The sequence below is a fragment of the Acidiferrimicrobium sp. IK genome, from assembly GCF_025499425.1.
In the GTDB taxonomy this organism is placed as follows: domain Bacteria; phylum Actinomycetota; class Acidimicrobiia; order Acidimicrobiales; family Palsa-688; genus Acidiferrimicrobium.
In genome coordinates this window covers 1-56,328 of record NZ_JAIMCB010000013.1, presented here as the reverse complement: position 1 = coordinate 56,328, position 56,328 = coordinate 1, and the positions used below count along the sequence as shown (strand labels likewise).

Below are 56,328 nucleotides of genomic sequence, written 5' to 3'. Positions count from 1 at the left end.
GCCATGTCGCGCGCGATCTGCCGTTCCACCGGGGGGATGTCCAACCCGGTGGCGAATGCCGAGGCCATCAGCTTCGGCTCCCGAGCCCTCTGGCCGCGGTCCCCTTCGTCTTGCCCTTCCGTGCTTGGTACTCGAGCTCCTCGGCTTCGATGGTGGCTTTGTACGAGTAGTAGAAGCGAGCCAGCATCCCCACTACGCACAAGACGGTGAGGGAGATGGTGAACACCGGCAGGATCCCGAGGGCCCGGTCGATGCCGTAGCCGATCGCGGCGAACAGCACCGGCGTCAACCCGATGTTGAAGCCGTGAGCCACCCGTTTGCCGGGGAGGTCCTCGTCGAGATTGGTCGGGGTTACTGCCCGGGCGACCTGCTTCGTCGCCGAAACGAGCCGGTCCGGGCGAGCCGCGCGTACGGGGGCGCTCCCCTGCGCCTCCTGCGCCTTGTCTACCAGCACGGTTGATAAATCTACGGAACGCGGCTGCGGCCGTGCAAATCTGCCGGGCCGGAGGGTGCTGCGCCCTTCACGTCGGCGGGTCCTGCGCCGTCGCCGCCGGCCCCGTCGTCGTCGGCGGCGCCGGGCCGGTTGGCCACCCCGCCCCGCCCGCGGGGGGTGAAGAGGGTGTAGAGCGCGACGCCGAGGCCGAGGATGGCGGCGGGGATGAAAGCGCTGTTGTGGTTGGTCAGCGCCGGCACGAGCACCAGCCCCGACAGCAGCGCGGTCCAAGTCCAGAGGATCAGCACCGAGCGGGTCTGGCCGTGCCCGAGGCGCATCAGCCGGTGGTGCAGGTGGTTCTTGTCGGCGGTGGCCATCCCGGTGCGCCGGCCGGCTCGGCGCACGATGGCGAACGCGGTGTCGAGCATCGGGATGCCGAGGATGAAGAACGGGATGAAGATCGGCGCGTAGAAGAAGTAGGTGCGGCCGCTGAACCCGTTGCCGGTCTGCCCGACCACCGACATCGTGGTGGCCGCCATCAGCAGCCCGAGGAGCATCGCCCCGGCGTCACCCATGAAGATTTTGGCCGGGTGGAAGTTGTGGGGAAGGAAGCCGATGCACATGCCGAGGACCACCACGGCGATGAGCGGCCCAGAGTTCTCGGGGGTGACGGTGCCGATCTTGACCAGCTGGTGGCTGTAGAGGAAGAAAGCCAGCGACGCGATGGCCACGATCCCTGCGGCCAGCCCGTCGAGACCGTCGATGAAGTTGACCGCGTTGGCCATCCCGACCACCCAGACCACCGTCATGACCGCGACCAGTGCCGGGGACAGGCTGAGCGTGGTCCCGAGGAGCGGCACCTTGAAGAACAGCATGCTGATCCCGGCGAAGTACAGCACGGTGCCGGAGAGGACCTGGCCGGACATCTTTGCCGGCGGTGACATCTCCCGGAGGTCATCGAACATCCCGACGGCGAAGATCACGGTGGCGGCGACCACCAAACCGATCGGCTCCGAGCTGCCCCGGAACACCGGCCGCAGACCTTTCAGCTGCGAGGCGGTGGCCATCGCCGCCAGCAGCCCGACGAACATCGCAGCGCCACCGACGGTCGGTGTGGGCCGCTCGTGGACCCGCCGCTCGTCGGGGACGACGATGATCGAGAACCGCCGGGCCAGGACCCGGACCGCGAACGTCGCTGCGAACGTGGTCACCGCGGCCACGACGGCCACGATGACGTAGTCGCGGTACTGGTTGATGGCCCCGCTCCCTACGGGTACGGAGTGAACTTGGAGCAGAGCGTGGCGACCTCGTCACGCACCGCCCCGATTGCCGTCTCGTCGCCGGGTGAGCGAAGCACCCGGGCGATCAGGCGGGCGACGGTCGCCATCTCGTCCTCGGCCATGCCGGCGGTGGTCACCGCCGGGGTGCCGATCCGCAGGCCGCTCGTGACGAACGGGGAGCGGGGGTCGTTTGGCACGGTGTTCTTGTTGAGGGTGATCCCGGCCCGGTCCAGCGCCTCCTGGGCGACCTTGCCGGTCAGCTCGGCGTCGAAGGGGCGCAGGTCGACCAGCATCAGATGGTTGTCGGTGCCCCCCGACACGATCCGGAACCCCTCGCCGGCCAGGCCGGCGGCCAGGGCCTGGGCGTTGCGGACGATCTGGGCCGCGTACGACCGGAACTCCGGCTGCGCGGCCTCGCGAAACGCCACCGCCTTCGCGGCGATGACGTGCTCTAGGGGGCCGCCTTGGAGGCCGGGGAAGATGGCCTTGTCGATCGCCGGCCCCAGCTCCTTGGTGGTGAGGATGCAGCCGCCTCGGGGGCCTCGGAGGGTCTTGTGGGTGGTGAAGGTCACCACGTCGGCGATCCCGACCGGGTTGGGGTGGGCCCCTCCCGCGATCAGCCCGGCGATGTGGGCGGCGTCGAACATGAACAGGGCGCCGACGCTGTCGGCGATCTGGCGGTACGGCGCCGGGTCGATGATCCGCGGGTAGGCGGTGGCGCCGGCGACGATCAGCTTCGGACGGTGCTCCTCGGCCAGCCGGGCCAACGCGTCGAGGTCGATGCGCTCGTCGCTGTCGGTCAGCCCGTAGGACACGAAGTTGTAGAAGCGACCGCTGATGTTGACCGGCGACCCGTGGGTCAGGTGTCCGCCCTGGTCGAGGCGCAGGCCGAGCACGGTGTCGCCCGGCTCGAGCAGGGCCAGGTACACGCCGAGGTTGGCGTTGGCCCCCGAGTGGGGCTGCACGTTGGCGTGCTCGGCACCGAACAGCTCGCAGACCCGGCGGCGGGCCAGGTCCTCGGCCTCGTCGATGATCCGGTTGCCGCCGTAGTACCGCTTGCCGGGGTAGCCCTCGGAGTACTTGTTGGTGAGGACCGACCCGGTCGCGGCCATGACCGCCCTCGACGTGAAGTTCTCCGAGGCGATGAGCTGCAGGCCGGTGTTCTGCCGGTCCTTCTCCCGCTCCAGGATGTCGGCTACCTCGGGATCCTCAGCGAGCAGTTGGTCGGCCACGGGCGTCGAGTCTAGGACCGGGGGCGGCGCTGTTCAGCGAGCCCCGGCCGGGCACCGGCGCGAATCGTCAGCCGGCGGGGGCTTTAGCCGGCGAAGCCGGCGAGCAGCACCGAGCCCTGACGCAGGACCTTGGCGTCGGCACCGGTGCAGTCCACGACCGTCGACGGCTGGCCCTGGCAGGTCCCGGCGTCGAGGACCAGGCCCAGCCCGGGGAGAGCGGCCACCTCCGCGGCGGTCGTCGCCGGCGCGGAGCCGTGCAGGTTGGCGCTGGTCGTGGCGATCGGGCCGAGACGCCGGCACACCGCCAGGGGTACGGGGTGAGCGGGGCAGCGCACGCCGATGGTGGCGTCGTCCTCACCCAGGTCCGCAGCCAGGTCAGCCCGCCGCGGCAGCACCAGGGTCAGGGCGCCGGGCCAGTAGGCGTCCATCAGCCGCCGGGCCACGTCGGGCACCTCCGTCGCCAGCTCGAGCGCCTGCTCCACCCCCGACACCAGCACGGGCAGCTCGACGGAGCGGGGCCGGGCCTTGATCCGGAACAGGCGGTCGACGGCCCCCGTCCCCCACGGGTCGGCCGCCAACCCGTAGACGGTGTCGGTCGGCAGGCCGACGATGTCACCGGCCCTTAGCGCCTCGACCGCGGCCGCGACGGCCTCCTCGGGCGGTGGGTCACCGAGCGCAGCGAGGATGGCCATCCCAGGACGCTACCCCTCAAGCCTGCGGGGCTCGCCCCACCAGCGCCCGGGGCCTCCCGGCCAGGTCGGGGCGCACCTCGACGTCCACCAGCCCGGCGTCGCGGGCCAAAGCGGCGACGTCCTCCGCCTGGTGGGGGGCGATCTCGACGACCAGCGCCCCTCCGGGCATCAGCCACCCACACGACGGCCCGGTTATGGCGGCCACGTCCTCCAAGCCGGTCGGGCCAGCCTCGAGGGCGCCGTTGGGCTCCCAATCCCGCACCACCGCGTCCAGCGAGGCCATTTCTCCACTGGAGATGTACGGAGGGTTGGACACCGCCAGAGTGACCCGGCCGCGCAGCGCCTCTGGCAGAGCTTGCCACCAGGCGCCGCGGGCCAGCCGGACCTTGGGGGCCGCCCACCCGCCGAGACCGGCCAGGTTGGCGCCGGCGACGGCCAGCGCGTCGGGGGACTCGTCGGTCGCCCACACCTCCGCCATGCGCCGCTCCTTGGCCAGCGACAGGGCGATCGCCCCCGAACCGGTACCGAGGTCGACGGCCACCGGGTCGGGAGCGGCGATGGCATCGAAAACCTCGAGGGCCACCTCGACGACGGCCTCGGTTTCCGGGCGGGGGATCAGCACCCGGCCGTCGACCATCAAGTCTAGGGTCCGGAACGGCCAGTGCCCGACGACGTACTGCAGCGGCTCGCCGGCGGCGCGCCGCTCGACCATCTGCTCGAACCAGACCCCGGCGCGCTGGGTGACCGCCTGGTCGAGGGCGGTGGGCCACGCGTCGGGGGCGGCCTCCTCGATGAGCCATCGGGCTTCTTGGTCCGAGCCCAGCCGCCTGCGGCCCTCCTCGTAAAGCTCCCGCCAGCTGGTCAGCTGTCGCTGCCTTCCCCGGCCAGCTGCCGGGTCCGCTCGTCGGCGGCCAGAGCGTCGACCACCTCGTCGAGCTCGCCCATGAGCACCTTGTCGAGCTTGTAGAGCGTCAGCCCGATGCGGTGGTCGGTGACCCGGTTCTCCTTGTAGTTGTAGGTGCGGATCTTCTCCGACCGGCCGCCGCCCCCGACCTGGCTGCGGCGCGACTCGGACAGCTCCGCGGCTTGGCGGTCCTGCTCGGCCTTGAGGATGCGGGCCCGCAGGACCTGCATGGCCTTGGCCCGGTTTTGGATCTGGCTCTTCTCGTCTTGCATGGCGACGACGGTCCCGGTCGGGATGTGGGTGATGCGCACCGCGGAGTCGGTGGTGTTGACCGACTGGCCGCCCGGGCCCGTCGAGCGGTACACGTCGATCTTCAGGTCCTTCTCCTCGATGTGGACATCCACCTCTTCGGCCTCCGGGAGGACCGTCACCGTGGCGCTGGAAGTGTGGACCCGACCCTGGGACTCGGTGACCGGCACCCGCTGCACCCGGTGCGGTCCCCCCTCGTACTTGAGGTGGGACCACGCGTCGTGCCCCTTCACCAGCACCGTGACCTGGTTGAACCCGCCCATGTCGGAGTGGTCGGCGCTCAAGATCTCCATCTTCAAGCCGATGCGGTCGGCGTAGCGGGAGTACATCTCGTAGAGGTCCTTGGCGAAGAGGTTCGCCTCCTCCCCGCCCTCCGCGCCTCGGATCTCGAGGATCACGTTCTTGCCGTCGTTGGGATCGCGGGGCAAGAGCAGCAGCTTGATCCGCTCGTCGAGCTCGGCCAAGCGGGCCTCCCCGTCGCTGACCTCGGCCCGGAGCATGCTCCGGTCGTCGCTCCTGGTCGCCCTGTCGCCGCCGGCGGCGGACCCTCCGGGCTCCATGTCCTCGAGCAGCTCCTTGGCCGCGTCGATGTCGTCGAGCACCCCGCGGTACTCGCGGTAGGCCAGCACGACCGGCTCGAGCTCCCGATGCCGGCGCGACACCTCCCGCAGCCGGCGCTGGTCGGCGATCACCTCCGGGTCCGAGAGCTGGACGAGCACGCTTTCGTACTCGGACTCCAGGCCGGCGAGGCGATCTAACACAACTGCTCAGGGTACTGGCCGGCCGGCTCGGGGCGGCTCTGAGCGATCGGGGCGGCTGTCTGCGCCCTCGGTGCCGGCGGGTGGGTTGCCGGCGGGTGGGTTGCCGGCGGGCGTTAGGGCCCACGCCGGCGGGGTGGGGGTGGCGGGGTGGCGGGCGTGGCGGTGTGGCGGGCGTGCCTCGCCTCGGGCGCTCCGATGGATCCCGCGACAGACCCGCCGGCGATCCGGGAGAACTGTCGCGGCTAGCAGGGGCGCAACCAGCGGAACCCGCGACAGACCTTTGCTTTCGGCGTGGGGTCTGGCGCGGGTTCCATCGGAGCGCCCTTAGGCCACCGGCAGCCGTGGCCGCCGGCGTAGGCGCAGCCCCGAACCCACAGCCGGCACAGCCCCGACCCGCAGACAGCCCCGAGCGGCAGCCGGCGCCCTTAGGCCGCCGGCAGCCGTGGCGCCGGCGCAGCCCCGACCCACAGCCGGCACAGCCCCGACCCGCAGACAGCCCCGAGCGGCGGCCGCAGTCAGGCGGTGACCGCCCCCGGCTCAGGCGGACTGGACTGCCAGCAAGCCGAACGCCCGGCGCAGGGTCGCCACCGTCTCGTCGGGATACACAACGATGTCGTCGAAGGTGAAGCGGAGGATTAGCCACCCGGCCAGGACGATCTTGTTTTGTCGGCGCAGGTCGGCCCCGAGAGCGTCGGGCCCGTGCACGCGGCGCCCATCTACCTCCACCGCCAGCCCCACGTCTGGCCACGCAAAGTCCAGCCTGAAGCCCCGTGTCTCGGGAGCCTGGTGCTGGCGGCGCGGCTCGGGAAGGCCGGCCCGCCGGCAAAGTTGCACGAAGCGGGTCTCGGCGTCGCTCTCCGTCGCCGGGCAGGCGCCCGGCCGCCGCCCGAGGACAGACGTCCACGTGGCGGCGCCGCACGCCGGCGCGGGATGGCGCCGGGACCGCACTTCTTCTTCGGCCACCAAGTGTTTGCGTATGGCGCTCTCGAGCGCTCGTTCGAGGAGGTCGGGCTCCCCGAGGGAGGAGAGGTCGAACAGCGTCCGCAGCGGGCTGGTGACCCGCAGGCCGTCGACGGTCACGACGTCGCCTTGGAGAAGGGTGGCTGTCCGGTAGGCGGCCGCGCCCGTCCGGACATGACGGCCGCGGCGGGTGCCGACCTCGACGTGGGCACGGTCGGGACGGTCGAACCCGTCGAGGCCCCATAGAGCGGCAGCTGACCGCCGGAACGCGAACGAATACGGTCCGGCGCGGAGGACCGCGAGCCACAGATCGCTGAGCCACGAGTCGAGCGGCGGATGACCGTCCGTCCCGCCGGCGCGGTAGAGCCCGCGCCCGACTCGCACCAGGTCACCTCGGTTCACCGCGGCGGTGATCCTTTCGTCGGACATGCCGGCGTCTCGCAGCTGGCCCCTGGTGATCCAGTTGCGCTGCGCGGCCGCCGTGAGCCGCCACTCACCCGACACAAAGGCGCCTCGCATGAGATCACATGATACGTGATGTAATGCGTAACGTGGTCGGGCCTCCGGGTCGACCGGACCGGTGAGCCCGCGGAGGCGGGCCGGCCCCGGTCGGCTGGGCGAACGAGTTGGCTAGGTGGCGAGCGTCGCCCAACCCTCTCGTACTGTCCGTACCTCCGCCGGCCGAAGCAGCGCTGCGGCCAGGTCGCGGGTCAAGGGGTAGGCGTCGGGCGCGGGCATGACCAGGACCAGCGCGGCGTCCGGGGCGTGGATCAGGCGGATGTCGGCCGCGGTGGGCACCAGGTCGATGTCGACGCCGGTGGAGCAGACGACCACCACCGCGTGACCGGCGGCGTCGAGGCCGAGCGCCCCCGCCGGGGCTGACGTGCGGAGGTCGTCGACGGGCAGAGGGCCCGGGACCGGGGCCAGCGACGCCGCCCCGGCAAGCTCGGGGTGGGCGATCACTGCGGCGCGCAGGAGCCGCTCGCGCGCCAGCGTGTTGGCCGGGTGGCGCCGGTCGGGGGCAGTGCGCCACTGCCGGACCAAAGCGGCGACGTCTTCGAGAGCGTCGCCGGTCGGCTCGCCGGGCCGCAGTTCCTCGCGGGCTTCGCGGTCGTGGCGTCCGACGCCGACCGACAGCCGCCAGCCGCCAGTGCCGTCGGGGACGGCTCGGGCCACCTCGAGGCCGAGCACCTCGCCGTGCAGGGTGCCGTGCTCGATGATCGGTACCACTCCGTGGGCCGCCATCTCCGCCGAGAGGGCGTCGAGCACTTCGGTGGGCACGTCGGGATGGTCGGCTCCGAGCGACGGCGGGGCCGGGATCGCCGGCTCGAGGGAGCGGTCCTCGACCCGCCAGACGGTCGGGGCTTGGGAGAACAGCGCGGCCCGGCGGGCGACGATCCCAGACGCAGCGCGGCTTCGGTCCTCGACCAAGACGTGCAGGGCGCGGACCTCGCGGCGGCGCGCCCAGGCCAGAGCGGCGCCGAAACCGGTGACGTCGCCGTCGTCGATCAGCGCCCAGCCCCGTTCGCCGCCCGCAGTGTGGAGGGTCGCGCCTCCCGGGATGGTGCCGTCCTCGAGGGGCCCCTCGAGTTGCCAGTGGTCGCCGACCAGAGCCCGGAGCTTGACCCGGCGGAGGCCGGAGAGCCGGCTGTCCGCTTCGGGGGTCACCGCCCCACCGCCAGAACCGGAGGCGCGCCAAAACGCCGGCTGCGCCCCGCGGGGAGGCAGCCGGCGCTCGGGGAGGGGTAGGAGGAGCGGGCTACTTCTTGCCCCGCCGGCCGTAGCGGCGCTCGAAGCGCTCGACCCGGCCGCCGGTGTCCACCAGCTTCTGCTTGCCCGTGTAGAACGGATGGCACTCGTTGCACAGCTCGGTGTGCAGCGAATCCTTCGTCGAGCGGGTGGTGAACGTGTTGCCGCACGAGCAGGTAACCGTCGCGGTCACGTACTCGGGATGGATTTCGGTCTTCATCGGATTCCTTTCGCTCCGGCCGGACTGTCCGACTGGTGTCAGACGGCGGTGGCCGGGTTCTTTGCCAGCTCGGCGAGGAACTCGTCGTTGCTGCGAGTGGCTTTGATCTTGTCCATCAACAACTCCAAGCTGGCTGCGCTGCTTCCCTCGGCAGCGAGGGCGTTGAGGGCCCTGCGCAGCTTCCAGACCTGTTGCAGCTGGGTCCGGCTGAAGAGCAGTTCCTCGTGCCGGGTCGACGAGCCGTTGACGTCGATGGCCGGATAGATCCGGCGCTCGGCGAGACGGCGGTCGAGACGAAGCTCCATGTTACCGGTGCCCTTGAACTCCTCGAAGATCACCTCGTCCATCTTGCTCCCGGTTTCCACCAGCGCCGTCGCCAGGATCGTCAACGATCCGCCCTCCTCGATATTCCGGGCGGCGCCGAAGAATTTCTTCGGCGGGTACAGGGCGCCGGTGTCGATCCCGCCTGACATGACCCGTCCCGTAGCCGGCTGCGCCAGGTTGTAGGCGCGGGCCAGGCGGGTGATGCCGTCGAGGACGATCACCACGTCGCGGCCCTGCTCGACCATCCGCTTGGCCCGTTCGATGGCCAGCTCGGCGACTTGGGTGTGCTCCTCGGAGGGGCGGTCGAAGGTCGAGGCGACGACTTCGCCCTTCACCGAGCGACGCATGTCGGTCACCTCTTCTGGGCGCTCGTCGACGAGGAGCACCATGAGGTAAACGTCGGGGTTGTTGGCCTCGATCGAGTGGGCGATCTGCTTGAGGATTGTGGTCTTGCCGGCTTTCGGGGGCGAGACGATCAGGCCGCGCTGCCCCTTCCCGATGGGCGAGATGAGATCGACGATGCGGGCGGTGGTGTTGGCGGAGTCGCCCGGGACCTCGAGGGCTAGCTTCTGGTCGGGGAAGAGCGGCGTCAGGCTGTCGAAGCGGGGCCGGTTGCGGGCCTCGTCGGGGCTCAGCCCGCTGACCGTGTCGATGCGCAGCAACGCCGGGTACTTCTCGTTGTTGCCGGCGGGCCTGGCCCCACCCTCGAGGAAGTCGCCCTTGCGCAACGAGAACCGGCGCACCTGGCTGATGGACACGTACACGTCCTCGTGGCCTGGGATGAACCCGGTGGTCCGCAGGAACCCGTATCCCTCGTCGCGCAGGTCCAGCAGCCCGGAGACCGGGATCGGCTCTCCTGTGTACTGCGCCTCGCTGGCCTGGCCCTGCAGCTCCCGTTCCGGACGGTCGTTGCGGTCCCGTCCCCGACGCCGGCGGTTGCGGCGGCCGCCGCCCTCGTTCTCGAAGCGCTGGCCGTCGCCGTCGCTGTCCACGCCGGCATGCTGCGAGGACCCCGAACCAGCACCCGAAGACCCCGAGGACCCCGAACCAGCACCCGAAGACCCGGAGGACCCCGAACCAGCACCCGAAGACCCCGAAGAGCCGGGGGCGCCGGCCGAGGACCCCGAAGAGCCCGGGCCACCGCCCGAGGACCCTGCCGGCGAGCCGGAGGCGCTGTGGGCGCCGTTCGGCCGAGCTGAGATGCCCTGCTGCGGACGGCCGCCGCCCGACGGGGATCCACCGCGGGCGACGTTGCGCACCGGGCGACCCGTGTCGGTGCCGACACCCCCAACTCCGTTGCCGTTGACCGCAGCAGGGTTGGAGACCCCGCGGCCGCCCACCGCCGCCTCGTCGTCGCCTTCCTCTTCTCGGCGTCCGGCTGCCCGAGCGCCGGCTGGCGAGACCCCGGCCGGGACGTCGGGCCCCGCCGGCTCGGCGTCGGGGCCGGTGCCCGCCTCCGGCGATTCTGAGGCCGGTTCGTCGCCGGCTGCGGTGACCTCGGCGAGGGGACCGTCGGTCGGGATCTCGAGCTGGCCCTGGGGCTCAGCCGCGTCGGGGGCGGCCGCGACCCGGCGGGTACGGGTCCGGCGGGGACGCTCGGGCTCGTCGGCCGGCGCCTCGACACCGGTGGCGCGCAGGATGGCGGTCACCAAGTCGGCCTTCTTGGCCCGGCTGGTCGGCCGGGTACCGAGGGCCTCGGCGATCGCGAAGAGCTCCTCGCGCTCCTTGCCTTCCAGCACCGACCGTTCGAGCTGTTGCTCGCTCATCGACTACCTCTTCATGACTTCCGCTCGTAGGGATGCGACGGGTTGGGGGGCCGGGCGCCTGCCAACCGAGGGCGACGCAACCGGTGTGGCGATGCAGCCGGGTACGGTCGAAGGACCGGGGACGTCCGGGGCGGGAGCGGTCGGGCGACCCCGACTGGCAGCGAGTGCCCTCCCCGGAGCCGTCCGGCGATCCGCTCCGGACGGAACACCTCTGGTCCCGGGTGGCCGGGTTCAGGCGGCGACGCTCCGAATGGTAGCGAGAGCTGGGCCTCGACGGCAATCACCCCCGGAAACGCGGCACGCAGCCGTCGCCGGTGCGGGCCCGGGGCTCCTAGGCGGCAGCCCGCTACAGCCCCAGCTCGGCCCGGACCGCTCCGAAATCAGCCTCCACCTTGGTCGGTACCGCGATCTGGCCGATCGCGATGTCGGGGTCTTTCAGGCCGTGGCCGGTCAGGACGCACACCACCCGGGACCCGGGCGGCACGCCGACTTTGAGAAGCCCGGCGACCGACGCGGCCGACGCCGGCTCGCAGAACACCGACTCCTCCTGGGCCAGGTACCGGTACGCGGCGAGGATCTCCTCGTCGGTCACCGCGTAGATCCCTCCTCCGGACTCCGACGCTGCGGAGGTGGCGCCGTACCAGGAGGCCGGCCGGCCGATGCGGATGGCGGTGGCGATGGTCTCGGGCTCGTCGACGGGGGCCCCGTTGACGATCGGAGCCGCCCCCGCCGCCTGGAACCCGAGCATCCGGGGCAGGCGGGTCACCCGACCGGCGTCCTGGTACTCCCGGTAGCCCTTCCAGTAGGCGGTGATGTTGCCTGCGTTGCCCACCGGGATGCAGTGGACGTCGGGGGCGTCACCGAGGACGTCGACGATCTCGAACGCCCCGGTCTTTTGCCCCTCGATGCGGTACGGGTTGATCGAGTTGACCACCGTGACGGGGGCTTTGTCGCCCAGCTCCCGGACGATGTCCAAGGCGGCGTCGAAGTTGCCGGCGATCTGCAGCACCCGGGCCCCGTGGATGAGGGCTTGGGCCAGCTTGCCCAGGGCGATGTAGCCGTCGGGGATCAGCACCGCGCACACCAGGCCGGCCCGGGCTGCGTACGCGGCCGCCGACGCCGAGGTGTTGCCCGTCGACCCGCACACGACCGCCTTGGCCCCCTCCTCCACCGCCTTGGAGATGGCCATCGTCATCCCCCGGTCCTTGAACGAACCGGTCGGGTTGTGACCCTCGACCTTCAGCCACACCGAAGCACCGAGGCGCGACGACAGCCTGGGCGCGGGCACCAGGGGGGTGTTGCCCTCCTGCAGGGTGATGACCGGGGTGGAGGCCGACACCGGCAGGTGGTCGCGGTACTCCTCGATGAGCCCTCGCCACCCCGCTGCGCCGGCCATCACGCGGCACCGATGACGCGGATCAGGCCGCCGATGCGGGTGACCACGTCGAGGCCACGCAGCGCGTGGAGGCACGCCTGCATGTCTCGCTCGAGGGCCGGATGGGTGATGAACACCAGCCTGGCCCCCTCCCCCTCCACGCCTTCCTGCTCCATCGACCGGACCGACACCGAGTGGCGGCCGAGCACGCCGGACACCGCGTGGAGGACCCCGGGCAGGTCGGCCACGAGGAGGTCCAGGTAGTAGGGGGATGTCAGGTCGTCGATGGGACGGAGCGCCACTTGGTGAAGAGCGACGGTGCGCCCGGCGCCGCCCGCGGTGAGGTTGTGGGCTGCGTCGAGCAGGTCGCCGAGGACCGCGCTGGCCGTCGGCATCCCGCCGGCGCCTCGGCCTAGGAGCATCAGCTGCCCGGCGGCCTCTCCCTCGATGAACACCGCGTTGAACGAGTCGCGCACCGACGCCAGCGGATGGGTTACCGGGACCATGGCCGGGTGGACCCGCACCGCGACCGGCCCGTCGGCGGAGTCGTCCTGATCGACGATGGCCAGCAGCTTGAGCGCGTACCCGAGGCGGCGGGCCACGGCGATGTCCGCCGCGGTGATCGCGCTGATCCCCTCCCGGTAGACGTCGCCGGCCACGACCCGGGCCCCGAAGGCCACGTTGGCCAGGATCGCCGCCTTGGCTGCCGCGTCGAACCCCTCCACGTCGGCGGTGGGGTCGCGCTCCGCGTACCCGAGGCTCTGGGCCTCGGCCAGCGCGTCGTGGTAGCTCGCTCCCGACTCGCTCATCCGGCTGAGGATGAAGTTGGTCGTCCCGTTGACGATCCCCATGACCCGGCGGATCCGCTCCCCGGCCAGCGATTCGCGAAGCGGCCGGATCAGCGGGATGGCCCCCGCCACCGACGCCTCGAACAGGAGGTCCACGCCGGCAGTGGCGGCCGCCTCCCACAGCTCCGAGCCGCAGTTGGCGATCAGCTCCTTGTTGGCGGTGACGACCGGCTTGCCGGCCTTCAGCGCGGCCAGGATGAGCGTCCGGGCCGGTTCGATGCCGCCGATGACCTCGACGACCAGGTCGATGTCGGCGCGCCCGACGACAGACGCCGCGTCGGTGGTGAGGATCCCCTCGGGCAGGGGCACCTCCCGCTCGCGAGCGGCGCTTCGCACCGCCACCGCAGCCAGGTCGAGGCGCAGGCCGGTGCGGGTGGCGATGCGGTCGGCGTCGTCGGCGAGCAGCTGTACCAGCGCGCCGCCGACGTTGCCGCAGCCGAGGAGGCCGACGCGCAACCGGGTTCCGGTGTCCATGACCGAGAGGGTACTTGCCCCCCCGCTGCCTCTCCCACCTGGCCCGAAGCCCCGGCTAGCAGTCCCGGCTAGCAGTCCCGGCTTACCAGGTCCTCGAAGGTCTCCCGCCTGACCACCACACGCGCTGCGCCGTCGCGCACCCACACCACCGGCGGCCGGGGCACCTTGTTGTAGTTGGATGCCATCGAGTGGCCGTAGGCGCCGGTGACCGGCGTCACCAAGATGTCCCCGACTGCTAGGTCTTCGGGGACCGCGGCGTCTCGGACGATGACGTCCCCGGACTCGCAGTGCTTGCCGACGACGGTGACCGTGCGGGGCCGGGACGCGGCGGTCTCCCGGGGCAGGAACGCCTCGTAGCCGCTGCCGTAGAGCACCGGTCGGGGGTTGTCGCTCATCCCCCCGTCGACGCTGACGTAGGTGCGGATGCCCGGGATGTCCTTGATGGTGCCGACCGTGTAGCAGGTGATCGCCGCGGCGGCGACGATGGCCCGGCCCGGTTCGGCGCTGAGCGATACGCCGGCGGGGATCCCGGCGTCCGCGGCCGCGGCCCGTACGGCGCGGGCCCATCCCTCGAAGCTCGGGGTGGGCTCCCCCTCGACGTAGCCGACCCCGAGACCGCCGCCGATGCACAGCTCGCTGACCCCAAGGGTGGAGAAAAAGGGCGCGATGGCCTCCACCGCTTTGGCGAAGGAGTCCAGCGCGAAGATCTGCGACCCGATGTGGGCGTGCACGCCCACCAACTCCGGACCGCTGGGCGCGCCGAGGAGCCGGCCGACGGCCTTCTCGGCGTCGCCGGACGCCAGGCCGAAACCGAACTTCGAGTCGTCCTGGCCGGTCATCACATACTCGTGGGTGTGGGCCTCCACCCCGGGGGTGATGCGCACCAGCACCGCGGGACGGGCGTTGCGGGCTTCGCACAGACGCTCGAGGCGGTCCAGCTCGTCGAAGGAGTCGACCACGATGCGGCCGACCCCGGCATCGAGGGCCATCGCCAGCTCGGCGTCGGACTTGTTGTTGCCGTGCAGCACGAGACGCTCCGGGGCGACACCGGCGTGCAACGCTACGAACAGCTCCCCACCAGTCGACACGTCGATGCGCATGCCCTCCTCGTGGGCGACGCGGGCCATCTCGGTGCAGAAGAACGCCTTGGACGCGTAGGCGACGTCGGCACCGAACGCGGCCACGGCCTCCCGGCACCGGTTGCGGATGTGCTGCTCGTCGTAGACGAACACCGGCGTGCCGTGCTCCTCGCACAGGTCGAGCACGTCGACGCCGGCGATGGTCAGCCGGCCCCCTTTCCCCACCTCCGCATGCTCCGGGAGAAGGTCGAGGTCAACCGGGCGGCTCATCGGGCCGCCAGCAACGCGGCCACCCGGTCGAGCAGCTCCAAGGGCTCGAACGGCTTGGTCACGTAGTCGTCGGCGACCGCCAGCCCGGCGGCCACATCCGTCGCTTGGGCCTTGGCCGACAGCAGCAATATCGGGATCGACGCCACGTCGGGATCGGCCCTCAGCTGTCGGGCCATCCCCAGGCCGTCGAGCTTGGGCATCATGACGTCGAGGACGATCACGTCGGGGCGTTCCCGGCGGGTCACCGCCAGACCTTCCTCGCCGTCGCCGGCATCGATCACGGTGTAGCCCTCCATCTCGAAGTTGACGCGGAGGAGGGTCACGATCACCGGGTCGTCGTCGACCACCAGCACGGTCGCTACCCGATCGTCCACGCCCGCCAATGTAGGCGGCCGGGCCCGATGGGCCCGGCCCGGGACCGGAGGCTATGCTGGTGCTCCCCCGCCCTCGTAGCTCAGGGGATAGAGCACCGGCCTCCGGAGCCGGTTGCGGAGGTTCGAATCCTCCCGGGGGCACCAGCGGAAACAGGCCCTGACCAGCGCATACGTGCTGGTCAGGGCCTCTTTCGTTTGACCGCCAGAGACCGCCACCGACCTCGATTTTCCGGTGTTCGCGGGAGGAGCGCGGGAGGAGGTGAGGCGGTCGGGCGGCAATTTGCAGCGTCACGATGAGCGACTAGGTGCGTCGCCATGTGCCTGACACGTCTCGCTCCGGCATGGCCGACGGATGCCCGAGCTGCCCTTGGGCCGCCTTGGCGAACCATCCGAGCCACCGATCGAGGAACTCATCGAGGTCTCCGACAACGAGTGCAGTGAATGGCCAGGCAACCTGGTACTCGGCCATCCCCGGCCACAGGGCTTTGGCAGCCTCAGTTCCCGGACCGAGAGCAAAGGGGTCCTGGCGGCCTTGAGCGGCCATCATCGGACTGACCATGAACGCCGTCTCAAACCAGCTATACGTGCCTTCCTGTTGAGCGTCGCAGAAGTAGAGCGAGTGGCTTCGTCCTTCATAGCCCGTCCGGCTCGACGGTACCCGGACCGACACTGTGGCGTAGGAGACCACGTCGAACGCGGGCGCGCTCCAGTCGCCCCAGCCTCGCCCGTCGAAGGACGCCACCCCGGAAAGCGCCAGTCGAGCATCGCCGAGCGCCACGCTCCAACCGGACTCCGCATGTGGTTGCGGCTGCACCGCCGCGCCCGGAGCCTCTTGGTTCAGGACCTCGACCAACGCTTCGGAGGTCGCCTGCAAGGCACGCCGGCTGGCCGCGGCGAGACTGGCTCGGCGCTCCTGCTCGGTCTGCTCGCGGGACCGAGCCCCGCTGTGGTGGGCCACCCTGCTCACCTGTGCCTGGTATGCCGCCGCTAGTTGCGATCCTCCCGGGAGCGGCTGTTCGATACCAGCGCGCTCCAGCCGGGCCTGGAGGTTCCTCGCAGTCGGACGGGCGCCGGGAGCCTTGTACAAGCACTCCTCCACCAATGCGACCAGGCGCGCCGGCAGCCCCGTGAGGCTCGGCGGCTCGTTGTGAAGGTGCTGATCTCGGAAGTCTTCGATGGACGGGCCGAGGAAAGGTAGCTCTCCAGCAAGGAGCTGATGAGCGATCACGCCAAGCGCGTAGACATCTGCGGCGGTGGTCGCGTGCTCAGCACGCCACCGCTCAGGTGCGGCATACGGCGGCGACAGGGCGAACTTGCGGGTGTCGAGGGCGGTAGACGCCTCGGCGTAGCGGGAGATACCGAAGTCCGCCAGGCACCAGGCGCCGTCATAGAGAAGGACGTTGTCGGGCTTAAGGTCACGGTGAACCACGAGGCCTTCAATTCCAGCGAGCGCGACCGCGACGTCGTTGAGCACAGCCAGCGCCTCGGTTGCCGCCATCGCTCCGGACAGGGCGATCTCCTGCCCGAGGGAGCGCTCCGCCATGGGCATAACCAGGACCCAGGCGTCAGCGGTCTCGCCCGAATCGATCACGGAAATGATATTCGGCGCGTCCCCTAGTTCAACGAACAGAAGCTCGCGCTGTGCCCCCGGCGCCTTCGGCACGAGCTTGGCCGCAGCCGTGCTGCCATCCTCAGCCCGAGCGGCGAACACCTGCCCAAAGCCACCGGCACCCAGTCGCTCGCCCAAGTCCCAGCGTCTTGCGCACTGCACGATCACGAGTCACAGGGTAGGCCGGACGTCCATCCGGTACGGGGCTGCACCCACTGGTCCTACACAGGAAATTCGCCCACGGCGCTCCATCGTCCCCCACGGCAAAGAAGACACGTTCTCGACCATGAGTGCGGGCGCGGGTGGTTCGACTCCCTCCGCGCCCACGACGAATTCGCCGTAAAAGACCTGGTCAACGGCCTGAAGTCGGATGTTCAGGGCGCCATGGGCCGCAAATGGGCCGCAGGATTTGGCGAGACCATCGGGCAGCGGTGAAGGAAGGGGCATCCCGGCGGCATCTGCCGGGGCGTAACCGACGGCGTCGGTCAACTCGTCCTGGTACCGGGCCTGGGCGCGACAGCGGCCGCGTCCCTCCGGTTCTCGACTACGCAGAGCGTTCTCCGGGGTCGAGTTGCTCGGCCGGTGCGGCCCACCGCGACCCGTCGCAGCCCGTGGCCCCCAGAGGATCGGACCAAAGCGTCCGTCCGCCTGCCACTCCCCCGCCCGACATCACGGCTTGGCGTCGCCAGGCAGGTGAAGGTCGTCGGTGCGCAGCCGGGTGAGGCCGACGGTGGCGGCGACGAGTAGGAGGGCGCCGCCGAGGTAGTAGACGGCGGCGATGCCGAGCGTGTCCGCGAGGACGCCGCCGACACCGATGCTGGCGAGGCGTCCGGTCTGCCAGACGACGTCGTAGAACGCGAACACTCGTCCTCGCCGGTCGTCAGGAACCACGGTTTGGAGGGTGGTCTGGTAGGTGACGTTGCCGGTGGAGGTGCCGATCCCGTAGGCGGCGAGCCCTACCAGGGCGCCCGCGAACGAGCTGAACGCAGCCAAGCACAGGTCGACCAGGCCGCGGAGGAGGTAGGGGCCGAAGACAAGAGCGGGGCGGGACACGTTGCGGGTGACGCGGCGCAGGAGAAACGGGCCGACGCCGGCGCCGATCCCGATGGCGCCGAGGAGGACACCGAAGCGTCCGGCTCCCAGATGGAGATGCCGTTCGGCGAGAACCACCAACAGTGCGGAGGTGGCCCCGGCGGAGAGGGCGGCGATGCCCTGCACGGCGGCCAGGGTGCGCAGGAAGCGGCTGGCTCGGAGGTAGGCGAACCCGTCTGCGATGTCGCCCAGGCGACGCCGAGCGGCGGGTGCGGGGTTGTGCGGCACCCGGATGCCGGCCAGCAGGGAGGCGGACACAAGGAACGACACCGCGTTGATCCCGAACGCCGGGCCAGCTCCCGCAGCCGCGACGAGAACACCAGCGAGGGGGGCCAGGGCGATCTGGGAGACGACCGCGGTGGACCAGATGACCGAGTTTGCCCCTAGGAGATCGTCGCCGGCCACTGCCGGCAACACGCTGGCGGCGGCGGGGTTGAAGAACACGGTGAACGCCGACATGGAGAACGCGGCGGCGTAGATGACCCACAGCTGGTGACCGAACACCGCGAGTACCCCGGCGACGACCGCTCGGGCGAGGTCCGCGCCGACCATGACCGCGATGCGCGGCGCGCGGTCGACCACCGCTCCGGCCACGAACCCGAGCGCCAAGACGGGGACGATCTCGAAGACGACGGTGGCGGCGACCGACAGGCCCGAGCCGCTGAGACGGTAGACGAGGATGACGATGGCGACGACGTTGAATGTGTCGCCCCACTGCGACGCCGTGCGCGCCGCGTACAGCCGCCGGAACGGCCCCGATCGGAACGACAGCCCCCGCCGTCTCCATGGTTGCGCCCTCCCAGACTTCTCTTGCCGGCTTGTCATCCCGCCGCCCGGTGCTCGCCTAGCGAGCGAGGGCGGCCACGACCGGCGCGCAACTTCGACGGCGCCGGCGGACGAGCGTGGTGGCGAAGCTGGCCACGATGAGCGCGGCGCCCATGTAGAACAGCGTCTCGGCGGCAGGCGGGGTTGCTCCCATGGACCCCGTACGGGCCATGGCCGCCACGCTGGTGAGCACGAACATGCCCACGAAGGCCGCCACACAACCGGCGGCGGCGAGCAGTATCGCAAGCCGGCTGCACGCCAGCGCACCGAGCACCATCAACACGGCGGAGACCACGAAGAGCGGTTCGGCCACCGTCGCCAACGCCCGTCCGGCCGCCGTGGAGGTGGCCAGGCCGACCGCGGCGAACATGCTGGCCGCCAGACCGGGGAGCATGGCGGTCATCGACGCGCACCCCGCCACCGCCCCGAGCGCCCCAACACCTCGAAGTACTCGAGCCGCGACTTTGAACATGGCGTCGAAGGTAGCGGTCATCCCGAGTCCGGATCAGCGGCCCGCAGGTCAGCGACCTGGTCGATGGGAAGGCCGGCGAGAAGAGCTCCAGTTCGGGGCTCTCAACGGGCACCGTCATCGCCGGCCGCGTCGAGGACGCCGAGAAGGACGCCGTCAGGGGTGGTGACCAACAGGTGGGCGACGTGACGCTCGACCATCCGCCCCCGGGTGGCGACGAGATCTTCGTGGGCGCGCACCGTTGTCGGCCCTGGCGCCATCAGCTCCGCCGCGCTCCGCTGCTCCCCCGCATCGACCCGCTCGGCGCCTAACACTCCGGCCACGACCCGGCGGTCGTCGACGACGACGCAGCGGTCCCAGCCCGCCAGACGCGCCCGCTCCATGACCGGGCCGCCAGGCGCGTCGAGCCCGCAGGTGGGCACGTCACGACGCAAGGCGTCGAGAACCCGAGCGGGATGGGCTGCGCCTTCGGTGGGTAGGCCGGCGGCGAGCCAGTCGACCTTGCCGAGGGTGTAGTCGTAGACAGGCTCGAAGCCGAGTTGTGTGAGCCGGCACGCGGCTCGTGGGCTCATATCTCACAACCCGTCCCAGCAGTAGACGATCACAGGTCTCGACCTGTCCAGCGCCGCGACCGTTGCCGCGGTCAGCGACTTGAGCGGCAGGTTGACGGCGCCGGGAAGATGCTCCTGGTCGTATTCACCTGGGGGCAGTACCTCCACCAGCTGCGCTCCGGCGCCCACGAGACGGCGGACCTCGTCCCTGGTGACCGATGTAGACACTCGCTATCGCTCCCTGCCGGCACAACCGTGACGACGACGCCACCCCACCACGACGGCGCCTGCGGCCAACACCGCTGCGCCGGCCAGCCAGGTCGGCGACCCGATCCCGGCGAGCGTGGTCCCGACAGCGACGCCCAGGACCGCCGGCAGAGCACACCACACGGTGAGGGCCGCCACAAATGCCGCCAGACCCACACCGGCGGCGTTGCGGTCAGCGCCCACCGGAAAGCACCGCCCTCATCTGTTCCACCGTCGGTATGTGGTCGTACAGCCGGCAGGCGAAGCCAACCGGATCGTCGGGCCGAGCGAAGGGGTCGGTCCCGTCGACCAGGATCGTCGGCGAACCCCCGAACCCGACCCGCTCCGCCTGCTCGGGGCTCGACACCACCCGATGGGTGACCGTGACCGCCCCCTGCCCGAGTGCGCCCAAGGCCTCACGGAGGCGGGTTTCGGCAATCTGCCAGTTCGGGCAGCCCTCGAAGTACAGCAGTTCGACCTTCACAACCCCCATCATCAACCTTCCACCTCAGGGGAAGGTCAAGCGGTATCGTCAATCGTCGTGAGGATCGGCGAAACAGCAGACCGCTCCGGGGTGACCGCCAAGGCGCTCCGCTACTACGAGACGGTCGGGCTGCTACCCGAACCAGACCGCACCGCCAGCGGCTACCGGGACTACCCCGAGACGGTCCTCGATCGGTTGCGTTTCATCAGGGCCGCCCAGGCCGTGGGGCTGACCCTCGGCGAGATCCGGGGCGTCATCGCCTTCCGGGAAGCCGGCCGCCCTCCATGTGCCCATGTACTCGAGCTCATCGAGGGCCGCGCCGCCGATCTCGACACCCGCATCGTCGAACTCGCGGCCCTGCGCGACGAACTGCGCCGTCTCGACGAGCGAGGCCGAACGCTGTCGCCTGATGCGTGCTCACCGGGTCTGGTGTGCCACATCCTCAACCCGGCAGCACACTGATCACCGTGCCCGCGCCAGGCCGTCACGAACCCAGTTCGCTCAGGACGAGTCTCCTGGCAGGCTTGCGTGCCCGGATGATCGCTGAGACGGCATTCGGATGGAGCCGGTGGGTCTCCTTGCTCCCGATGCCCGAAATCGCACGGCGGTGAGCGCATTCCAGTAGTCGTCCTCGCTCAGCACTCCGGCGATGCAGCCGGTCCAGCGGGCCATGTCGATGCGGGTGGCGACGTCCATGTCAGGGTCGGCCACCACGACGGAGATAGCGAGACGGCCACCGGGACGGAGCACACGAAAGGCCTCACAGACCAGAGCGCTTGTCGGCCGACAGGTTGATCACGCAGTTGGACGGACCGCGCCGACGCTGGTGTCTGGCAGCGGGAGGACTTCCCGCCGCGGACGAATTCGACGTTGGTGACTCTGGCCTCGCCGGCGTTACGGCGCCCCCAGGTCGAGCATGTCGGTGGTCATGTCGAGGCCGACGGTACGGCCTCGGGTGCGGCGCGGGCGGGCCGAGACGAGGACATCAGCGCCCCGCGCCGAACCGGAGATCCAAGACGGTCTCGCCGGGATGCAGGTCTGCGACCGCAGCGGGCACGCCGCAACCGGAGTGAGGCGGCTGCGCGGGCTCGTCGGTGCCGGCCGGGTCGCAGAGGTCGGCCCGAAGACGGCCCACTCTCGGGTTTTGCGGTCCTCAGCGTCGGTGAGGTACCGCAGCTAACGCCTCTCTGCGCTCGGGCCTCGTCGCGCGACCGGCTGCGGGGCGGATTGCGGCTTCGGCGTAGCGGTACCTGCCCGCTCCCGGACATCTTGGGTCCTCGCTCATCTCGGTCCGACCTCTTCAGCTGCTCGGCTGGTGGGCGAGTTCGGCCAAGAGGTCTCGGACGCGGCGGTCGATGTCGTCTCGTATGGCTCGGACCTCTTCGAGGGCGAGGCCGGCGGGGTCGGTGAGATCCCAGTCCAAGTGACGCTTGCCGGGGTAGACAGGGCAGGCGTCACCGCAGCCCATGGTGATGAGCACGTCGGCGGAGCGGGCCACCTCGTCGGTGAGCGGCTTGGGGAACTCGGCGGAGACGTCGAGGCCGATCTCGGCCATGGCCTCCACGACGGCGGGGTTGAGCCGGTCGGCGGGCTCGGACCCGGCGGAGCGCACATGCACTCTTCCGTGGGCGTGATGGTCGAGGAGGGCGGCGGCCATCTGGGACCGTCCGGCGTTGTGGACACAGACGAAAAGGACCTCTCGGGGACTTCTTTCAAGATTGCTCCTTGGACTTGGGCTCGACTCGGAGGCGTCCGCGTCGTCGGCGGCCAGGTGGGCGATCTCGCCGCCCAGGCGCCCCTCTGGGGACGGGATCGAGCGGGCCGCCCCGGTCATCACACCCTGCTGGGGGTTGCCGGGTAGAACCGTCGTTTGGCCCACAGCGACACATAGACCAGCCCGACGAGCACGGGGACCTCGATGAGCGGGCCGACAACCCCGGCCAGGGCCTGGCCCGAAGTGACCCCGAACACCCCGATGGCCACGGCGATGGCCAGCTCGAAGTTGTTGCCCGCGGCGGTGAACGCCAGAGTGGCGGTCCGCTCGTAGGGCAGGCCGATGACCCGACCCCAGAAAAACGCCCCGAACCACATGACCGCGAAGTAGCCCAACAGCGGGACGGCGATGCGGGCCACGTCGCCCGGATGGCCGGTGATGGTTCGACCTTGGAGGGCGAAGAGAATGACGATGGTGTAGAGCAGCCCGTAGAGAGCGAACGGCCCGAGCCGGGGCAACAGTTTCGTCTCGTACCACTGCCGACCCTTGGTCCGCTCCGACAGGGTGCGGGTCAAGAACCCGGCGACGAGAGGCACCCCCAAGAAGATGGCGACGGTCCCGGCGATCTTGGGTACCGACAGGTGCAGGCCGATGGTGTTCAGGCCGAGCCAGCCGGGCAGCACTTCGAGGTAGAAGTAGCCGAGGAGCGCGAAGGCGACGATCTGGAACATCGAGTTGACGGCGACGAGCACCGCCGCCGCTTCCCGGTCACCGCCGGAGAGGTCGTTCCAGATGAGGACCATGGCGATGCAGCGGGCCAGGCCGACGATGATCAACCCGGTCCGGTAGGTCGGCTGATCGGGCAGCAGGAGCCAGGCCAGGGCGAACATGACCGCCGGTCCGATGACCCAGTTGAAGATCAAGGAGGAGACCAGCATGCGGCGATCTCGGGCCACCGACCCGAGCTCGCCGTAGCGGACCTTGGCCAGCACCGGGTACATCATGACCAGCAGTCCTACGAAGATGGGCAGCGACGTCCCCGAGGTGACCTGGATGGCGCCCAGGCGGGCGTTGAGGCTGGGGATGGCCCGGCCCAGACCGATCCCGAGCGCCATGGCGGCGATGATCCAGATTGGCAGGAACCGGTCGAGGAACGACAGGCGGCCAACAACCGCGGTGTCGGCGCTGGTGCCGGGCGCGGGGCGCTCGGCGATCACGTCGCTCACGACCCACCTTCTGTGACCGGACCGGTGCTCAACGTCAACAGCACGAGTCGCCCGTCGATGTGACGCCGGCCAAGTCGGGGCGGGTGGCGCAACAGGCTGCTTCGCCGGGTGCTGCGGAGCGAAGCTGACCCGCCGGCATCTCGGTGTCGGCCAGCACCGTGTAGATCTCCCACGGTTCGCCGCCGGGACCGTCGACCCACACCTTGTCCTGCACCGCGTAGCAACATGCGGTCTGCTCTTCGACCGCGGTGGCCAGGCCCTCGCCCGCGAGCCGGGACTGGGCCGCGGTCACATCTTCGGTGGATGCCACTTCGACACCGAGGTGGTTCAGGGTCCCGGGGGTCTGGTTGGCGTGTTCGATCAACACCAGCTTGAGCGGAGGATCGGCCACGGCGAAGTTGGCGTAGCCGGGGCGGACCTTGGCCGGCTCGGTGGCGAAGAGCTTGGAGTAGAAGCTGATGGCCTCGTCGAGGTCGGAGACGTTGAGCGCGAGCTGTACACGGGACACGGGCATTCCTGGGAGTAGATTGACTGGTGTCGATGTCCACTCTAGGCAAAGATCGATTCCTGTCAATAGGTAGAGGTGATGGTGATGGGCGGGACCAAGACTGACCTGCAGTGCTGCGCCGACGACCTGTGCGTGTCGTCGGTCATCGACGCGCCCCTCAGCGAACCCGAGGCCAACGAGTTGGCTCGGGTCCTGGCTGCTCTGGCCGATCCCGTTCGCCTCCGTCTGCTCTCCCTCGTGGCATCCCGGACCGAGATCTGCTCGTGCGACCTCGAAGCACCTCTCGCCAAGAGCCAGCCGACCGTGTCACATCACACCAGGGTGCTCTCCGAGGCCGGCCTGCTCGTCGGCGAGAAGCGGGGCCGGTGGATGTGGTGGAGCGTCGAGCCCGACCGCCTCGCCGCCGTACGCAAAGCCCTCGGCGCCTAACGTTGCTGCTTACCGGTGGCAACCGGCCCGAACCATTCATTCGACTGCCGGCCGGACACTTTAGGGGTTGACCGTGGCCGGCGAACTGCCCGACGGTAGGTGCCGTTACCGGCGCTCCATCAGGCTACGGCAGGGTGGCCCGCACAAAGTACTGGCGTACACCCGGCGGGGAGCAGGGGCGCGACGGACCGACCAGCCGCCATCTCAACCCGGCGCCTGTCCCCCTGTGTCCTACGGGGCGAGATGGATCTGCGGCGCTGGCACTCGGGGCCGGTCGGCGCGCGGGACCGCCGCCGGTGTCTCTACTGGTACGGCGGGAAGCTGGCGGGGATGGGCGATGCCGGTGCTGAGGCCGGATCGGATGGTGGTCATGATCTCTCGAGGGCCGAGCCCGGCGGATTCGGCGGCGTGGGCCAGGCTGGTCGCGACGACGGCTTCATCGAAGGCTCCGGCGCCGACGAGTGTGCCGAGGTTGTAGGCGGCCCGGTTGAGTGTGTGGTTGCGCTGCCCTTCGGGGGCGGAGGCAACGGCCGCTGCTTCGCGTTCGAGGGCGGCGTGAGCGTAGCGAGCCAGTCTTCCTTCCCCTACGACCGGGATGCGAGGCGGTGGTTGCCTCGGGGCCGGCGGTGCCGGTTGCGCCCAGGGCGGCAGTTCGGCCGGTGCCGGGAGGGTGGGTTCCCATTGGTAGCGTTGCCCGGAGTGGTGGGGGGAGGGCGGTGCGATGATGTAGCCGCCGTCGCCGCGCAGGTCGACCCCGGGAGTTGCTCCGATGCTCGGCAGCTGACCGGTGGTGTTCGGGACCGTCGTCTTTGGGTGTTGGTAGAACAGATGGTGGCCCGCGCCGCCGGTGCGCACGGCCAAGGTGTCGAGTGTCCGGGTGGGGAGCTGGCCGGTACGGGCGAGGTCGTCGAGGGTGCGCAGTCCGCCGTGGGCGGGGTCGATGTCGACTACGACCAGGCCGGAGGGGGCGCCGGTGCGGATGGCGACACCGGCCCACGGCCAGGTGTGCCACCACCGGGCGACCTGGGCGGGGTCGGTGGTGGCGGCGTTGAGACCGTATCGGTTGAGGGGGTGCTTGGCGGGATGGTCGCACATGGGCCCGGCCCGGCAACCGCAGTGGCCGCCGACGATCCCGGCGACGGGGAAGACCGGCCATCCCCGGGCCGCGTAGGCCAGCGCGGCCTGGTACGGGCTGGCACGGTTGAGGTCCACCAGCGGCGTGTCGCGCCTGGTCGGAGGAGCCGGGCGGCGGGCGACAGGCCGGGCGTCTGCGGTTATTGCTGTTCGGTTGGCGATCATCTCCGTCCGAGGCGGTGAGGCGGAGTCCCCGTCCGCAGTGGCCGCGGGGTTCGCATGGGCGTGGCGCTCGTTCATGGCCGTCGCTGCGTCGTCGGGGCGGGTCGGCGCCCGGTGACGAGGGGCCGGTCGGGTTCGATGAGTCGTGAGGGTTGGTGGTGCCCGGAGCGGCAGTCGGCGGCGGCTTCGTGGCCGATCCAGGTGGTGATCCGGGCGGTGAAGAGGGGCAGGTGGTAGGTGTGCCAGGTTTGGGCGGCTTCGGGACCGGCGAGGGGTCCTTGGAAGGCGGCCCACCGGGACCACATGAGGGTGGTGATCTCTTCGATGAGCGCCCCATGGGCGGCCCAGCAGGGTGGGATGGTCTGTTCTCGGGTCCACGGGTACCGGGCGTTGAAGTAGGCGACAAACTGGGCGAGGGCGTCGGCCAGGTAGGCGGCGGTCGTGTCGGTCTGGTCGGTCCAGTCCCACCCGGCCGGGCGGTTCTCCTCGTTGGCGGGGTCCTCTAGCTCGGGTGGTGGGAGGGGCGGGCGGAGGTCGGGAGTGGCCTGGCGGCCGGCGGTGTCGGTCATCGCGATTCGGTCTCGGTCGGGCTGGGGTGCGGGCGGCGGGTTTGGGCGGCGCGGATGGTCTTCCAGTCCCGGTCGTCGCTGAGCAGCGGGAACCGAGCCACGATGGGCGGGAGTCGGCCCCACAGCACGAGCGCGGCCCCGGCGGGCAGGGTGCGGAGGTCGCCGGCGGCCAGCACCGGGGTGGTTTCCCAGCTGGCCGTTGCGGACCGGGCGCCGCGCTCGCCGCCCCGGTGAACGGTTTCGCGGCGGGCTTGGCGGGTCCCGCAGAGCCGTTCGAGGTCGGCAAGGTCTCGGGCGGAGGAGAGCCCGCCGAAGACGACGGTGATGTTGGTGGCATTGGCCATGGTCTCCGCCGGGGAGGCGCCCCAGCGGGTGACGGCTTGGGAGAAGCTCTGCATGGCGTAGACGATCACGATCCCCCGGGCCCGGCCGTCGGCGAGGAGGGCGGGCAGGGTGGGGATGGGAGCGATGGACGGGGCCTCGTCGAGCAGTCCGAGCAGGGGCGGGTCGAGGCGGCGGGTGGGCTGTCGGTTGGCCAGGCGCTCGGCGGTGTCGAACACGTCTTGGGCGAACGCGGTGAGCAGCGGGGCCACGGCGCCGAGACCGGTGTCCTTGCCCAGCAGGTACACGGTGCCGTTCGCGTGGAGGAACGCGGGGATGTCGAAGCTGTCGCCTGGTGGCGGGCAGCAGGCGTCGATGACGTGGGGGTGGGAGAAGCAGGCCAGGGCTCGGGCCAGGTGGCGCATGACCCCCGACGTGGTCTCGACCGCGCCGGTGGTGTGCACGGCGATGACCCCGGCCCACCCGGGGGCCGCGGCCGGCTCGGTGCGGAGGATCTCGGCGGGGGTGGGGTCATCGAGGCGGCGGGACCAGCCGAGCACGGTGCGGATGTCGCCGCCGGTGAGGGCGGCGGCGTGCAGGTAGCACTTGAGGACGTCGCGCGCCGCGTCGACGAAAAACGCCCCGTAGCGGCTGTCGCCGGCGTCGCCCGCAGCGGCGAGCAGGGCGGCTGCGCGCCGCTCGGCGGTGACACTGTCATCGCAGCCGGCCACGGGCGACCAGCGCACCGGGGTTGCCCCGTCGACCAGGCGGTCCGGGTCGAACACGGCGACGGGGCCGTGGGTGCGTCGTGCGTCGGCGGTGAGTTCGTACAAGTCGGCCTTGGTGGAGGTGGCCACGGCGGGGCCGGGGTGGTGGCGCAGGATGCGGGCCAGGACCCGGAAGGTTTTGCCTTCACCGGGAGGGCCGATCACCCGGGTCGACGATTCCCACGACGCCCAAAGGGCGACACCCCCCTGCGTGGCCCGCCCGAGTGGATAACCGAAATCGGTGCGGTGGTTGCGGCGGCCGGCCAGGCCCGGCCGGGTGATGTTGCGGCGTCGGCGCGCCGCGCCGGTGGAGGCTTCTCGGCGGAGGTGGCCAGGGCGGGCCAAGCCGTCGCGGCCCGGCCCCGGACGCCGACCGACCAGGCGCGACCAGCCCAGCAGGGCGGTGGCTGCGCCGGCGGCGGTCAGGGTCAGGTAGGTGGCCCAAAAGGCGCCCGCCGCGGGGAGCCGGTGGGCGAGAGTGGGCGGCCAGCCCGCGGCGGGGTGGTCGGGGTGGGCAACGGTGGCGTGGATGATCCGGCCCCACTGGGCGCCCGCCGGCCACGCCCAGCCGGACCCGAACACCAGGGCGGAGACGGCACCGGCGATGACCAGCGCGAGCGCGGCCGCGGCGGCGAGGGCGGCGGCGATGGCGGCGAGCTTGGTCTCGCCGTCGCTGGCCGCCGCTGGAGTGGGGTCGAGGCGGGGGGTCATGCGCTCGCTCGTTGCAGGGCGGTCTCGGCCACGCTGAGGGCGTGGAAGACCTGGCCTGGGGTCATCCCGTAGCGGCGGCCGGCTTCGCGTCCAGAGATCCGGGCCACGCGGACGTTGTAGAGCAGGTCGGCTTGGCGGGCGGTGACCGTCTCGGCTCGCACGGCGTCGACCAGGGTGACCATGACCCGCTCGGCGGCGCTCCGGGCGTCATCGACGTCGACCTGGCCGGCTACGGCCATGCCGACCAGGGGGACGGTGCGCGCCCGGGTTCGGGCCTCTGCCCGCCGGCGAGTCCGGAGCTTCTCGGTGGCGGCGCGCACGAGGGTGTTTTCCGGGTCGGCCAGGGTGGTCCCGGCCCGGGCTCGGATGGCCTCCCAGGCGGCGCCGACCAGCTCTGCGGTGACATCCGCGAGGTCGTCGGCGGGGTCGGCCAGACTCCAGTGGTGCCGACGGCAGTACATCGGCTCGGCCCGTAGACCGGGCAGCACGCATTGCAGGACGGCCCGGGCCGCCAGGTCGTCGGCGGCGAGGCGGACGAGGGCGGTCAGGCGGGGGTCGGCTCGGCCCCATCGCCGATCGGCGACGACCGCCACCACCAGCTCCATCGGCGTCGAGCCGGCAAGCGCGGGCTCTCGGACACACCAGCCCGCCACGTGTTGTGCCGCCTGGGCGGTGGTGGCGAGGGCGGCCCACTCGGCGTCGAGTGCTGCGAAGAGGTTCATGCCCGAAGCGTGCGGTGGGGAGTTCCCCACGCCGCTCCCCACCCCGAACCCCTCGAGGAGGTTTTGTGGGGAACCGACCGCCGCGGGCCGCTCCCGGCTGGCCCTGTCGGGTTCCCCACCGTCCGCTGGTTATGCCTGTTGACCTGCCCGAACCCGTCGACCGGCGGTTCCCCGCGGTCGGCACCGACCACGATGTCAAACGGGGTGGCGAGAAGCCCCGATGGGGAAGGCTGGGGAACCGGGTCGCGCCGGGTCGGCTCCCCTACCAGATCTGATCCGCACTACCAGCACGGCCCCAGCTGGCCCCCTATCAGCCAGCGCAGGGGCGATTTTCGGAGCACGCGTGCGATGAGAGGTCAGCGATCGGCGCGCATTGTCGTGGTTGCTGGCGCAGTTGCCCGGAACCCCTGCACGCTTCGAGCGGCGCTGCCGGAGCGGCGGGGGAACGCAACGCCGCCGACGACGCCTTGGCGTGGAGAGCGCCTGGGTGGCCTTGGGGCGCCCGGCGACGGCCTGGATCTGATCGTTCATCGCGTCCGGTTGGCAGAAGTTCAACGCTCGCCAGCAGCTGGACCACCCGGGCGGTCACCCCTCGATGGTAGGTGGCGGCTCGGGCAGGGCTTGGGCGGCGCGCTGGTAGAGGTGATGCTGGGCGTGGATGGATAGCTCACCGCTGGGCGGGGCGGTGACCGGTCGAACGCTCGGAGGGGCCGTGGCGGGTTGGTCCGTGTCGGCTGCCAGTCCGCCGTTGCGGGCGGTTACGGCCGAGGTGTTGGAGGCCGGGGCGGAGGTGGCGGCGCCCTCGGGTGCCTCTCCGGCGGGGCTGTGGGCGGCTGTCGTTTCGGCTGCGGCCGGGCCGCCGGGCTCGGGGTCGGCGGGGGCGAGGGTCCGGTCGATCTCGGATAGCCGGGCGCGGAGGCGGCGGAGCTGGTCGTGGTGCTCGAAGGCCCGGCCGATTCGCGCCGCGATGGCGGCGGCTTCGCTGCGGGCCTGGTTGGCGTCGGCTCGTAGGCCCGCCGCGGTGTCGTCGAGGCGCAGGATGCGGTTCTCGAGTTTGGCGACCAGGCCGGCGGCATCCGCGTGGACCAGGTCCGCTCGCTCCAGGGGAAGGGGGCGGACGGGGAGATCCTCAATGTGGAGCTCCCCGAAAGACGCCATGCCGGGCATGCGGGTGATCTCGGCGTCGAGGCGGTAGCCGGCGATGTCGCCTACCGCCTGAGTGGTGGTGGCCGACCGGGCTACGACGGCGTCGGTGTGTTGGTGGCGGTCCAACAGGCCCATCAGGAGGGCTCGCAGGGCGACGCCGGCGTCGACCCGGCCGGTGTAGCGGCGGTCGCCGACGGTCATGGCGAACCGGTCGGCTCGGGTGTCGACCCGGCGGGGCAGGGCGTTGTCGATCAGGTCGGCTTGGCGGTCGAGGCGCATGGCGCGTTCTCCCGCGGCGCGCTGGCGGTTGGCCAGGTCGTGTTGCTCGCGTTGATGCGCTCGGGCCAGGCGTTCGGTCTTGGCGAGGTCCTGTTCTATGCCGGCGCGTTCCATGATCAGCGGGTTACCGGTGGCCAGGGCCTTGACCTGGCCGGCGGAGAGGGCCTGGTCGCCGATGTCGTCGATCTCCCGGTCGCCGATCTCGCCCCGACTGACCTGGTGGACGAAGATCGCTTTGCGTTCCACGGTCTGCCACGTGTACACGTCGAACGAGCCCTCAGTCACATAGCGGATCACTTCTACTTCGGGGTTTTGGTTGCCTTGGCGGATGAGGCGGCCTTCGCGTTGGTCGATGTCGGTGGGCCGCCACGGGCAGTCCACGTGATGCAGGGCGACCGCCCGGGCCTGGACGTTGGTCCCGACCCCCATCTTCTCGGTGGACCCGACGAGCACGCCGACGCGCCCGTCGCGGCAGGCGGCGAACAGGTCGGCCTTGGCCTTGTCGGTCTTGGCGTCGTGAATGAACCGGACCTGCCCGGCGTCGAGGCCGAGGGCGACGAGCTGGGATCGCAGCTCGTCGTAAGCGTTCCAATGCGCGGCGGGGGTGGACAGGTCGCAGAACACCAGCTGCAAGCTTCCCGCCCGGGGATGCAGACCACCGTCGAGGTCGGTGTAGCGGTTGCGGGCGGTGGCGGCGGCGATCGCCGCTATCCGCTGGGCGACGGCGCCGATCTTGCCGCCATCAGGATCCGGGTCGAGGTTCACCAGGCGCAGGTCGAGGGCGGCTTTGCGGCCGTCGCCGGTGACCTTGAGCATGTTGTCCTCGGCGGGGTGCACGGCCCGGGACCGGACCCGCTCGGCCCGGGCCACCAGGCTTTCGACGTAGGCTTCGAGCCCGGCGGAGGCTGGGACCACGACGGTTTCGGGGCCGTCGCCGGCCACTGTCGGGGCGGGCAGGTTGAGTTGTTCGGCGGTGCGGACATCGGCTATCCGGGCGAAGAGGGTGAGCAGCTCGGGGACGTTGACGAACCGGGCGAAGCGGGTGTTGAACCGGTAGGAGCCGCCGTCGGCGGCGAGCTCCAAGGCCGTGACGGTCCGCCCGAACGTGGCCGCCCACGCGTCGAACGCCCGCAGACCGGCCCGTTCCAGGTCGCCGGGCTGGAGGTAGCGTTGCATGACGTACATCTCGGCCAGGGTGTTGGTCACGAACGTGGCCGTCGCGAACGTCGCTACCCGCTCGCCGTAACATTCGCGGCACACGGCCAGTTTCAGGTCCAGGTCGGAGGCCCGCTGGGAGCCGGCGCCGCTGATCCCGTCGATGTGCGTGGCGAACGCCAGACGTTTATAGGCGTGGGCTTCGTCGACGAAGAGGTAGTCGATGCCGGTCTGTTCGAAGCTGACCCCGTCGTCGGCCTTGTCGGTGTCGAGCAGCTTCTTTTGGCGTTCCTCGCCTCGGGCCAGCGCGGCTTCGAGCCGTTTCACCGTCAGCCCGCTGCGGGCGTTGGACTCGTCGATGGCTTTGCGTAGCTCGGCCATTTGGGCGGCGATGTACGCCTGTTCGGCTTGGTTGCTGACCGGGATGCGTTCGAAGCTGGAGTGGGTGAGGATCACGGCGTCCCAGTCCCCCGTCGCGCACCGCCCGACGAACTGTTTCCGGGCGGCGGGGCCGGTGGCATTGCGGTCGGCGACGAGGACCCGGGCGGTCGGGTACAGCTGGAGCAGCTCGTTGGCGAACTGGTCGAGCATGTGGTTGGGGACCACATAGGCGGGCTTGTTGACCAGGCCGAGGCGGCGCAGCTCCATTCCGGCCATGACCATGGTGGCCGTCTTGCCTGCCCCCACGGCGTGGCCGAGCAGCACGTTGGGTTCGGAGATGATCCGCCACACCGAGTCGCGTTGATGGCGGTGCGGGGTGAAGCTCTCCGCCAGGCCTGGCAGGGTGAGGTGGGCGCCGTCGTAGGCTGCGGCGACGATGGAGTTGAACCGCCGGTTGTAGCGCTCGACGAGGCGGTCTCGGCGTTCGGGGTTCTCCCAGATCCATTCCGCGAACCGGCCTTCGATGGCTTCTTGTTTCTCCCGGGCGGCCAGGGTGTCGTCGCTGTTGACGACCCGCCGTCCGTCCTCGAGGGTGTCGTAGATCTTGATCGGCCGCTGCTCCAGCGACGCCCCCAAAAGCGTGATGGCGTCGGCGCGTCGGGTTCCCCATTCGGAGGTCATGGCCACGCTGCGCCGCTGCCACGTCGGTGCCTCGACCGCCCACATGGCGGTGACCTCGGCGTGCTCGACCAGCACACGGTCCGCGCCGAGGACTTCTTGGGCGAAGCCGGCGACATCGGAGGCGTCGATCCACGGAACCCCGAGACGGACCCGGATTTCCTCGGGGCCGAGCTCGACGGGCAGCACCGCTCGCAGCGCGGTCACGTTCGTAGCGAAGCGGTCGTCGCGGCCCACGGCGTCGGCGGCGGCGTCGAGTTTGGTTCGGACGTCGCCGGCCAGGTACCGGCCGGCGGGAACCAGGTCGCCGGTGTCGGGGTCCTCGAAGACCAGGTCGCCCAAGCCGGCCCGGGCGGTGTCGATGCCGACGCCGAGCAGGTCCGCCACCCGGGGCAATTCGACGGTGCCGGTCTGGTCCAGGCAGACGGCCATGGCCGCTGCCGGGCTGTCGGCGCCGAGGACCGCCGGGCGGGGGCCGACGACCCGGCGGGTGAAGATCGGGGCTTTGCGGGCGGTCTGCGTTTCGGGGTCGAAGACCTCCAACGCCAGGACCGTGTAGAGGTCGGGGTCGGACCGGAAACCGCCCAGGGTAGGGTCGGCCCGGCGGTAGCGGTCTTCGCCGGTGGCGGGGTCGGCCCGGCCGGTGCGGACGAGTTTGAACCGGTTGAGCGGCCCGAACCTGGCCGCGTAGGTGTCATACGCCCGGTTGAGGCGGCGCTGCGCGAACCCGAACGTGGTGTCGTCGCCGCTGACCGCCTGAGCCGCGAGCGTGGCCGCGGCGGCGTCGCGTAGCTCCACCAACGCCCGCAGCTCCCCGCGGGCCGATTTCGGTGTCGGCGCGAACGGCTCGGGGCGGCCGTCGATCACTTTGGCGAAGCCGCCCGCCGGGGTGGCGATGATGCTCCCCTCCTTGTGGAAATCCTCCAGGGCAGCTTCGCCGGCCGTCGGGTGGGTCGCGCCTCGTCGGGCCGGTTCGGATGTCGACTGGGCGGATGTCGGGGGCCGTGGTGCGGGGTTCCATCCCATGCCGGCGGCGGCGGCCGCCGCCGTCACCTGCCCCAACGCTTGCTCGAGCTGTGCGTCGAGCGGGGCGGGGCGGGCGGTGACGGTGAGTTCGCCGTCGCGGTAGTGGCCGGCCCCGACGGCCAGGTCCCCGAGGACCAGATGGCGGTGCCGGGCGAAGTATTCGTTGCACCCGACGGTCCCCCCATCGACCTCGACATCGACCACCCGCGACCAGCCTTCGCCCGGGTGGACCTGGTCGCAGTACCCGGTGTCACAGGCCGGGCAATCCGGATTGGGGCAGGGGGGCGGGTCGGGTTCTCGGCGGCGCAGGATCACCACGTCGCAGACGGCGTCGGTGCCCGCTACGGGACCGAACGCCCCCGCCGGCAGGCGGACGGCGCCGAGCAAGTCAGCCAGGGAGGTGATCTCCCGGCGCGCTGCGGGGTTGAGGGCGTCCATCGTCCAGCGCGACGTCACCGCCGCTAGCAGCCCGCCCGGGCGGGTCAGGCGTAGCGACTTGACCAGGAAGTGGTTGTGGATGCTGTGGCCGGCCGGGTTGTCAAGCCGATCATGCAGGGCGACCTTGGCGAATGGGACGTTGCCCACCACCACGTCGAAATACCCGTCTGGCAGGCGGGAATCGGCGAAGCTCTCGGCCCGGATGTCCGCCGACGGGTAGAGGCTCTGGGCGATCGCCGCGGTGGTCGGGTCGAGCTCCACGCCTACCACTTCCGACACCCGCACAGTGTCGGGGCGGAGGGCAAGAAAGTTCCCGGAGCCGATGCCCGGCTCAAGGATCCGGCCTTCGCTGAACCCGAGGCGACCTACGGCGGACCAGATGGCGGTGACGACCTCGGCGGAGGTGTAATGGGCGTTGATGGTCGAGCGGGCCGCGGCGGCCATGTCCTGGTCGCCGAGCAGACCGGCCAGCTCGGATCGAGTCCACGCCCAGTCGTCTCGGGCCGGGTCGAAGACGTCGGGGAGCGCACCCCAGCCCGCCCAGCGGGCCAGGATGGCCTGCTCGTCGGCGGCCGCTGCGCGCCCCTCGTCCTGGATGGTACGCAGGACGCGCAGGGCGGCCAGGTTGGCGCGGGTCTTCGCTACTTTCCCGGCCGGGGCCAGGTCCCCTTGGCTCGCGGCCCGGAAATCGACTGGCCGGCCGGCGTCGCCTTGGGAGTGTCCCCACAGGCTCGGCGTCGGGTCGCCTCGACCGTCTTGGCTTCGATCTCTTCGTCGCTGAACAGCGCCTGGCCGGTCGCCGGGTCCCTCCCGGCGTAGATCTCCATCAGCTCCCAATCCTCCGGCGGGTCCGGCGCCCAGATCTGTTTCTTGGTCGGGTCGGTCCAGCCGATATAGGCGCCCGTCTCGTCGGTTTTGATGTCCGGGTTGGTGGGGTCTGGGCGCTCCGGGGGCAGGTAGACCAGGTCCGAAAAGACGATCTCCTCCGCTTGCATCCTCGCCGCCCGGAGCTGGCCGGCCCGCGCCAGGTAGTCCGTCGCCGCCGGCTCGGTCGCGGCCAGGGTCACTTCCAAGGCGGCCACCTGCGCGGCGATCTCCTCCCCCAGCTGGGTGAAGTAGGCCTCGGGGTCGTCGATCTGGTGGTAGCGGGCCGGCAGGTAGGTTCGCATGTGTCGTTCCGCTGCTCGGGCGTATCGGTCCAGGCTGTATCGGTGCACGGTCATTGTCGATCTCCTCGAAGAGTGTGTCGAAACTCAACTGGGTGACCGCCGCGTCCCCGGTGTAACCCGGGAGGCAGTCTCCGACGGGGAGGGGCGCCCGGGCGGCCCGCTCCGGTGTTCCCGATAACCTGCCAGCCTGCTCGGGCCGATCAGTCTTCTCGGCGAAATTGTAGTCTTCGTCCGGGCTGGCGGGGTGCTCCTCGGTCCCCGACGGTCGTGTGGTCGATGAGGGCCGGATCGGGGTGTCGTCGCTCACCGGCACCTCCTCTCTTGATGTGGGGGACAGCACGGGTTGTGGGCGGCGCGCTGGCTCGGATCGGAACGCTTTACACGCGGAGTTGGCTGTCGGTGTTGCAGATCACGGCTTCGGCGGGGCTGATGACGTGGCGGACCAGGGCGTCGTTCTCGCCGACCTTCCACAACGCCGCCCCTTTGGGGAGTTGGGGGAGGATGGCGGCGGCTTCGTCGGACAGGCCGAGGAGCTCTTTGGCTTCGCTGATCTGGCTGGAGGATTGGCGGAAGATCACCCGGGTTTGGGTGTCGGCCAGCAGTCCCATGGCCACTTTGGCGGTGGCGGTGCCGTCGTCGGCCTGGGAGCGCAGGTCCGACAGGCGGTGGGCGACGGCGATGTTGGCCACCCCGTAGGCCCGGCACAGCTTCCAGCAGGATTGGAGGTAGAAGGCGACGCGTTCGTGGCGGAGCATGGCCCAGCACTCCTCGATCACCTGGATTTTGCGGGGGGCGTCGGGGCGGTTGTCGGCCATCAATGCTTGGAGCCAGGAGGTGGCTGGGATCATCACCACGGCCAGGGCGTCGGGGTCGTGGTGCACCGACGAGACGTCGAGGACCAGACCGCGGCCGGTCCAGTCGATGTGCACGGTGGAGCGGCCGTCGAACATGCCCCGCAAGTCCCTCGACAGCAGCCGACCCAACCCCAGACGCGCCGATGCGCACTCCTCCCCCAGACGATCGGCGCCCAGTCCGGTTTCGGTGGCCATCTGCTCGGTTGGTGTGCCGAGCAGGGCGGACACGTCGACCAGCGTCGGCTCGTCGTCATGGCGGTCGCCGGTGGTGAGCTGGGCGATGGCGCCGGCGACGCCGGCTTCTTCGACCGGGGTGAGCGCCCGGCGGAGTACTGCGGTGAGCAGGGCGTAGACCATGGCGGTGCGGCGCATGGTCAACTCGGCCGGGTTGGTAGCGCCGGACGGGCCGGCGTCGAGCGGGTTGACCCGGTCTGGGCACCCCGGATAGAGCCGCACCATTTGCAGGCCGAGGGCGTCGGCGAGGAGACGGTATTCGCCTTTCGGGTCGCAGATGGCCGCCCACCGGCCGCCCGCGGTCGGGCTGCCGGGGGGTCCCGGCGCGCCGAGGGTGCCGAGGGTGCGGTACAGGAAGGTTTTGACGCCGGTCGATTTCCCGAAGCCGGGTTCGCCGACGATCAGCATGTTCGGGTTCTCCAGACGGCCCTGGGAGTAGAGGGTGAACGGGTCGAAGCAGAACGCGGCGCCGCCGGCCAGTTCGTCGACGCCGAGGTAGACGCCGTCGGGACCGAGGCCGGGTTCGGTCTGGGTTGGGTACAGGCATGCCAGGTGGCGTGTGGTGGCCCGATGCCGCGGCACCCGCAACCCCCTCGGACGCAACAGCCCGGATAGGCCCCCTCCCGACGCCGGGCGACCTTCCATGGTCGCTGTGCTGTCGGAGCGAGCGAGGGGGGTCATCGGGATCCTCGCCGCCGGGGTGGGGTTAGGCCGCGCCCGACGGGAAGGGACACGGCGAAGGCTTGGTCGTGGCGTCCGTGCAACGCTCGTAGTTCGACGCCGCCGCTGCCGGCGACTTGGATCAGGTCGTCGCTGTGACGGTCCAGCTCCGCCAGGGTGGGGGCGGTGATGGTGACGATCCCGGCGTACGTCAACTCCCGGTAGCCGGAGGTCAGTTCCTCTTCGCGTTCGGCTACCGCTTGTTGCGCCCGGCGCAGGGCGGCGCCGATCCGGAACCCCTGGCCGGCCCGGTGCTCGGAGTCGGAGTCCAGTTTGGTGGCGGCTCGGCGCACCGCCTGGGCTGACTCGCGAGGGCCGACCGGTTCCATCACTACGCTGATCGACCGGACACACCCCGCCCAGCCCAACAGCGGTCCCATCCACCCCGCCGGCATGGCCAGGCGGGGCCAGTCGGCCACGTAGAAGCAGCGGTGCACGGAGCCGTCGGCCCGCCACCACGACCAGCCCGTCTCGGTGGCCAACGGCCCCGCATCCGCGGGCCGGACCATGCCGGCGGCGGCGGCGAGGCTGGCGGAGCGTCGGTCCATGCCGGCCAGGACCGTGGGGTCCAGCCGGGCCCGGATAGCCCGGCAAAGGGTGGGCACGTCCCAGGGGGCTGACACCTTCAGGCCGCCGGCGGCGAGGCGGTCTGAGAACAGGCGCACCTCGCCGGCCAGTGCGGTGATCGCCGCCGCCCGAGCCTTGCGCGCCCCTCCCCGACCCCCAGTGCCAGACCCGGCGCCGGACTCGGATCTGGGAGTGCTGCGGGTGCGGCCGGCCTGGACCGACACGGTGACCGCCACCTCGTGGCGAATAGCGGCGGGACCCGACCCCGAAACCAGCTGGCGGTAGTCGACCGCCGGGGGGCTGTGCGGGTCGTGGCAGTTGCGGTCAATGAAGGCGAGGTGCTCGCCGACCCCGGCGGGGGCCGCCCACTCCGACCACGCCACTTGCGCCACGGGTGAGCGTTCGCGTATGAACCCGGCGAGGGCTTCACCCCAGCGGGCCAGGGCGGCGTCTTGGTCGGCGGGGTCGACGAGGCCGAAGTGGCGGCCTGACACGGTGACGGTGGCCGACACCGTCCCCGCCGGCCGGTCCCACACCACAGCGATCTCGCCGCCCCCGGCGATGCCGTGGCCGTCCGGGCCGACCGCCACCAGGGCTTGGCCGTCCAAGGCCGGCGGCCACGCCGGAGCCGCTGCGTCGATCGGCAGGGGCAGCCGGGCCCGCCAGCGGTGCCGGCCCAACCGGTGGTCCCACCAGAACACCAGACGGGTGGGCAAGGTCTCGATGAGCGGGCCGCCGTCGGCGCGTGCCACCACCAAGGCGACACAGACTGCGGCGGCGGCGATGCCGACGGGGCCGTCGCCGTTGGAGAACGCCAACACCCCGACGACCAGGCCGACCGCCAGAGTGGCGACCGCTCGATGCGACAGCCCCAGCAGCGCGCCGGTCCGATCCGGCGGGGGCAGCTGGTAGCTCCGCCCGGCTCTCGTCGTGCTCGCTGCGGTCATGCTCCCTCCCCGCCGCCGCGGTTACCGCCGCCGGGGGCGGGCGGGAGGGCTTTCGGGCCGGGCGGCAACCCCCGAGCACCGCGCCCGGGTATTGGCGCCGGGCGAGACCCGACGTCCAACGCTGCGGCCCGGGCCAGCGACGACGACGCGGCCGGCATCCGCTCTGTCTGCTCACCTCCGCTAGCCCGGCCGCCTCCGCTGCCGGTTGCGGCGATGGCTTTACCGCCACCGGCGGCGGCGCCGAGGCGGCCCAGGAGCATGACACTCGTGGCGGTCGACACCGCGGTCATGGCGGTGCGGGCGGGCATGCGGCTGATCCCCTGCGCCGCGACCGCCGCCTCAACCCCGGGCAGCATCCGCAGCAACACGAACGGCGACAGCGAGGCCAGCAGCATCAGCCCCGCCCCGGTGGTCATGGCCGTCAGGGACGCCCCGTGTCCCTGAGTCACCGACCCGGCCAGCGCGTCGGAGCCCAACGCCAACGCCAGGGCGATCACGAACTTCGACACGATCAGCGCCACGCCGAGCTCGACCAGCCTTCGCCACACCCCCGCTGCGGCCGGCCACACCCGGGCCGCCAGAACCATCGGCGACAACGCCACCAGCAGGAACACCAACCCTTGGCGGACCACCAGCTCCACCCAGGTCAACAAGGCGCCGAGCAGGACCAGGAGCTCGACGAAGCTCCCGAAGAACCCGGCCGGATCAGCCTTGGAGAACCAGGACCCGAAATTGGCTCCCACCGACGGGAGCACCGCCGTCGACGCCGAATCGACAATCCCCGACAGCACCCCGGTCAAGGCCACCACGGTGGCCATACCGAAGATCGACTTCGGGACCTCCACCGCGGCGGCGCGCAGCATGGTCATCGGCTCCCCCGCCAGCGCGCCGCGGATCACCGCCAGGATCAGACAGCCCAACAGGACCGCCAGGGCAATAGAGGTGACCGTCGCCCACAGCTGGCCGCTGCCGGTGACCTTGGTCCCCCACCACGAGCCGCCCGAGAAGCTGATCGACCCGGCGCTGTTGTTCACCAACTTCTCCAGCTCGTCGACCGCCGAGGTCACCGCCGAGGCGATCCAGCCTTGGATGATCCCGCCCAGCCCGCCGAGCAGGCCTCCCAACACACCCCCGCCCCCGCCCCCGCCGAGCAGGCCGGGGATCAGGTTCAACGGGTTGGGGATACCGAAACTCCCGAAACCAGTACCCGCCATCACCGCCCTCCGTGCGTTGTGGTTGCCGGCGGGGCGAAACCGGCCAGGGCCGCGGCCGCCTCGGCCGCCGGGGTTGGGGTCCCCGACAGGGCCACCGACGGCCCCGGCGTGTCCGACATCGAGCTCAGCCGCCACCCGCCGGCGGTCCAGGTCAGGCCCATGCGCTCGGTCACATACACCCCGGCGGTCGGCTCACCCCGGTCGAAGACCACCTCGACGCACCAGGCGTCTAGGACTACCCGCCCGGCGCTGGCGGTGACAATCCGGTCGGCGAGCAGCCCTGTATCGAAGCTGAACGGCCCCCCCTGCGCCTGTACGAACCCGGCCCTGGCGGCCCAGAACGCCTGCTCCAGCCGTTGGCGGGCCGACGGCGCCGCCCACGAGTCCATCAGCCCGGTCGCGGCGGTGGCGTTGGCCTCTACCAGCAGCGGCTCGTCGGCGACGATCGTGGCGGCCACGGCCACCGCCCCAGCCGGCGTCTCATTCCCCGACAGACCGGCCTGCCGCGGTGACGGGCCGGCCGGCTGGCCTGGCGGGACCTGCGATGCCGGTGCCGTGACAGGCGCCGACCGGGTCGACGGCGACGAGCGGCCGCCGATGGCCGACATGACCCCTGCGGCCACCGCCAGGACGACGGCGGCCGCCGCGAGGGTCTTGGCCCACGACCAGCGCCGCTCGGCGGTGGTCATGCCGCGTGGAACAGCAGGTTGATGATCGACGGGCCGAGCCCGATGATCACCGCGCCGACCGCCCCGGCCAGGGCGACGGTGCGGCCGTGCGCGGCCCGATAGGTGTTGCCGGCGTAGGTGGAGAACCCGTAGGTCATCCCCCCAAGCACCACCGCGGCCAGGGACGCCCACAGGCCGTATTGGCCCATCCAGTTCAGCGCCGTCTGCGCGAACGCGGCGCCCGGCGCTCCCGCCCCGGTCGGGTTCAAGGTGACGTTGTCGGCCAGAAACCAACGGCTACCGCCGTGCACGGTCGGATCGGCAGCGGCCACGGCGGCGAGGCGGTTGAACGCGGCGGACAGCAACGGGTGCAGCGGCTGCATCGGGTACATCGGGTACATCGGCGGCTCCTTGGTCGGAGGGACTGCCCTGTACCGGGCAACCACAGCGGTCCCCGTCGGAAATCACCCGCAACAAGCCTGTTCCGACAACCGCCGATCCGGCTGCCCGGTACAAGGCGATGACCCGACTCGCCCGCATCGCGGCGCCCTTCACCGCTGCTGTCATCGCCGCCGGCGGCTGCGGCGGCCCGGCCACCACCGCCCGCACTGCGCCCACACCGGCGTCGGCTTCGGCGTCGGGGTCGCTCATCCCGGTCCCGTCCCCCAAGGCTTCGACCTCCACCACGATCGCCGTGCCCGCCCCGCCGTGGCGGCCGCCGCCCGCCGCGATCACCGCCGCCGACCGATACGTCACCGCCGCCCTGTCCTCCACCTGGACCGAAACCCCCCGCGCCTGGATCGCCCAAGTCGCCCCGATCTGCACCCAGCAATGGGCTGCCGCGCTGGCCAGCAACGCCGATGGGGGCGGCGGCGGTTGGGCCGCCATCGTGACCAGCCGCGACACCGCCGCCGCCCGGGTGCTCGCCGTGTATCCGTCCGGCGGCCCGGGACCCGGGCGACGGTTGGAGGTCACCGCCCAGGTGACCCGTACCGGACCCGCCGGGACCTCCGTCGCCACGACCGCCCTGGCCGTCGATCTTCTGTCCCAGCCAGACGGGAGCTGGCTGGTCGGGTGGGCCGGATGACCGCCGGAGTCCCCCTCAAGGCGGTCGCCGCGGCGGCAGCCCCCGTCGTCGCCGCCCTCGCCGCCCTCGGCGCCGTAACCGGCGGGGCTGCCCTCACCGCCATCACCACACAGCTGTCCGCCAGCCCCGCCTCGCCGGCCGCGGTCGCGGCCATCCCGCCCGCCATGCTCACCCTCTACCAACAAGCCGACCAGCAAACCTGCCCGGCCATGCCGTGGCAGATCGTGGCCGCCATCGGCACCATCGAATCCGTTAACGACACCTCCACCCTTCCCGGGGTCGACTCCGGCGCCAACCCCTGGGGCGCCTCGGGCCCGATGCAGTTCGAGCCGGCCACCTTCGCCGCTTACGACCAGCCGATCCCGCCTGGCGGCGCCAACCCGCCGTCACCGTACGACCCCGTCGACGCCGTCTACGCCGCGGTGCGGATGCTCTGCGCCAACGGGGCCGCCACCGGCGACATCCGCGGCGCCACCTTCGCCTACAACCACTCCGTCGACTACGTCAACCAGGTGTGGAACCTGGCCGTCACCTACGGGATGGCCACCGACGGCTCCCCCCACACCGGCCTGCCCACCGCCAGCCCCGCGGGTCCCGGGCCCGGTGTCACCTCGCCCGGCGACCCCGCCACGGTGATCGCCTACGCGCTCAGCCAGCTCGGCGTCCCCTACCAGTGGGGTGGGAGCGCCCCCGGCGTCGGTCTCGACTGCTCCGGGCTGGTGCAGCTCGCCTACCGGGCCGCCGGCATCGCCCTGCCGCGCACCACCTACGCCCAGGTCGCCTACGGCATCACCGTCCCCGCCGGCGCCCTCCAACCCGGCGACCTGTTGTTCTTCAACGACGGCACCGACTTCGGACATGTCTCCATCTACCTCGGCAACGGGCTCATGATCCAAGCCCCCTACACCGGCACCGTCGTGTCCATCGCCCCCGTGCCCACCGGGGCGATCGAGCTGGCCCGGCGGATCATCGCCAACCCCTGACAGGAGGCCGTATGCCCAAACCCCGACCGCGCTCCGTCCCCGGCCCCCCCGCCACCGCAACCGAAACCGGGCGGAGCGGCGGCCCCTGCAACTGCGCTGCCGGGTCCCGGTTGACGACCGCCATGGTCGACCTCGACGCCGTCCGCCAAGCCTGCGAGCCGATCGCCCGATGGTGGCAGACCACCCAAACAAGCGGCCGAGCCGACCCCGACACCCTGGCTCGGGCCGTCCGGCGAGCCCGGCTCCTCGGACCGGTCCCCGGACCCCTCGGCGCCGCCCTCGCCTACATCCTCGCCGGCTGCCCCGATCTCGACTATCCGAAAGTCCACGCCGCATTCAGCCGCGTCGCCTCCGCCGCGGCGGCGACCGACCGGCCCACCCTCAGAGAACTGGCCCAGCCCCCCGCCGACCCCGTACCCGTCGCCGTCCAGCTGTCACTGGCCGGCATCCCCGCCGACACCACTCACAAGCGAAGGGCGTCCCGTCGATGACCGTCACCCTCACCGCCACCGACTGCTACCAGGTCGCACGCTGCGCCCCCCGAGGACGCCCCCACCGACTTCCTTCCGGCTGGGCTGCCATCCAGATCGACGTCGACGGACGAACCCGACACACCACCTGGCTGCTCTACGACCCCGCCACCCACAACGCCGCCAACGTCATCGGCACCCCATCCGCCGAGCTGCTCCGCTACCTCCTCGACGCCCGATGCCACCCGGTGACAACGGTTCGGCAGCGCATGGTCTATCTCGTCCCCCGGCATCCCGCCGCCAGCCGCCGTTCCCCGTACCGTCGCTCAACGCGGGGTCGTGGCCCGACAACTCCGAACCGGGGGCCGTCCCCCGACCGCGCAAGAAGCGAGCTGCTCGCCGTGAACGCCGCGCTGAGCGAGGCCAAAGGCGCCTACGCCGACGGCAGCTTCGACCGGGTCGTCACCGCGACCGCCGTGGCCAACGCCGAGAACCTGGAACGGCTCACCTACATGGCCGAAACGCTCACCAACGCCCTCCTCGACCTCGCCGTCGTCGCCCGCCGCGCCCTGCAGACGCGCTCCCCCGAGTAGCCCTGCGGACCGGCAGCCCTGATGGCAGGCCCGCGGCCCGCATCTTCGGGTCGGAAGGAACGTACATCAGGGTCGGGTGCTGTGGCGGACGACGTAGGAGCGGTAGACGGCCTGGCTGTCGGGGCTGGGTGCCTGCGCCGGGTCGATGTGAGCTTGGAGGGCGGCGCACAGCCGCTTCCACACTGCGGTCACCCGGTCCGCCTCGGCGGTCCGGCCGAGGGCGTGCATCCAATACTGGTACAGCTGCTCGCGGGCCGGGTCCATGCCCAGGCCCCGCTCGACCGCCCACGCCACGCCGTCGTGGTCGCCGGCCTCCAAGGCCAGGCGAGCGAGCTCCTCGGCGGCGTCGACGACCGTGGCGGCGATCGTGTACTCCAGCTGTTCGCCTGACACCCATTCGAAGAACTGGCTGTCGAGGCTCCCCGCGAACGGGGCACCCTCGACCAGTTCGAGGGCCTGGCGGTACCGGGCGGCTGCCTCCTGCGTCGACCCAGCCTCCCGGCCCAACGCAGCGAGAGCCTGGAACCGGCCCCAGTCCGAGGTAACCGACCCAGCCAACACATAGCCTCCCCCAGCGAGGCCAAGGCGATGCTCGCCGTCGGCGTCGGCACCCAAAAGTGCTCGGGCCCGGGAGACGACGTTGTGCACCGTCTTGGGAGCGGGCATCCCGAAGCGTTCCTTCGAGGCGTCCGGCGGCCACAACGCCCCCGCCAGGTCGTTCATGGACACCGGGGCGCCCCGGGTGGCCAAGTACGCCAAGACCGCCAGCGACGCATCGCGGCGGGCCGCGTCCACCCGTCCCGCGTCGCCGACCACCCGTACCGTGCCCAAGAACCGGATCTCCACCTCACCGCGCTCCACCGGACGGCCCGTCTCCTCGGCCGCGTCGGCTGCCCGGACCCGCTCGGCGGCTGCCGGGACTTGGCTGGCGGCTGTCGGGTCCCGGTCGGCGGCTGCCGGGACTTGGCTGGCGGCTGTCGGGTCCCGGTCGGCGGGGTCAGCCGCCGCTCTCAACGCCTGGCCGACCAGGCCGATCACCTCCGGGTCCGCCTGCACGTCGAGCGGCAGCCGGAAGGGATGGTCACCGGCCAGTCCCGCCAGGGACGCTGCCCCAGATTCGTCGACGGTGAGGCGCCATCGGGCGTCGACTGCCGCCCCCGCCGCGACGACGGCCACCCCGGAGCGATCCGGTAGAGCGGCCTCGATCAGGCAGCGCAGCGCCTTGGGGTCCGTACCGGCGAAGGCCACCGCCACCTCGGGCAGCCACTCGCCGTCGACGGCACGGCGCGCTGCGGCCGACGGAGCGGCGGCCGATGTCACCCCGGCCACAGCGGCGGTCGTGCGGTCCGCGGCCCGGTCCAATGTCTCGGCGAGGACCATCGGGTCGTCGTCGACATCCACGCCGGCCAGCTGCTGGGCGCCGAGGTCGCCCAGCGCGTGCAAACCGGCGAGCATCTCGTCCGCCCACGGTTGGCTGGTCAGCTCGACCAGCATCTGACCTAACACCGCCCGGACCCGCTCGGGGTCCCCCTCGACCGCCAGGGACCCGGCGTGTTCCAAGTTCGTTAGGACCGTGCCGTCCACCGTGGTCCCGACCGTGACCACCGCCGGCAGGAACGCCCAACGCCCCGCGGCGCGGGCCTCAAGGTCGTCGAGGTCGATCTCTGGGCGCAAGGCCCACACCGCGCCCTCGTCGATCGCCTCCCACCCCTCAGGAGCCTCCGGACATGCCGGGGCGATCATCACCTCCAGCCCCCGGCCCCCGGCACGGACCAACACCACCGACGGGACCGTCGACTCCTCGCCGCCGACTGCGCCGTCACCGTCGTCGTCGTTGTCGTTGTCGTTGTCTGGCGTTACGGCCTGTCGATCTGCCAGCTGGCCACCCAGGTAACGCAGCCCGGCGTCCACCCAACGCATCGCCTCTTCGTCGGCGATCACCCGGACCGCGGTCTCGGCGGCGACCACCGGCGGCGGGTTCACCGGCAACGCCCGCCCCCAGCGTCGGCCGTGCATCTGGTCGGTGCGGCGTCGACGCAACCGCCACATCACCCCCGCCGCTACCAGCCCGGCCATCCCGACGATCGGCCCGGCCGGTACCGGGGTCTGCGAATCCCCGGGCTTCGCCTCGCGGTGGCTGGTTTCACTCGGGTGAGGGCCCCCAGACCCCTGGCCGCCAGAGGGTGGCGCCGGCTCGCCACCACGGCCCGCTGAGACACCCGGGGGATGGTTGGTCCCTGCCGGGGGTGTGGCCGCTACCGGCGGGATCGCCCGATGGCCAGTGGCAGCATGCGGCGCCGGGCTCGGGCCGTTGGAGGGCGGAGTCGATGCTGGGGGCGCCCCTGTGGGCGACGGGCCGGCAGACGCCGGGGCGGCCGGTGTCGATGCCGGATGGGCGGGCGGTGCGGTCGCGGTGGGGCCCGGTACGACCTGGGTGCCGACCGCGTCAGCGGGCATGACCAGCACCCAGCCTGGATAGATCCAGTGGTCGTCGCTCAGTGCCCGCCCGTCGGGCTGCACCCGGCCCACGTTGAGCTGATGGATCTCGGTGTCGAGCCGCCAGTCGCCCAGGTGCTCCTGGGCGATGACCGACAGGCAGTCCCCCGGTTGCACCACGACCACCCTTGTGCCGGGCGCTAGACCGGCGAAGGCGCCGGCCGGGCTGGGCGCCTGCAGAACGGAGGTGAAGTACGCGGCCGCCTGCGCGTGCTCGATGAGGCCGGGGTGGGGAAGATGGCGTCCCACCACCCGGTCGCTGACCACCGCCGGAACACGAGGCTGCGCCTGCGCCGTCACTGCCGTGGCCTGGCCGGGGCCTGCCGGGCGCGGCGCTGTCAACGGGTGCACGACCGCACCGGCAGGCGCCGGCGAGGCGGACGCCGCCCCGGCCGCGCTCGCCGTCACCGTCGACGCCAGGATCGACGCCGCGGTCATGCCGTCGACCATCCGGCGCACCATCGGCAGGGTGACCCAGCCGGTGCGCCGGATCAACCCTTGCGCGCCGGCCAGTGACGCGGCCACGTACAACACGGTGGAGGCCAGCAGCCACCCGGCCAGCACCATCCCACCCAGGCGGGCGATGGCGGTGACCGCGTCCGCGGGCGCCGTGGCGTGGACCCACACGCCGAGATGCGACAAGGGCACCGAGCCGAGCAGCGGGGCGGCCGCCCACAACACCCCCAGCAGCACCGCCTCGGCGGCCAGCGCGGCGGCCACCCGGGGCAGGTCCCGCCATCGCAGCGCGCTCTCATCCACCCCCGCCACCGCCCCCCGGGCGCGCCCGACGGGCCATCGGCACTGCCGCCTCCCCTGATGGCATGACCACCGTCGGGCCTGTCGGCTCGAACCCGAACTGGCGGTAGTAGTCGGCGAGCCGCTCGTTGGCGGCGTCCAACGCAAGCGTCCACCCGTGGTGATCCGCCTCGACGGTGACCGTCTCGATCAGGTGGCGCCCCGCTCCGGGCTCGACGCTGGCCACTGTGTGCACGATCACCGGCCGCCCGGGCGGCCGGGATCGGCGGAGCGCCCGGCGGGCGGACACCCCGGCGAGGCTGGAGCGGGCCATCGGCGCGTACAGCCAGCCGACCACCACGAACACTGCCCACACCGGCCACGTCACGGACATCGTGGTCCACAATCCAGCCAGGACCGCCAGCCCCACAAGAGCCGCGAGGACGCCGAGGATTTTCGGGCGGGGCGACGCCCCGCTCAAACAGCACACAGCGGTGCCCGGCCTGTTGGCCCTGCGGTCCCCGACGGCCAGCGTCAGCCAGAACACCAGCCGTAGCGGTCCCGGTCGCATCCGGGCGAACTGCGGTCGAGTTGCGAACGCCTGTGTTGCCACCCCGGCCAGGCTCCACGTGCCGACACTCCTCGCGTGGTTCGATCGGAGGCCGGCGGTCAGGGTGGTCATCCGGCCACCCCCACCGAGCGGACCTCTTGGACGCCGTAGCCGGCAGCGGTGGCCGGTCCGTCCACCGTCCCCAACTGCACCGTCTGGGCGCCCACCCCGTTCCCGGCGAAGGTGTACTGGCCCGACCAGCCGACGATCACCTTCACCGTGTATCTGGCTTTGGTCACGTAGGTGTGTGTGACCGACGGGGCTGCCTGGGATCCCGCCGATGTGCCCGTGACCCCCGCGCCGTCACCGAAATACCAGTAGTAGTCGGCCGGGTGGGCGGTCGTGATGACCGTGTACCCGCGGATCGTCGCCGTCGCCGTGACCTGACCAGTGACGCCGGTCAACCAGAACCACGTCGGCAACTGCGTCAAACCCAACGTCGACGGGTCGAACTCGATCGTGGACATTGGCAACGGGGTCGCCGCCCACACCTCGGCCGGCGTCGGTGGCGGGGGAGGCGGCGGCGGAGCGGGCACCGCCGCGGTAGCCGGGCACACATCTTTGGTGGCGATCACGTTTCCGGTCGGCCCGACCAGCTCGTAGAGGTCGGGAAACCCGGCGGCACCGGGGGGGCCGAGGGACATCCCGGTGCCGGGGCCGTTCGGTCCCACCGGTGGGGGTATCGCGGTCGGTTGACCGTTCGTGCAGGTCATCAGCAGATCGGATCCCACGTTCGTCCAGACGTACCCGGACTGGATGCTGGGCGGGGCGTTTGGCGGCGGCGGCGTGTACGAGACCGGTGCTGGGCCGTTGCCGCCGCCGGGCACTCCGGCGCCAGCTCCGATACCGCCCGGACCGAGAGACCCGCTGCCGCTGCCTCCGGGCCCGTCCGCCGCCCACGATGGCGGCGCCATCAGGAACACCCCGGCCGCCGCGACCGCTACGACGATCAGAATTTTGCGCGAGTTCATTGGCCATGTTCCAGTGCGCCGATCCCGCCCGGAGGGTTGATCTGATTGCTATCGTTGATACGGAACTGCCCGTCCGGGCCCTGCACGAGGGAGATTACATAGGCGGTCGGCCCGGGATGTGACGGGTTGAATGATTGGCCGGATGTGGTGCCGTTGGCGTCGAGCATCGGGATGGATTTGAGGTTGTAGACCACGGTGACGATCCCGCCGACGAAATACGGGTGGCCGTTAACGTTGGCAGGCTGCCCGTCGGCTTGTGCAGGCTGCGGTATTGCCGGCTGGGTCACCTTGACGAAATCGATCTCTGCCGGTGTCGGCGAGCCGTGCAACCCCCGCTGCTGAAAGTCTGTGAGGTCTTTGACTTCACCGGCGTAAACGTTTCCGCTGGGCATTTCGTAGTTGGCGACTAAAGACGGGTTGGGATGAGACCACACCCAGTCCTCATAAGTGGTCAAGGTCTTGATGACGGTGACCAGGTTGACGGTGGTGCCCGTGGGGTAGGCGCCGGCCAATGACGGTGGGGTGGGTTGCGCTGCCGGGTAGTCGGCCGCGGGGCCTGACGGTCCTTGCACCGTCGTGGACGAGCCGGACGCCGTCACAGTGGTAGACGTCGAGCGCTGGGCCCCCGAGGTGGTGCGACTCGAGGACTGGGTGGGCGGGCTGGAGGCAGGCTTTCCTGCCCCGCCGCAACCGGCTGATATGGCGCAGAGGGCGATGATCCCGATCACGGCGGTGATGGTTGTTTCCCGGCCGGTGCGACGAAGCCGTTTGTGAGTATGCGTGCGCATGGTCGGGTCTCCCGCCGTGTGGTAGGCGTTGAAAAGGCTCACGGCGTCCCCGAGGGACGAGGCGCGGCGGATGCGGTAGCCGTGATGTGGATCGGCCGGTTGCCTTCGAGCAAACCGAGAAGGGTGAGGTGCACGTTCTCGTGAAGGACCACGGTGATCTGTCCGTCGTTGGCGGCCACGATGATGTCCGGTGGGCTGGACAGCACGGGCGGGTTGGACTGTTCGGCCAGGTTCGTGCTGGCGAGATTGACTGCAACGCTCGGCGCCAAGGTTACGCGCCCGGTGGCCCGGTAGGTGGGAATGTCGATGCCCGATGCTCCCGCGTCGGCCGCCGCGCTGGCCGTCGACTGCAGGGCTCGCTCCGCCGAGATGGCGTGCCACAGGTCGAGGCTGATCCCACCCAGCGGTAGGAGCAGGACGGCGAGGCCGAGGCACCAGATGACCATGGCGTCACCGCGCTGGTCCGCATCCTCGGCCCGTGCACGGGCGCGCAGCCACGCTACGGGGGCGGTCATGGGATACTCCGGTAGCTGTCGACGTGTTGAGTAGAGCTGGCCGTGTAGCGCAGGGTCCCGAACGCGCCGATGCCGGGGATCGTCCCGGCCGGGATGGTCACAGTGACCGTCGCGGTGACCGTCGCCCCCGGGTTGAGCGCCCCGCGGTAGCTGGCGGCGATCTGGGCGGGGGTGATCCCGTCGTTGGTGGCCGCCTCGGCGACGGTCTGATCGGCGGCGGACACGCCGCTGGTCCAGGTGCCGGCGGTGGCCAGGGCTCGGGCGGCGTTGGCGGCGGCGTCTCGGGCGTCGACGGTGCGTTCCTCCCATGTCGGTAGCGTGAGGACGAGGAGCAGAACGGGGATCACCAACAGCCCCAGGCCGAGCATCATCGTGAGCGGGGCGAACCCTGCGTCGTCTGCTCGGGCCGCCCGCAGCCGCCGCCGGACGGTTGTCACGTGACCCGCCGTCACCCGACCCGCGGTCATCAGGACCCGGGTCATGAGCAACGGGGCCCGCGTCGGTCTCATGAGCTGGGTGTCGGATTGTGTTCAAGGGGGGCGATGGCGACGACCCGGAGCGGGTCGGCTGGGATCACCCGGAGCCAGCCTGGCAGTAACCCGGATGCCACGGCGATCACCTGGTTGCCCTGCAGGCCGCAGGTGATGGTCACGTGCTGTCCGAACGGCCCCGACAGCAGCCCGCTCATCACCTCGGCGGCCTTGGCCTGGCAGGCCGCTACCGGCCCGCCGGGTGCGCCTTGGAGCGACCCGGCCCGGGTGGCCTCGTCGACGGCGGTGCGCACGGCTCCCTTGCCGTACTCGTCGACGATCAGGTTGATGGCGCCCATGAACACCACCAGGGTGAGGGCCATGGCCAGCACCGTTACCAGTCCTGCGCTGCCCCGCTCGTCACGGGCGACCCTGCTCAGACGCCAAGCTGGGTTTGCACCCAGTTCAGGACGGTGCTCCCAAGGGTCTTGACCAGGGCTCCGATGGCCACGATGGCGACCACCCCGAACACGATCCAGGCCAGATTGTCGGTGATCACGTTCCCCGACTCGTCGGCGCGCGCCGCTGCCGCCCGAGCCCGCAGTGTGGCTGTCGCCGTCCCAGTCGCGCTCAACAGGGTCAAGATCCACAGTGTCGGGCGAAGCCGCCCCACCCGACGCCGGCCCCGATGCTGGGCGGGTGTGTCGACCTTGGGGAGTTGTTGGGTGATGGTGGACATGGTTGGGTTTCCCTTCTGTGTGCTGGCCGGTCGCCGGGTGCGGCCGGGCTGGAGTTTGCTTCTTGGAGGCCATGGTTGGGGCGAGGTGTCAGTGTCCGAAGATCATGCTGGGGACGGGCGCTAGGAGGAACAGGATCATCACCGGGGCCATCAGGACCAGGTTGGGGATGACCATCGACATTTGCCGTTTCGCGGCGGACCGTTCGACTTCTTCGCGGCGTTGGCCGCGTAGCTCATCGGCCTGTTCGAGCAGGGCTTTGGGCAGGTCGATCCCACCAGTGGTGGCCGTGGCCAGGAACCGGTAGAAGCGGGCTGCGGAGGGTTCTGGGGTTTCGGCGGCGATGACCTCGAACGCCTGGGCCAGGCCGTAGCCGGCGGCGGTGGTGTGCAACGCCCGGGCCAGGTCGTCGATCACCGGGCCCGAACCGACCTCGACCAGGCTGGCCACGGCCACGGCCAGGCTCTTATTGTTCTCGATCTTGGGGGACAGCAGCCCGGCGATGGTCGGCAGGTCGGAGCGAATCCGCGCCGTACGTCGCCGGGTCAAACCGCGCAGCTGGTCGGGCAACCGCCGGGCCCCGCCGAAGCCTCCCAGGCCGAGGAATAGCACGGCCAGTAGGGTCGAGCCGGCCAGCACTCCCACCGCCGCGCAGGCAAGTGGGGTGGCGACCGTCCAGCGCAGGTGACGGGCCCGGTAGTCCGCCACGGTCATGGGTGTGCCGGCTTGACGCAGCCGGCGTTCGAGGGTGGCGGTGTCGGTCACCCGCAGCACCCGGTTCAACCAGCCCGCAGCGCTCCCCGCCAGCGGCCCGAGGAGGCGGCGGGCCGCCTCCCCCAGCACCAACGGCTGGGGCGTCGCCTCCACTGGTGCGCCGAGGCGGGCCCGGGCCACTTGGGTGTAGGGGGCGATCCGCCGGGCCGGGAGCCGTCTCGGGTGGGCGACCGTCCACGCCAGGATCCCGACCGTCCCGGCGAGGCACAACGCGGCGAGCCACACGGTCATCTTCTTGGCCTCCCCTCGATGGTCCCAGCGACGGGGGTGACCGGCTCGGTGGTGAAGACCCGTTCGGTGGTGGCGATCGGCCGGCCCAACCGGCGGACCACGGCGAAGCCGGCCAGTGATGCGCACGCCCCGGCGATCACTACCACCAGCCCGATGCTGCTGTCGTAGAACTGGCGGTAGGCGACGGTGGTGGCGGAGAGGAACACCAACAGGCCGTAGGGGATGATCAGGCTCCCCCACGCCGCGATACGCGACTGGGTCTGGGCGGTGCGGATCTTCTCGCTGACCGCCAGGTCACCGGTCACCTGTCCCAACAGGCCGTCCAGGACCCGTAGGACCATGGTGGTGCCCTCCTCGGCGGCCAGCTCGAAGGTCAACAGCACCGAATCCGAGATCGGGTCGGCCAGCTCGGAACGGACCGCCTCCAACGCAGCGACCGAGCCGACCCGGTCGGCGAGGCGCACGTAGCGCGCCATCGGCGCCCGCAACGGCTCGGGCCCCGAGGTCGACAGCTCGACCAGCGCCTCGTGCAGGGTGGCGATCCCCGCTCGCAGCGCCCCGGTCACGTGGCGGAGCCCGTCGGGCCACGCCTCGAAGCGGGCGTTGGCTCGCTTGCGCCGCTGCGTCGACCAGTACCCATACGGCAGGGCGCCGAGCGCCAACGCGGGGACCAGCGCCACGATCACCGCCCGATCGATCGCGAAGAGCACCACGAACGCCGCTGCGGCGAGGGCCGCCGAGACGGCGCAGAACTGGGCTGGGGTGACCGCAGCGCCGGCTTGGGACAGCCACACCTGCGCGGTCGGGCGACCAGGCCGGCGGGGGCGGGTCGGGCGGTTCCAGCGCAGTGGTCGTCCCGCGGCCGCCTCGACGGCCAGCCACACCGCCCCCGCTACCAGCAGCGCCGCGACCACGCTCACCTCAGTCCCCCATCACACGCCGGCCGTTCTCGGCCCACCGGATAAGAGCGGCTTGCGCGGTTAGAAAATCTCATAGCGGTACCTCGGTTCCGGCCAGGACGTCGCCGATCGTCACGCGATGCCGGCGCAGGACCCGGTTGCATTTACGTTCCAACAGCTGCCCGAGATCGGTGGAGTGGAGTTCCATCGGCTCGCCGATGTCGGTGCGGGCGAAGATCGGGGTGACGGCTACCCCGCCGGTCGACATCTGGGGAGGAACGACGGAGATCTCGCTGACCTGGCGGACGGTCTTGTCGCCGTCGGTGTCGTCGAGGTCGACGAATACCACCACGTCGAAGATGCGGGCGAAGTGGTCGCGGATCTGCTCCGAGCTCATCGCCGGCACCGCCAGGCTCGCGGCGGTGGCCAGGGCGTCGAAGCCGAGCGACGCGCTGTCGGCGTGGACAGCGGCGATGACCCCGGTGCCCAGGTTGCCGGCCAGGACAAGGTCCCATGCCTCCGCCCCCTTCAACTCGCCCAGCACGATCAGCGCCGGGCTGGCGACGCGGGCGGAGCGGATCAGGTCGGTCAGGTCCTCCACCTTGGAGGTCGCCCAGTACTCGCCGTTGAGCAGCGGGGCGGTCAACTCCCGATTGTCCTCGGCCACGATGGTCCGCCGCCGGGGGGTGACCGCCCGCAGGCACGCCTCGATCAGGGTGGTCTTTCCCGACCCGGGCGGCCCGACGACCAGCAGCTTGAGGCGTGGCACCAACATCAACACGGCCAGAAACCTCGCCGCAGCGGGGGTCAACGACCCGAAGCCGACCAGATCCTCCAGGGTGGTGTGCCGCTTCTGGGGGAGCCGCAGCGTGAAGCTGACTGTCCCGTCCACCCGGGGGGCGATCGACGCCGTCAGGCGCCCCTGGCGGCCGCCGGGTAGGAACACCCGCACCCCGTCGGCCCGAGGGTGCGAGCTGTCGAGCTCTTCGCCCGCGGCGGCGACCAGGCGTTGGATGGTGTGGAGCACCGCCTGGGGGGACACCGGGGTCGCCACGCCGACGGTCTCGCCGGTGGTGGTCCGATAGGTCAGCTCGCCGTCGGTCCCGTAGATCTCCTCCACGTCGGGGTCGCCGATCAGGTCCTCCATCTCCGCCCCGACGCCCTCGACGTCCCGGACCAGCCGGCCGACGATGTCGGCGGGGTCGGCGAACGCATCGAAGCGTGCCGCGCCGATCGTCGCTTCGCGCTGGAAGCGTTCGGTCTCGGTCTCCACGATCCGCCGGACCGCTTCGCCGTCGACCGCCACATCCAGGTCGCGGGCCACGACGATCCCGTGCACCTTGCCCAGCAACGCCTGATACGCGGTCGTCACCCCGACCCCCGCATCGCAGTCATGTCGTGCCCGGTCACCAGCCGGCCTCGCTGGCCAGGCTCACCCGTCGCCCCATCGCCGGCACTGGCACCGCGGCGGCCGCCCGGAGCGGGGCCGCCGCCAACTCCGACGCCAGACGGTCGACGGCTTTCAGCCAGCGGCCGCGCCACACGAGCTCGCCGTTCCAGCGGGCCCGGCCGACCACCGGATCCTCCGGCAGCATTCGCACCGCGGTGAAGCCGGTCGGGCCGGTGGATGCCTCGACCAGCCCGGTCAGCTGCGACCCCTCGAACACCCCCCGGCCCGGCACCCGACCGAACACGGCCCACAACGACGCGCTCACCCCCACCTCGACTGCCGCGGCCCGCCACTCCATCAGCCGGGCCGCTGATTCCGGGTCCGGCCCGGCGAAGACCACCACCCGATCGGCGGCGGCAAGCATCGCCCGGCCGGCCGAGAACCGGTCCGTTGGCGTTCCGGCCGCCGCCGCCAACAAGGGTCCCACCTCGACGAGCACATGGTCATAACCGGCCAGGCCCTCCTCGACCAGCGCAGACAGGTGCACGGGGCTGGCGACCGATGGGCCGCCCGGCGACGCGCTCTGACAGACCACGTCGAAGCCACCCAACCCGCCAGTGCCGTCCTGCGGTCGGGACAGTCCGTCGGGGAGCGCCCAGCGCCCCTGGCCTATCCGGCCCAATGCCCAGCCGAGCCCGTAGGCGGGATCGCGGCGCAGCCGGGCGGCCAGGGTCGCCGACAGCGGGTTCGCTTCCACCACCAGCACCCCAGATCGTTTCGCCCAACATTCTGCCAACCCCACCAACGTCTCGGTCGCGCCCACGCCGCCCGACACCGAGCTGAAAACGGTCAACGAGCCTCGCCGGCCCGCAACCGCCGTCTTCGGGCCGGCCCTCGCAAGGTCGGGCTGCGGAGAGGACCCGGCGTTGACCGGTCCGACCTCGGCGATCAGCGCGGCCAGCTCCGCTGTCGGCACGCTCACCGGCAGCAGCCGGCTCACGCCCAACCCCTCCAGGTACGCCCGTCCTAGTCCCGACTCGGGGTCATAGAGGCCGATCACCACCGTGCCGCCCTCCACCGCCCGGCCGATGTCCCCCGACGTAAAGAGCCGGGACACGTCGTCGACGACCGCCACATCCAGACGACGTTTCCCGGTGCGGGACAACTGGCGGCCATCCAACACGGTCTCAGCCGTGATCCCCGCCATGTGGTCGCGGACGAAGGATCGCAACGCCGCCGACCAGGCCGCCTTCGTCGCGCCCAACCCGACCAGCATCGACGCCGCCGTCAACTCCCCGACCCCCCGCCCGGGGCCGGCGGCCTGTACGAGCCGGCCGAGGCCGAACCGGTCTCCCCCGTCGAGCGGACCACCTCCAACGCGCCCGTCGAACCCGTCGAACCCGACGTCCCCAGAGCGGCGGTCAGCCGCAACGCCGTGGGACGGTCCACCGCCACCGTGATGTAGAAGTCGCTCGTCGCGCCCGCCAGTACCCCCGATGTCTTCGTCGGCGACACGCCTACCACCGTCAATCCCTGGGCCACATACGACGCCCCGCTGCCCGAAGAGACGATCACGTCGACCCGGTCCCCGGCCGCGATTGCCCCGCCGTCGGCCCGGTCTACCGGGACCGGAATGCTCATCGACCCCAACCCGCTGGCCCCCACTGGCCCCTGCGTCACCGCCCCGCGGGTGACCGGCTCGCCCGCCTCGATCCGCGACACCGCTACCCAACCGGCCCGCAGGTCCCCGCTCGGCAGCAAGCCCGAGACCACCGCCGCATCCGAGCGGTGGACCTTCACCAGCCGGGTATCGGACCCGTTGACCGCGGCGCCCGCCGGGATCGGCGCCGATGCCACCGGGACCAGCACCGTCGCCCCACGGTCCTGGAGTGCGGCCAGCACGAACACCGCCGCCAGAACCGCCAACACCACCGGTGCCACGTGGCCCACCGTCCAGCGAGACCCCAGCCGCCGATGTCGTAGGGCGTAGCCCGTCGTCGGGGCGGCGCTCGTGGATGCCCGCTCGGAAGCGACCGTCATTCTGGCCCACCCCTCGGCCGGACAAGGGCGCGCAACACCGCTCCCTCACCACGGTCTCGGCCAGCGGCGTTCGCGCCGCTGCCGGCCCTGCTCGTGACTACCTTCTCGTGATCACCGGTCTTGCACGTCGCCACCCGAACACGCTCCCCCGCCGGTGGTCCCGGCGGCTCTCTCGTTTAATACCGGGCAGGCTGAGGAGCTCCTATCGGAAACAATCCGCTCACGAGCCATCGCACCACGCCTGCAGTTCACCCCCACACCAGCACCGTCACCACTCCGGCAGCGGCCAAGAACGCCCCGACCGGCAGCCGACTCTGCCACGACAACCGCCCAGCCGCGACCCCAGCGAGGGCTGAGCCACCCCGGGTTCGATGCAGTGCGGGTTAGTTGGTGCCGGTCAGGGCCGGCTGGGTGTAGGTGTACCACAGGTGTTCGTACTCGGCTGGGGGGCAGTCGCCGATCTCGCCGTGAAGG

The 56,328-nt window shown here is 71.3% G+C and carries 55 protein-coding genes and 1 tRNA gene (1 of these 56 only partly in view); 7 read left to right on the top strand and 49 right to left on the bottom strand.

The window, feature by feature from the left end:
* From K6U06_RS19090 to K6U06_RS19020, 15 genes are all read right to left on the bottom strand, one after another.
* A protein-coding gene (locus K6U06_RS19090; RefSeq protein WP_262323561.1) for an ATP synthase subunit I crosses the window boundary here: on the bottom strand, positions 1–68 show its 5' end (the start). It extends 445 nt beyond the left edge of the window; only the first 68 of its 513 coding nucleotides appear in the window; it begins with the start codon at positions 66–68; its stop codon lies off the left edge, out of view.
* Positions 68–454 carry an AtpZ/AtpI family protein gene (locus K6U06_RS19085; protein ID WP_262323560.1) on the bottom strand — a complete coding sequence of 129 codons (387 nt, stop codon included), beginning with the start codon at positions 452–454 and terminating at the stop codon, positions 68–70. Before K6U06_RS19085 ends, K6U06_RS19090 begins: the two co-directional genes overlap by 1 nt.
* 11 nt (positions 455–465) lie before the next feature.
* Positions 466–1,662, bottom strand: a complete 1,197-nt coding sequence (locus K6U06_RS19080) for a glycosyltransferase family 4 protein (protein ID WP_262323559.1) — start codon at positions 1,660–1,662, stop codon at positions 466–468.
* A gap of 38 nt (positions 1,663–1,700) precedes the next feature.
* Entirely contained in the window at positions 1,701–2,945 is a 1,245-nt protein-coding gene (gene glyA / locus K6U06_RS19075) for a serine hydroxymethyltransferase (RefSeq protein ID WP_262323558.1), read from the bottom strand.
* Between the two features lie 83 nt (positions 2,946–3,028).
* A complete protein-coding gene (locus K6U06_RS19070; protein WP_262323557.1) occupies positions 3,029–3,637 on the bottom strand; it encodes an L-threonylcarbamoyladenylate synthase in 609 nt (202 codons plus the stop codon).
* A 16-nt stretch (positions 3,638–3,653) separates the two neighbouring features.
* Positions 3,654–4,460 (bottom strand): peptide chain release factor N(5)-glutamine methyltransferase, encoded by an 807-nt coding sequence (gene prmC / locus K6U06_RS19065; protein ID WP_410051100.1) that lies wholly within the window; start codon positions 4,458–4,460, stop codon positions 3,654–3,656.
* Positions 4,461–4,498: 38 nt separating this feature from the next.
* Positions 4,499–5,611, bottom strand: coding sequence for a peptide chain release factor 1 (gene prfA / locus K6U06_RS19060; protein WP_262323556.1), 1,113 nt, complete (start codon positions 5,609–5,611; stop codon positions 4,499–4,501).
* 537 nt (positions 5,612–6,148) lie between these two features.
* On the bottom strand, positions 6,149–7,090 hold the full coding sequence (locus K6U06_RS19055; RefSeq protein ID WP_262323555.1) for a type IV toxin-antitoxin system AbiEi family antitoxin domain-containing protein: 942 nt from the start codon (positions 7,088–7,090) through the stop codon (positions 6,149–6,151).
* Positions 7,091–7,201: 111 nt separating this feature from the next.
* The gene (locus tag K6U06_RS19050) at positions 7,202–8,239 is read right to left on the bottom strand and encodes a hypothetical protein (RefSeq protein ID WP_262323554.1); all 1,038 of its coding nucleotides are present in this window, start codon (positions 8,237–8,239) and stop codon (positions 7,202–7,204) included.
* A 91-nt stretch (positions 8,240–8,330) separates the two neighbouring features.
* The gene (rpmE, locus tag K6U06_RS19045; RefSeq protein ID WP_262323553.1) at positions 8,331–8,540 is read right to left on the bottom strand and encodes a 50S ribosomal protein L31; all 210 of its coding nucleotides are present in this window, start codon (positions 8,538–8,540) and stop codon (positions 8,331–8,333) included.
* A gap of 38 nt (positions 8,541–8,578) precedes the next feature.
* Complete coding sequence (gene rho, locus K6U06_RS19040; RefSeq protein ID WP_262323552.1) at positions 8,579–10,630, bottom strand: transcription termination factor Rho; 2,052 nt, start codon at positions 10,628–10,630, stop codon at positions 8,579–8,581.
* A 346-nt stretch (positions 10,631–10,976) separates the two neighbouring features.
* On the bottom strand, positions 10,977–12,026 hold the full coding sequence (gene thrC, locus K6U06_RS19035) for a threonine synthase (protein ID WP_262323551.1): 1,050 nt from the start codon (positions 12,024–12,026) through the stop codon (positions 10,977–10,979).
* Positions 12,026–13,327, bottom strand: a complete 1,302-nt coding sequence (locus K6U06_RS19030; RefSeq protein WP_262323550.1) for a homoserine dehydrogenase — start codon at positions 13,325–13,327, stop codon at positions 12,026–12,028. The genes thrC and K6U06_RS19030 overlap by 1 nt, the downstream gene beginning before the upstream one ends.
* Positions 13,328–13,395: 68 nt before the next feature.
* The gene (gene lysA, locus K6U06_RS19025; RefSeq protein ID WP_262323549.1) at positions 13,396–14,676 is read right to left on the bottom strand and encodes a diaminopimelate decarboxylase; all 1,281 of its coding nucleotides are present in this window, start codon (positions 14,674–14,676) and stop codon (positions 13,396–13,398) included.
* A complete protein-coding gene (locus K6U06_RS19020; RefSeq protein ID WP_262323548.1) occupies positions 14,673–15,050 on the bottom strand; it encodes a response regulator transcription factor in 378 nt (125 codons plus the stop codon). Before K6U06_RS19020 ends, lysA begins: the two co-directional genes overlap by 4 nt.
* Before the next feature lie 69 nt (positions 15,051–15,119).
* Here K6U06_RS19020 and K6U06_RS19015 point away from each other — a divergent pair.
* Positions 15,120–15,194 (top strand) — tRNA-Arg (locus tag K6U06_RS19015).
* 157 nt (positions 15,195–15,351) lie between these two features.
* Here the strand turns inward: K6U06_RS19015 and K6U06_RS19010 are convergent.
* The 7 genes from K6U06_RS19010 to K6U06_RS18980 form a co-directional block, all read right to left on the bottom strand.
* Positions 15,352–16,827 carry a serine/threonine-protein kinase gene (locus K6U06_RS19010; protein ID WP_262323547.1) on the bottom strand — a complete coding sequence of 492 codons (1,476 nt, stop codon included), beginning with the start codon at positions 16,825–16,827 and terminating at the stop codon, positions 15,352–15,354.
* A 501-nt stretch (positions 16,828–17,328) separates the two neighbouring features.
* Positions 17,329–18,576 (bottom strand): MFS transporter, encoded by a 1,248-nt coding sequence (locus K6U06_RS19005; protein ID WP_262323546.1) that lies wholly within the window; start codon positions 18,574–18,576, stop codon positions 17,329–17,331.
* Positions 18,577–18,595: 19 nt separating this feature from the next.
* Positions 18,596–19,069, bottom strand: a complete 474-nt coding sequence (locus tag K6U06_RS19000; RefSeq protein ID WP_262323545.1) for a hypothetical protein — start codon at positions 19,067–19,069, stop codon at positions 18,596–18,598.
* An 80-nt stretch (positions 19,070–19,149) separates the two neighbouring features.
* A complete protein-coding gene (locus tag K6U06_RS18995; protein ID WP_262323544.1) occupies positions 19,150–19,617 on the bottom strand; it encodes a CBS domain-containing protein in 468 nt (155 codons plus the stop codon).
* Between the two features lie 3 nt (positions 19,618–19,620).
* The gene (locus K6U06_RS18990; protein WP_262323543.1) at positions 19,621–19,824 is read right to left on the bottom strand and encodes a rhodanese-like domain-containing protein; all 204 of its coding nucleotides are present in this window, start codon (positions 19,822–19,824) and stop codon (positions 19,621–19,623) included.
* Between the two features lie 3 nt (positions 19,825–19,827).
* A complete protein-coding gene (locus K6U06_RS18985) occupies positions 19,828–20,046 on the bottom strand; it encodes a hypothetical protein (protein WP_262323542.1) in 219 nt (72 codons plus the stop codon).
* The gene (locus tag K6U06_RS18980) at positions 20,036–20,335 is read right to left on the bottom strand and encodes a thioredoxin family protein (protein ID WP_410051099.1); all 300 of its coding nucleotides are present in this window, start codon (positions 20,333–20,335) and stop codon (positions 20,036–20,038) included. The genes K6U06_RS18985 and K6U06_RS18980 overlap by 11 nt, the downstream gene beginning before the upstream one ends.
* Positions 20,336–20,383: 48 nt before the next feature.
* On the opposite strand from K6U06_RS18980, the gene K6U06_RS18975 reads away from it, so the two are divergent.
* Complete coding sequence (locus K6U06_RS18975) at positions 20,384–20,788, top strand: heavy metal-responsive transcriptional regulator (protein WP_262323540.1); 405 nt, start codon at positions 20,384–20,386, stop codon at positions 20,786–20,788.
* Positions 20,789–21,626: 838 nt separating this feature from the next.
* Here K6U06_RS18975 and K6U06_RS18970 read toward each other — a convergent pair.
* The 3 genes from K6U06_RS18970 to K6U06_RS18960 all read right to left on the bottom strand — a co-directional run bounded on the left by K6U06_RS18970 (position 21,627) and on the right by K6U06_RS18960 (position 23,774).
* Positions 21,627–21,983: an arsenate reductase ArsC gene (locus tag K6U06_RS18970; RefSeq protein ID WP_410051098.1), complete on the bottom strand. Its 357-nt coding sequence runs from the start codon at positions 21,981–21,983 to the stop codon at positions 21,627–21,629.
* 176 nt (positions 21,984–22,159) lie between these two features.
* Positions 22,160–23,266 (bottom strand): ACR3 family arsenite efflux transporter, encoded by a 1,107-nt coding sequence (gene arsB, locus K6U06_RS18965; RefSeq protein WP_262323538.1) that lies wholly within the window; start codon positions 23,264–23,266, stop codon positions 22,160–22,162.
* Between the two features lie 34 nt (positions 23,267–23,300).
* Entirely contained in the window at positions 23,301–23,774 is a 474-nt protein-coding gene (locus K6U06_RS18960) for an ArsI/CadI family heavy metal resistance metalloenzyme (protein ID WP_410051097.1), read from the bottom strand.
* An 84-nt stretch (positions 23,775–23,858) separates the two neighbouring features.
* Here K6U06_RS18960 and K6U06_RS18955 point away from each other — a divergent pair, with 84 nt between their 5' ends.
* Positions 23,859–24,203 (top strand): ArsR/SmtB family transcription factor, encoded by a 345-nt coding sequence (locus K6U06_RS18955; protein WP_262323536.1) that lies wholly within the window; start codon positions 23,859–23,861, stop codon positions 24,201–24,203.
* A 231-nt stretch (positions 24,204–24,434) separates the two neighbouring features.
* Here K6U06_RS18955 and K6U06_RS18950 read toward each other — a convergent pair whose 3' ends face one another.
* From K6U06_RS18950 to K6U06_RS18900, 11 genes are all read right to left on the bottom strand, one after another.
* Entirely contained in the window at positions 24,435–25,415 is a 981-nt protein-coding gene (locus K6U06_RS18950) for a bifunctional DNA primase/polymerase (protein ID WP_262323535.1), read from the bottom strand.
* Between the two features lie 158 nt (positions 25,416–25,573).
* Positions 25,574–26,068 (bottom strand): hypothetical protein, encoded by a 495-nt coding sequence (locus K6U06_RS18945; protein WP_262323534.1) that lies wholly within the window; start codon positions 26,066–26,068, stop codon positions 25,574–25,576.
* The gene (locus K6U06_RS18940) at positions 26,065–27,867 is read right to left on the bottom strand and encodes a type IV secretory system conjugative DNA transfer family protein (protein ID WP_262323533.1); all 1,803 of its coding nucleotides are present in this window, start codon (positions 27,865–27,867) and stop codon (positions 26,065–26,067) included. Before K6U06_RS18940 ends, K6U06_RS18945 begins: the two co-directional genes overlap by 4 nt.
* Positions 27,864–28,589: a hypothetical protein gene (locus K6U06_RS18935; RefSeq protein ID WP_262323532.1), complete on the bottom strand. Its 726-nt coding sequence runs from the start codon at positions 28,587–28,589 to the stop codon at positions 27,864–27,866. Before K6U06_RS18935 ends, K6U06_RS18940 begins: the two co-directional genes overlap by 4 nt.
* Positions 28,590–29,174: 585 nt before the next feature.
* Complete coding sequence (locus K6U06_RS18930; RefSeq protein WP_262323630.1) at positions 29,175–34,136, bottom strand: methyltransferase domain-containing protein; 4,962 nt, start codon at positions 34,134–34,136, stop codon at positions 29,175–29,177.
* Between the two features lie 197 nt (positions 34,137–34,333).
* Positions 34,334–34,915 (bottom strand): TnpV protein, encoded by a 582-nt coding sequence (locus tag K6U06_RS18925; RefSeq protein WP_262323531.1) that lies wholly within the window; start codon positions 34,913–34,915, stop codon positions 34,334–34,336.
* A gap of 323 nt (positions 34,916–35,238) precedes the next feature.
* Positions 35,239–36,630 (bottom strand): ATP-binding protein, encoded by a 1,392-nt coding sequence (locus K6U06_RS18920; protein ID WP_262323530.1) that lies wholly within the window; start codon positions 36,628–36,630, stop codon positions 35,239–35,241.
* Positions 36,627–38,183 carry a valine--tRNA ligase gene (locus K6U06_RS18915; protein WP_262323529.1) on the bottom strand — a complete coding sequence of 519 codons (1,557 nt, stop codon included), beginning with the start codon at positions 38,181–38,183 and terminating at the stop codon, positions 36,627–36,629. Before K6U06_RS18915 ends, K6U06_RS18920 begins: the two co-directional genes overlap by 4 nt.
* Positions 38,180–39,397: a hypothetical protein gene (locus K6U06_RS18910; protein ID WP_262323528.1), complete on the bottom strand. Its 1,218-nt coding sequence runs from the start codon at positions 39,395–39,397 to the stop codon at positions 38,180–38,182. The genes K6U06_RS18915 and K6U06_RS18910 overlap by 4 nt, the downstream gene beginning before the upstream one ends.
* Entirely contained in the window at positions 39,397–40,086 is a 690-nt protein-coding gene (locus K6U06_RS18905) for a hypothetical protein (protein WP_262323527.1), read from the bottom strand. The genes K6U06_RS18910 and K6U06_RS18905 overlap by 1 nt, the downstream gene beginning before the upstream one ends.
* Entirely contained in the window at positions 40,083–40,466 is a 384-nt protein-coding gene (locus K6U06_RS18900) for a hypothetical protein (protein ID WP_262323526.1), read from the bottom strand. The genes K6U06_RS18905 and K6U06_RS18900 overlap by 4 nt, the downstream gene beginning before the upstream one ends.
* A 119-nt stretch (positions 40,467–40,585) precedes the next feature.
* On the opposite strand from K6U06_RS18900, the gene K6U06_RS18895 reads away from it, so the two are divergent.
* Genes K6U06_RS18895 through K6U06_RS18880 form a run of 4 tightly spaced genes read left to right on the top strand, consistent with a single transcriptional unit; the run spans position 40,586 to position 43,198 of the window.
* Entirely contained in the window at positions 40,586–41,152 is a 567-nt protein-coding gene (locus K6U06_RS18895; protein ID WP_262323525.1) for a hypothetical protein, read from the top strand.
* Positions 41,149–42,135 (top strand): NlpC/P60 family protein, encoded by a 987-nt coding sequence (locus K6U06_RS18890; protein WP_262323524.1) that lies wholly within the window; start codon positions 41,149–41,151, stop codon positions 42,133–42,135. Before K6U06_RS18895 ends, K6U06_RS18890 begins: the two co-directional genes overlap by 4 nt.
* 11 nt (positions 42,136–42,146) lie before the next feature.
* On the top strand, positions 42,147–42,626 hold the full coding sequence (locus tag K6U06_RS18885) for a hypothetical protein (protein ID WP_262323523.1): 480 nt from the start codon (positions 42,147–42,149) through the stop codon (positions 42,624–42,626).
* Entirely contained in the window at positions 42,623–43,198 is a 576-nt protein-coding gene (locus K6U06_RS18880) for a hypothetical protein (RefSeq protein ID WP_262323522.1), read from the top strand. The genes K6U06_RS18885 and K6U06_RS18880 overlap by 4 nt, the downstream gene beginning before the upstream one ends.
* A gap of 66 nt (positions 43,199–43,264) precedes the next feature.
* On the opposite strand, the gene K6U06_RS18875 is transcribed toward K6U06_RS18880, so the two are convergent.
* The 13 genes from K6U06_RS18875 to K6U06_RS18815 form a co-directional block, all read right to left on the bottom strand.
* Entirely contained in the window at positions 43,265–46,453 is a 3,189-nt protein-coding gene (locus K6U06_RS18875) for a BTAD domain-containing putative transcriptional regulator (RefSeq protein ID WP_262323521.1), read from the bottom strand.
* On the bottom strand, positions 46,446–47,111 hold the full coding sequence (locus tag K6U06_RS18870) for a hypothetical protein (protein WP_262323520.1): 666 nt from the start codon (positions 47,109–47,111) through the stop codon (positions 46,446–46,448). The genes K6U06_RS18875 and K6U06_RS18870 overlap by 8 nt, the downstream gene beginning before the upstream one ends.
* The gene (locus K6U06_RS18865) at positions 47,108–48,010 is read right to left on the bottom strand and encodes a PKD domain-containing protein (protein WP_262323519.1); all 903 of its coding nucleotides are present in this window, start codon (positions 48,008–48,010) and stop codon (positions 47,108–47,110) included. Before K6U06_RS18865 ends, K6U06_RS18870 begins: the two co-directional genes overlap by 4 nt.
* Positions 48,007–48,840, bottom strand: a complete 834-nt coding sequence (locus K6U06_RS18860; protein WP_262323518.1) for a hypothetical protein — start codon at positions 48,838–48,840, stop codon at positions 48,007–48,009. Before K6U06_RS18860 ends, K6U06_RS18865 begins: the two co-directional genes overlap by 4 nt.
* A complete protein-coding gene (locus K6U06_RS18855; RefSeq protein ID WP_262323517.1) occupies positions 48,837–49,313 on the bottom strand; it encodes a pilus assembly protein TadG-related protein in 477 nt (158 codons plus the stop codon). The genes K6U06_RS18860 and K6U06_RS18855 overlap by 4 nt, the downstream gene beginning before the upstream one ends.
* Entirely contained in the window at positions 49,310–49,750 is a 441-nt protein-coding gene (locus K6U06_RS18850; protein ID WP_262323516.1) for a hypothetical protein, read from the bottom strand. The genes K6U06_RS18855 and K6U06_RS18850 overlap by 4 nt, the downstream gene beginning before the upstream one ends.
* 68 nt (positions 49,751–49,818) lie before the next feature.
* A complete protein-coding gene (locus tag K6U06_RS18845; protein WP_262323515.1) occupies positions 49,819–50,166 on the bottom strand; it encodes a hypothetical protein in 348 nt (115 codons plus the stop codon).
* A 53-nt stretch (positions 50,167–50,219) separates the two neighbouring features.
* Positions 50,220–50,522, bottom strand: a complete 303-nt coding sequence (locus tag K6U06_RS18840) for a hypothetical protein (RefSeq protein WP_262323514.1) — start codon at positions 50,520–50,522, stop codon at positions 50,220–50,222.
* 88 nt (positions 50,523–50,610) lie between these two features.
* Entirely contained in the window at positions 50,611–51,525 is a 915-nt protein-coding gene (locus tag K6U06_RS18835) for a type II secretion system F family protein (protein WP_262323513.1), read from the bottom strand.
* A complete protein-coding gene (locus tag K6U06_RS18830; RefSeq protein WP_262323512.1) occupies positions 51,522–52,445 on the bottom strand; it encodes a type II secretion system F family protein in 924 nt (307 codons plus the stop codon). Before K6U06_RS18830 ends, K6U06_RS18835 begins: the two co-directional genes overlap by 4 nt.
* Positions 52,446–52,515: 70 nt before the next feature.
* Complete coding sequence (locus tag K6U06_RS18825) at positions 52,516–53,796, bottom strand: ATPase, T2SS/T4P/T4SS family (protein ID WP_262323511.1); 1,281 nt, start codon at positions 53,794–53,796, stop codon at positions 52,516–52,518.
* 34 nt (positions 53,797–53,830) lie between these two features.
* On the bottom strand, positions 53,831–55,090 hold the full coding sequence (locus K6U06_RS18820; RefSeq protein ID WP_262323510.1) for a hypothetical protein: 1,260 nt from the start codon (positions 55,088–55,090) through the stop codon (positions 53,831–53,833).
* Between the two features lie 11 nt (positions 55,091–55,101).
* Positions 55,102–55,854 carry an SAF domain-containing protein gene (locus tag K6U06_RS18815; RefSeq protein WP_262323509.1) on the bottom strand — a complete coding sequence of 251 codons (753 nt, stop codon included), beginning with the start codon at positions 55,852–55,854 and terminating at the stop codon, positions 55,102–55,104.
* Positions 55,855–56,328: the final 474 nt, after the last annotated feature.

Excerpts from the sequence above, each read along its gene's own strand:
- K6U06_RS19070 (WP_262323557.1), bottom strand. The coding sequence starts at position 3,637 with ATGGCCATCCTCGCTGCGCTCGGTGACCCACCGCCCGAGGAGGCCGTC.
- K6U06_RS19055 (WP_262323555.1), bottom strand. The coding sequence starts at position 7,090 with ATGCGAGGCGCCTTTGTGTCGGGTGAGTGGCGGCTCACGGCGGCCGCG.
- rpmE (WP_262323553.1), bottom strand. The coding sequence starts at position 8,540 with ATGAAGACCGAAATCCATCCCGAGTACGTGACCGCGACGGTTACCTGC.
- rho (WP_262323552.1), bottom strand. The coding sequence starts at position 10,630 with ATGAGCGAGCAACAGCTCGAACGGTCGGTGCTGGAAGGCAAGGAGCGC.
- thrC (WP_262323551.1), bottom strand. The coding sequence starts at position 12,026 with ATGGCCGGCGCAGCGGGGTGGCGAGGGCTCATCGAGGAGTACCGCGAC.
- K6U06_RS19030 (WP_262323550.1), bottom strand. The coding sequence starts at position 13,327 with ATGGACACCGGAACCCGGTTGCGCGTCGGCCTCCTCGGCTGCGGCAAC.
- lysA (WP_262323549.1), bottom strand. The coding sequence starts at position 14,676 with ATGAGCCGCCCGGTTGACCTCGACCTTCTCCCGGAGCATGCGGAGGTG.
- K6U06_RS19005 (WP_262323546.1), bottom strand. The coding sequence starts at position 18,576 with ATGACAAGCCGGCAAGAGAAGTCTGGGAGGGCGCAACCATGGAGACGG.
- K6U06_RS19000 (WP_262323545.1), bottom strand. The coding sequence starts at position 19,069 with ATGACCGCTACCTTCGACGCCATGTTCAAAGTCGCGGCTCGAGTACTT.
- K6U06_RS18995 (WP_262323544.1), bottom strand. The coding sequence starts at position 19,617 with ATGAGCCCACGAGCCGCGTGCCGGCTCACACAACTCGGCTTCGAGCCT.
- K6U06_RS18980 (WP_410051099.1), bottom strand. The coding sequence starts at position 20,335 with ATGGGGGTTGTGAAGGTCGAACTGCTGTACTTCGAGGGCTGCCCGAAC.
- K6U06_RS18970 (WP_410051098.1), bottom strand. The coding sequence starts at position 21,983 with ATGGCCGCCGCCCTCCTCGACCATCACGCCCACGGAAGAGTGCATGTG.
- K6U06_RS18955 (WP_262323536.1), top strand. The coding sequence starts at position 23,859 with ATGGGCGGGACCAAGACTGACCTGCAGTGCTGCGCCGACGACCTGTGC.
- K6U06_RS18945 (WP_262323534.1), bottom strand. The coding sequence starts at position 26,068 with ATGACCGACACCGCCGGCCGCCAGGCCACTCCCGACCTCCGCCCGCCC.
- K6U06_RS18940 (WP_262323533.1), bottom strand. The coding sequence starts at position 27,867 with ATGACCCCCCGCCTCGACCCCACTCCAGCGGCGGCCAGCGACGGCGAG.
- K6U06_RS18935 (WP_262323532.1), bottom strand. The coding sequence starts at position 28,589 with ATGAACCTCTTCGCAGCACTCGACGCCGAGTGGGCCGCCCTCGCCACC.
- K6U06_RS18930 (WP_262323630.1), bottom strand. The coding sequence starts at position 34,136 with ATGGCCGCCGCGGCCCGCTCGACCATCAACGCCCATTACACCTCCGCC.
- K6U06_RS18925 (WP_262323531.1), bottom strand. The coding sequence starts at position 34,915 with ATGACCGTGCACCGATACAGCCTGGACCGATACGCCCGAGCAGCGGAA.
- K6U06_RS18920 (WP_262323530.1), bottom strand. The coding sequence starts at position 36,630 with ATGACCCCCCTCGCTCGCTCCGACAGCACAGCGACCATGGAAGGTCGC.
- K6U06_RS18915 (WP_262323529.1), bottom strand. The coding sequence starts at position 38,183 with ATGACCGCAGCGAGCACGACGAGAGCCGGGCGGAGCTACCAGCTGCCC.
- K6U06_RS18910 (WP_262323528.1), bottom strand. The coding sequence starts at position 39,397 with ATGGCGGGTACTGGTTTCGGGAGTTTCGGTATCCCCAACCCGTTGAAC.
- K6U06_RS18905 (WP_262323527.1), bottom strand. The coding sequence starts at position 40,086 with ATGACCACCGCCGAGCGGCGCTGGTCGTGGGCCAAGACCCTCGCGGCG.
- K6U06_RS18900 (WP_262323526.1), bottom strand. The coding sequence starts at position 40,466 with ATGTACCCGATGTACCCGATGCAGCCGCTGCACCCGTTGCTGTCCGCC.
- K6U06_RS18895 (WP_262323525.1), top strand. The coding sequence starts at position 40,586 with ATGACCCGACTCGCCCGCATCGCGGCGCCCTTCACCGCTGCTGTCATC.
- K6U06_RS18890 (WP_262323524.1), top strand. The coding sequence starts at position 41,149 with ATGACCGCCGGAGTCCCCCTCAAGGCGGTCGCCGCGGCGGCAGCCCCC.
- K6U06_RS18885 (WP_262323523.1), top strand. The coding sequence starts at position 42,147 with ATGCCCAAACCCCGACCGCGCTCCGTCCCCGGCCCCCCCGCCACCGCA.
- K6U06_RS18880 (WP_262323522.1), top strand. The coding sequence starts at position 42,623 with ATGACCGTCACCCTCACCGCCACCGACTGCTACCAGGTCGCACGCTGC.
- K6U06_RS18870 (WP_262323520.1), bottom strand. The coding sequence starts at position 47,111 with ATGACCACCCTGACCGCCGGCCTCCGATCGAACCACGCGAGGAGTGTC.
- K6U06_RS18865 (WP_262323519.1), bottom strand. The coding sequence starts at position 48,010 with ATGAACTCGCGCAAAATTCTGATCGTCGTAGCGGTCGCGGCGGCCGGG.
- K6U06_RS18855 (WP_262323517.1), bottom strand. The coding sequence starts at position 49,313 with ATGACCGCCCCCGTAGCGTGGCTGCGCGCCCGTGCACGGGCCGAGGAT.
- K6U06_RS18845 (WP_262323515.1), bottom strand. The coding sequence starts at position 50,166 with ATGGCCCTCACCCTGGTGGTGTTCATGGGCGCCATCAACCTGATCGTC.
- K6U06_RS18840 (WP_262323514.1), bottom strand. The coding sequence starts at position 50,522 with ATGTCCACCATCACCCAACAACTCCCCAAGGTCGACACACCCGCCCAG.
- K6U06_RS18835 (WP_262323513.1), bottom strand. The coding sequence starts at position 51,525 with ATGACCGTGTGGCTCGCCGCGTTGTGCCTCGCCGGGACGGTCGGGATC.
- K6U06_RS18820 (WP_262323510.1), bottom strand. The coding sequence starts at position 55,090 with ATGCTGGTCGGGTTGGGCGCGACGAAGGCGGCCTGGTCGGCGGCGTTG.
- K6U06_RS18815 (WP_262323509.1), bottom strand. The coding sequence starts at position 55,854 with ATGACGGTCGCTTCCGAGCGGGCATCCACGAGCGCCGCCCCGACGACG.